This is a genomic window from Undibacterium paludis (genome assembly GCF_022568815.1).
Lineage (GTDB): Bacteria > Pseudomonadota > Gammaproteobacteria > Burkholderiales > Burkholderiaceae_D > Undibacterium.
Map to the genome: position 1 here is coordinate 57,672 of NZ_JAKZHX010000019.1, position 57,453 is coordinate 115,124.

General features: G+C 51.2%; 60 protein-coding genes (2 of these 60 running past the window's edge). 38 read left to right on the top strand and 22 right to left on the bottom strand.

The window, feature by feature from the left end; genetic code table 11:
* The 9 genes from LZ463_RS25645 to LZ463_RS25685 form a co-directional block, all read right to left on the bottom strand.
* A protein-coding gene (locus LZ463_RS25645; protein WP_241459160.1) for a hypothetical protein crosses the window boundary here: on the bottom strand, positions 1-238 show its 5' portion. The gene continues 134 nt to the left of window position 1, outside the view; 238 of the gene's 372 nt are visible here — the first part of the coding sequence; the start codon lies at positions 236-238; its stop codon lies beyond the left edge, outside the window.
* 192 nt (positions 239-430) lie between these two features.
* On the bottom strand, positions 431-664 hold the full coding sequence (locus LZ463_RS25650; RefSeq protein WP_241459161.1) for a DUF2188 domain-containing protein: 234 nt from the start codon (positions 662-664) through the stop codon (positions 431-433).
* A 107-nt stretch (positions 665-771) separates the two neighbouring features.
* Positions 772-1,257 carry a hypothetical protein gene (locus LZ463_RS25655; RefSeq protein ID WP_241459162.1) on the bottom strand — a complete coding sequence of 162 codons (486 nt, stop codon included), beginning with the start codon at positions 1,255-1,257 and terminating at the stop codon, positions 772-774.
* 11 nt (positions 1,258-1,268) lie between these two features.
* The gene (locus LZ463_RS25660; protein WP_241459163.1) at positions 1,269-2,387 is read right to left on the bottom strand and encodes a HigA family addiction module antitoxin; all 1,119 of its coding nucleotides are present in this window, start codon (positions 2,385-2,387) and stop codon (positions 1,269-1,271) included.
* An 18-nt stretch (positions 2,388-2,405) separates the two neighbouring features.
* The gene (locus LZ463_RS25665) at positions 2,406-2,702 is read right to left on the bottom strand and encodes a type II toxin-antitoxin system RelE/ParE family toxin (protein WP_241459164.1); all 297 of its coding nucleotides are present in this window, start codon (positions 2,700-2,702) and stop codon (positions 2,406-2,408) included.
* A gap of 286 nt (positions 2,703-2,988) precedes the next feature.
* Positions 2,989-3,414, bottom strand: coding sequence for a hypothetical protein (locus LZ463_RS25670; RefSeq protein WP_241459165.1), 426 nt, complete (start codon positions 3,412-3,414; stop codon positions 2,989-2,991).
* 126 nt (positions 3,415-3,540) lie between these two features.
* A complete protein-coding gene (locus LZ463_RS25675; protein WP_241459166.1) occupies positions 3,541-4,347 on the bottom strand; it encodes an ATP-binding protein in 807 nt (268 codons plus the stop codon).
* Positions 4,334-5,209, bottom strand: a complete 876-nt coding sequence (locus tag LZ463_RS25680) for a hypothetical protein (protein ID WP_241459167.1) — start codon at positions 5,207-5,209, stop codon at positions 4,334-4,336. Before LZ463_RS25680 ends, LZ463_RS25675 begins: the two co-directional genes overlap by 14 nt.
* 26 nt (positions 5,210-5,235) lie before the next feature.
* Positions 5,236-5,493, bottom strand: a complete 258-nt coding sequence (locus LZ463_RS25685; RefSeq protein WP_241459168.1) for a hypothetical protein — start codon at positions 5,491-5,493, stop codon at positions 5,236-5,238.
* Between the two features lie 623 nt (positions 5,494-6,116).
* Here LZ463_RS25685 and LZ463_RS25690 point away from each other — a divergent pair.
* The 12 genes from LZ463_RS25690 to LZ463_RS25745 all read left to right on the top strand — a co-directional run bounded on the left by LZ463_RS25690 (position 6,117) and on the right by LZ463_RS25745 (position 14,906).
* Positions 6,117-6,812: a LexA family transcriptional regulator gene (locus LZ463_RS25690; RefSeq protein WP_241459169.1), complete on the top strand. Its 696-nt coding sequence runs from the start codon at positions 6,117-6,119 to the stop codon at positions 6,810-6,812.
* A gap of 59 nt (positions 6,813-6,871) precedes the next feature.
* Positions 6,872-7,513: a GNAT family N-acetyltransferase gene (locus LZ463_RS25695; RefSeq protein ID WP_241459170.1), complete on the top strand. Its 642-nt coding sequence runs from the start codon at positions 6,872-6,874 to the stop codon at positions 7,511-7,513.
* A 298-nt stretch (positions 7,514-7,811) separates the two neighbouring features.
* Complete coding sequence (locus LZ463_RS25700) at positions 7,812-9,047, top strand: hypothetical protein (RefSeq protein WP_241459171.1); 1,236 nt, start codon at positions 7,812-7,814, stop codon at positions 9,045-9,047.
* 286 nt (positions 9,048-9,333) lie between these two features.
* On the top strand, positions 9,334-9,549 hold the full coding sequence (locus LZ463_RS25705; RefSeq protein ID WP_241459172.1) for a hypothetical protein: 216 nt from the start codon (positions 9,334-9,336) through the stop codon (positions 9,547-9,549).
* Between the two features lie 48 nt (positions 9,550-9,597).
* On the top strand, positions 9,598-9,795 hold the full coding sequence (locus LZ463_RS25710) for a hypothetical protein (RefSeq protein WP_241459173.1): 198 nt from the start codon (positions 9,598-9,600) through the stop codon (positions 9,793-9,795).
* Between the two features lie 136 nt (positions 9,796-9,931).
* Complete coding sequence (locus LZ463_RS25715) at positions 9,932-10,279, top strand: hypothetical protein (protein WP_241459174.1); 348 nt, start codon at positions 9,932-9,934, stop codon at positions 10,277-10,279.
* Positions 10,276-10,593 (top strand): hypothetical protein, encoded by a 318-nt coding sequence (locus tag LZ463_RS25720; protein ID WP_241459175.1) that lies wholly within the window; start codon positions 10,276-10,278, stop codon positions 10,591-10,593. Before LZ463_RS25715 ends, LZ463_RS25720 begins: the two co-directional genes overlap by 4 nt.
* Positions 10,594-10,813: 220 nt before the next feature.
* Complete coding sequence (gene ssb, locus LZ463_RS25725) at positions 10,814-11,383, top strand: single-stranded DNA-binding protein (RefSeq protein ID WP_241459176.1); 570 nt, start codon at positions 10,814-10,816, stop codon at positions 11,381-11,383.
* A 199-nt stretch (positions 11,384-11,582) separates the two neighbouring features.
* A complete protein-coding gene (locus LZ463_RS25730) occupies positions 11,583-11,897 on the top strand; it encodes a hypothetical protein (RefSeq protein ID WP_241459177.1) in 315 nt (104 codons plus the stop codon).
* A gap of 299 nt (positions 11,898-12,196) precedes the next feature.
* Complete coding sequence (locus LZ463_RS25735; protein WP_241459178.1) at positions 12,197-12,640, top strand: hypothetical protein; 444 nt, start codon at positions 12,197-12,199, stop codon at positions 12,638-12,640.
* 29 nt (positions 12,641-12,669) lie between these two features.
* Positions 12,670-14,499 (top strand): polymorphic toxin type 30 domain-containing protein, encoded by a 1,830-nt coding sequence (locus tag LZ463_RS25740; protein ID WP_241459179.1) that lies wholly within the window; start codon positions 12,670-12,672, stop codon positions 14,497-14,499.
* On the top strand, positions 14,457-14,906 hold the full coding sequence (locus LZ463_RS25745; RefSeq protein ID WP_241459180.1) for a hypothetical protein: 450 nt from the start codon (positions 14,457-14,459) through the stop codon (positions 14,904-14,906). Before LZ463_RS25740 ends, LZ463_RS25745 begins: the two co-directional genes overlap by 43 nt.
* 66 nt (positions 14,907-14,972) lie before the next feature.
* Here the strand turns inward: LZ463_RS25745 and LZ463_RS25750 are convergent, their stop codons facing one another.
* A complete protein-coding gene (locus LZ463_RS25750) occupies positions 14,973-15,320 on the bottom strand; it encodes a hypothetical protein (RefSeq protein WP_241459181.1) in 348 nt (115 codons plus the stop codon).
* A gap of 23 nt (positions 15,321-15,343) precedes the next feature.
* Here LZ463_RS25750 and LZ463_RS25755 point away from each other — a divergent pair, with 23 nt between their 5' ends.
* The 3 genes from LZ463_RS25755 to LZ463_RS25765 all read left to right on the top strand — a co-directional run bounded on the left by LZ463_RS25755 (position 15,344) and on the right by LZ463_RS25765 (position 18,262).
* Positions 15,344-17,062 carry a hypothetical protein gene (locus LZ463_RS25755; protein ID WP_241459182.1) on the top strand — a complete coding sequence of 573 codons (1,719 nt, stop codon included), beginning with the start codon at positions 15,344-15,346 and terminating at the stop codon, positions 17,060-17,062.
* 192 nt (positions 17,063-17,254) lie between these two features.
* Positions 17,255-17,686, top strand: a complete 432-nt coding sequence (locus LZ463_RS25760; protein ID WP_241459183.1) for a hypothetical protein — start codon at positions 17,255-17,257, stop codon at positions 17,684-17,686.
* Between the two features lie 408 nt (positions 17,687-18,094).
* Entirely contained in the window at positions 18,095-18,262 is a 168-nt protein-coding gene (locus tag LZ463_RS25765; protein ID WP_241459184.1) for a hypothetical protein, read from the top strand.
* A gap of 190 nt (positions 18,263-18,452) precedes the next feature.
* Here LZ463_RS25765 and LZ463_RS25770 read toward each other — a convergent pair whose 3' ends face one another.
* Together LZ463_RS25770 and LZ463_RS25775 are read right to left on the bottom strand one after the other, a co-directional pair.
* Positions 18,453-18,830, bottom strand: coding sequence for a hypothetical protein (locus LZ463_RS25770; RefSeq protein ID WP_241459185.1), 378 nt, complete (start codon positions 18,828-18,830; stop codon positions 18,453-18,455).
* Between the two features lie 40 nt (positions 18,831-18,870).
* The gene (locus tag LZ463_RS25775; protein WP_241459186.1) at positions 18,871-19,326 is read right to left on the bottom strand and encodes an ExbD/TolR family protein; all 456 of its coding nucleotides are present in this window, start codon (positions 19,324-19,326) and stop codon (positions 18,871-18,873) included.
* A gap of 165 nt (positions 19,327-19,491) precedes the next feature.
* Here LZ463_RS25775 and LZ463_RS25780 point away from each other — a divergent pair, with 165 nt between their 5' ends.
* Positions 19,492-20,262: a hypothetical protein gene (locus LZ463_RS25780; protein ID WP_241459187.1), complete on the top strand. Its 771-nt coding sequence runs from the start codon at positions 19,492-19,494 to the stop codon at positions 20,260-20,262.
* Between the two features lie 197 nt (positions 20,263-20,459).
* Here the strand turns inward: LZ463_RS25780 and LZ463_RS25785 are convergent, their stop codons facing one another.
* Positions 20,460-21,458, bottom strand: a complete 999-nt coding sequence (locus LZ463_RS25785; protein ID WP_241459188.1) for a LysR family transcriptional regulator — start codon at positions 21,456-21,458, stop codon at positions 20,460-20,462.
* Positions 21,459-21,711: 253 nt separating this feature from the next.
* Here LZ463_RS25785 and LZ463_RS25790 point away from each other — a divergent pair, with 253 nt between their 5' ends.
* From LZ463_RS25790 to LZ463_RS25840, 11 genes are all read left to right on the top strand, one after another.
* A complete protein-coding gene (locus LZ463_RS25790; RefSeq protein ID WP_241459189.1) occupies positions 21,712-21,993 on the top strand; it encodes a DUF4148 domain-containing protein in 282 nt (93 codons plus the stop codon).
* A gap of 714 nt (positions 21,994-22,707) precedes the next feature.
* The gene (locus LZ463_RS25795; RefSeq protein ID WP_241459190.1) at positions 22,708-24,153 is read left to right on the top strand and encodes a hypothetical protein; all 1,446 of its coding nucleotides are present in this window, start codon (positions 22,708-22,710) and stop codon (positions 24,151-24,153) included.
* 182 nt (positions 24,154-24,335) lie between these two features.
* Entirely contained in the window at positions 24,336-25,616 is a 1,281-nt protein-coding gene (gene ribA, locus LZ463_RS25800; RefSeq protein WP_241459191.1) for a GTP cyclohydrolase II RibA, read from the top strand.
* Positions 25,613-27,076 carry a hypothetical protein gene (locus tag LZ463_RS25805; protein ID WP_241459192.1) on the top strand — a complete coding sequence of 488 codons (1,464 nt, stop codon included), beginning with the start codon at positions 25,613-25,615 and terminating at the stop codon, positions 27,074-27,076. Before ribA ends, LZ463_RS25805 begins: the two co-directional genes overlap by 4 nt.
* 11 nt (positions 27,077-27,087) lie before the next feature.
* Positions 27,088-28,917: a WD40 repeat domain-containing protein gene (locus LZ463_RS25810; protein ID WP_241459193.1), complete on the top strand. Its 1,830-nt coding sequence runs from the start codon at positions 27,088-27,090 to the stop codon at positions 28,915-28,917.
* Positions 28,918-28,937: 20 nt separating this feature from the next.
* Positions 28,938-29,666 carry a sulfotransferase gene (locus LZ463_RS25815; protein ID WP_241459194.1) on the top strand — a complete coding sequence of 243 codons (729 nt, stop codon included), beginning with the start codon at positions 28,938-28,940 and terminating at the stop codon, positions 29,664-29,666.
* A 23-nt stretch (positions 29,667-29,689) separates the two neighbouring features.
* Entirely contained in the window at positions 29,690-30,127 is a 438-nt protein-coding gene (locus tag LZ463_RS25820; protein ID WP_241459195.1) for a VOC family protein, read from the top strand.
* Positions 30,108-31,397, top strand: a complete 1,290-nt coding sequence (locus LZ463_RS25825) for a type III PLP-dependent enzyme domain-containing protein (protein WP_241459196.1) — start codon at positions 30,108-30,110, stop codon at positions 31,395-31,397. The genes LZ463_RS25820 and LZ463_RS25825 overlap by 20 nt, the downstream gene beginning before the upstream one ends.
* A 229-nt stretch (positions 31,398-31,626) precedes the next feature.
* A complete protein-coding gene (locus LZ463_RS25830) occupies positions 31,627-32,616 on the top strand; it encodes a glycosyltransferase family 8 protein (protein ID WP_241459197.1) in 990 nt (329 codons plus the stop codon).
* A 20-nt stretch (positions 32,617-32,636) separates the two neighbouring features.
* The gene (locus tag LZ463_RS25835) at positions 32,637-33,440 is read left to right on the top strand and encodes a hypothetical protein (protein ID WP_241459198.1); all 804 of its coding nucleotides are present in this window, start codon (positions 32,637-32,639) and stop codon (positions 33,438-33,440) included.
* Positions 33,437-34,606 carry a 3-deoxy-D-manno-octulosonic acid transferase gene (locus tag LZ463_RS25840; protein ID WP_241459199.1) on the top strand — a complete coding sequence of 390 codons (1,170 nt, stop codon included), beginning with the start codon at positions 33,437-33,439 and terminating at the stop codon, positions 34,604-34,606. The genes LZ463_RS25835 and LZ463_RS25840 overlap by 4 nt, the downstream gene beginning before the upstream one ends.
* A 388-nt stretch (positions 34,607-34,994) precedes the next feature.
* On the opposite strand, the gene LZ463_RS25845 is transcribed toward LZ463_RS25840, so the two are convergent.
* Positions 34,995-38,642 (bottom strand): SIR2 family protein, encoded by a 3,648-nt coding sequence (locus LZ463_RS25845; protein WP_241459200.1) that lies wholly within the window; start codon positions 38,640-38,642, stop codon positions 34,995-34,997.
* A gap of 390 nt (positions 38,643-39,032) precedes the next feature.
* Here LZ463_RS25845 and LZ463_RS25850 point away from each other — a divergent pair, with 390 nt between their 5' ends.
* The 8 genes from LZ463_RS25850 (at position 39,033) to LZ463_RS25885 (ending at position 48,364) form a co-directional block, all read left to right on the top strand.
* Positions 39,033-39,680: a cysteine hydrolase family protein gene (locus tag LZ463_RS25850; protein WP_241459201.1), complete on the top strand. Its 648-nt coding sequence runs from the start codon at positions 39,033-39,035 to the stop codon at positions 39,678-39,680.
* 2 nt (positions 39,681-39,682) lie between these two features.
* A complete protein-coding gene (locus tag LZ463_RS25855; RefSeq protein ID WP_241459202.1) occupies positions 39,683-40,132 on the top strand; it encodes a MarR family winged helix-turn-helix transcriptional regulator in 450 nt (149 codons plus the stop codon).
* Positions 40,133-40,217: 85 nt separating this feature from the next.
* Positions 40,218-41,069, top strand: a complete 852-nt coding sequence (locus LZ463_RS25860; protein WP_241459203.1) for a hypothetical protein — start codon at positions 40,218-40,220, stop codon at positions 41,067-41,069.
* 141 nt (positions 41,070-41,210) lie between these two features.
* On the top strand, positions 41,211-42,209 hold the full coding sequence (locus LZ463_RS25865; protein ID WP_241459204.1) for a hypothetical protein: 999 nt from the start codon (positions 41,211-41,213) through the stop codon (positions 42,207-42,209).
* Between the two features lie 18 nt (positions 42,210-42,227).
* Complete coding sequence (locus tag LZ463_RS25870; protein WP_241459205.1) at positions 42,228-43,475, top strand: serine hydrolase domain-containing protein; 1,248 nt, start codon at positions 42,228-42,230, stop codon at positions 43,473-43,475.
* Positions 43,476-43,723: 248 nt separating this feature from the next.
* On the top strand, positions 43,724-46,225 hold the full coding sequence (locus LZ463_RS25875) for a TPR end-of-group domain-containing protein (protein WP_241459206.1): 2,502 nt from the start codon (positions 43,724-43,726) through the stop codon (positions 46,223-46,225).
* 642 nt (positions 46,226-46,867) lie between these two features.
* Complete coding sequence (locus tag LZ463_RS25880; protein ID WP_241459207.1) at positions 46,868-47,251, top strand: hypothetical protein; 384 nt, start codon at positions 46,868-46,870, stop codon at positions 47,249-47,251.
* Between the two features lie 228 nt (positions 47,252-47,479).
* The gene (locus tag LZ463_RS25885) at positions 47,480-48,364 is read left to right on the top strand and encodes a hypothetical protein (RefSeq protein ID WP_241459208.1); all 885 of its coding nucleotides are present in this window, start codon (positions 47,480-47,482) and stop codon (positions 48,362-48,364) included.
* Between the two features lie 34 nt (positions 48,365-48,398).
* Here the strand turns inward: LZ463_RS25885 and LZ463_RS25890 are convergent, their stop codons facing one another.
* The gene (locus tag LZ463_RS25890; protein ID WP_241459209.1) at positions 48,399-48,905 is read right to left on the bottom strand and encodes a hypothetical protein; all 507 of its coding nucleotides are present in this window, start codon (positions 48,903-48,905) and stop codon (positions 48,399-48,401) included.
* An 886-nt stretch (positions 48,906-49,791) separates the two neighbouring features.
* On the opposite strand from LZ463_RS25890, the gene LZ463_RS25895 reads away from it, so the two are divergent.
* The 3 genes from LZ463_RS25895 to LZ463_RS25905 all read left to right on the top strand — a co-directional run bounded on the left by LZ463_RS25895 (position 49,792) and on the right by LZ463_RS25905 (position 54,132).
* The gene (locus LZ463_RS25895; RefSeq protein WP_241459210.1) at positions 49,792-51,336 is read left to right on the top strand and encodes a hypothetical protein; all 1,545 of its coding nucleotides are present in this window, start codon (positions 49,792-49,794) and stop codon (positions 51,334-51,336) included.
* A gap of 114 nt (positions 51,337-51,450) precedes the next feature.
* The gene (locus tag LZ463_RS25900; RefSeq protein ID WP_241459211.1) at positions 51,451-52,902 is read left to right on the top strand and encodes a DUF1254 domain-containing protein; all 1,452 of its coding nucleotides are present in this window, start codon (positions 51,451-51,453) and stop codon (positions 52,900-52,902) included.
* A gap of 150 nt (positions 52,903-53,052) precedes the next feature.
* Positions 53,053-54,132 (top strand): serine hydrolase domain-containing protein, encoded by a 1,080-nt coding sequence (locus LZ463_RS25905; protein ID WP_241459212.1) that lies wholly within the window; start codon positions 53,053-53,055, stop codon positions 54,130-54,132.
* Between the two features lie 243 nt (positions 54,133-54,375).
* On the opposite strand, the gene LZ463_RS25910 is transcribed toward LZ463_RS25905, so the two are convergent.
* From LZ463_RS25910 to LZ463_RS25940, 7 genes are all read right to left on the bottom strand, one after another.
* A complete protein-coding gene (locus tag LZ463_RS25910) occupies positions 54,376-54,795 on the bottom strand; it encodes a hypothetical protein (RefSeq protein WP_241459213.1) in 420 nt (139 codons plus the stop codon).
* A gap of 53 nt (positions 54,796-54,848) precedes the next feature.
* Positions 54,849-55,271, bottom strand: a complete 423-nt coding sequence (locus tag LZ463_RS25915) for a hypothetical protein (RefSeq protein WP_241459214.1) — start codon at positions 55,269-55,271, stop codon at positions 54,849-54,851.
* A 350-nt stretch (positions 55,272-55,621) separates the two neighbouring features.
* The gene (locus tag LZ463_RS25920; RefSeq protein WP_241459215.1) at positions 55,622-55,936 is read right to left on the bottom strand and encodes a hypothetical protein; all 315 of its coding nucleotides are present in this window, start codon (positions 55,934-55,936) and stop codon (positions 55,622-55,624) included.
* 58 nt (positions 55,937-55,994) lie between these two features.
* Positions 55,995-56,453 (bottom strand): STY0301 family protein, encoded by a 459-nt coding sequence (locus tag LZ463_RS25925; RefSeq protein ID WP_241459216.1) that lies wholly within the window; start codon positions 56,451-56,453, stop codon positions 55,995-55,997.
* A 90-nt stretch (positions 56,454-56,543) separates the two neighbouring features.
* Positions 56,544-56,912, bottom strand: coding sequence for a hypothetical protein (locus LZ463_RS25930; RefSeq protein ID WP_241459217.1), 369 nt, complete (start codon positions 56,910-56,912; stop codon positions 56,544-56,546).
* Between the two features lie 54 nt (positions 56,913-56,966).
* Positions 56,967-57,278 carry a hypothetical protein gene (locus tag LZ463_RS25935; protein ID WP_241459218.1) on the bottom strand — a complete coding sequence of 104 codons (312 nt, stop codon included), beginning with the start codon at positions 57,276-57,278 and terminating at the stop codon, positions 56,967-56,969.
* Between the two features lie 57 nt (positions 57,279-57,335).
* Positions 57,336-57,453, bottom strand: the 3' end of a protein-coding gene (locus LZ463_RS25940; protein ID WP_241459219.1) for a hypothetical protein. It continues 425 nt past the right edge of the window; only the last 118 of its 543 coding nucleotides appear in the window; its start codon lies beyond the right edge, outside the window — the gene reads right to left on this strand; it ends in the stop codon at positions 57,336-57,338.

A 57,453-nucleotide genomic window follows, 5' to 3' on the forward strand; every position in this document is an offset into this window, starting at 1 on the left:
GCATAAAAATACCTGTGCCGCAAACGAATCCACCATTCTTGCTTTGTTCATTCGCCCATACTGAAAATTGCCAGTATTGGTAAGCCCCAAAGACGATGGGCAGCAAGGACATCATGCCAAATATCCTGGACCAGCCGCGCCATGTTTTAAAAAGTGTCGCCATTTTCACCAGAAATTTTGTTCGTTTTGACTGACTGGGATACTCTAACATATGGCGTAGCGACAGGTGCCGCTGCATTACTTTACAAGGCGACGAGCCTCTATATCCTTCTTTCAGCACTTTTATCGGCCTGCGAAAAGGCAAGCTTTTGCAGCAAACAAGACCAGGCCAAGAATACGCAGGACGGAGCTCCCCATAGGGGATGGCACTGAGCAGGGAGCCAACAGAGACACTTATGACACCTTAAATCTCCACCTCAGTTATTATCGATTAGTGCTTTTTATCTTTACTACTTTTGGGATCGTTGCCATAGCTGTCACTATCCCGAATCTTACCATTCCTGCCGTGAATCACCACCTCAACATGGTCCCGTTTTGCTTTGACTACGGCGCGGTCAATTGCTTCTTTCTGTGTATTAGTCTTGACACCAACTCGTGATGCGCCCTCCGTTTTTGTTGCCCAGCCATCACCGTGTGGAACAACGTGCACGTCTTTCTTTGTCATGATTACCTCTCCGTTAAATACTGCAGGAAGTTTGAGCATTTATTAACAGCAAATTCATCATCTATACAATCGTTATACACTTTTTGTCAGGAATCTTGCTGAGTCAACTAGGCTGCCTTTTTCCCTTTAAATGGAAGCTGAAGCTCTTCTATGTCATATGTGAAATCCAAAGGGATCTGGATAGTTGGCTGCGAGGGATCTTTAGCATTGTAAACATCCACATCTGTTTTCAATTGAAAACAGTCGCCAACGATTTGTTGCCTGCGTTGAGAAAATGAGCGCACAAAGTGCTCCCGAGGTGCACGCACGTCATCAATGTCAGCCCATAGTGACTTGGTTTTGTTCCCCTGTTTAGTCCGTGCGGCATGTTTTGCCCGATAGCGTTGACCGTCTTCACCAGTACGGTATTCCTCTCGACAAACTTGTGAAATATCAGTCGCGATCGCATCAATGACAGTCTTGAGGTTTGGTTTATGCAAACCGTTCCGATATGCCCACTCTGCTACAGCGTGGGGATCAAACAGGCCATTATCACCAACTTCATTTTGATAGCGTTCCAGATAAGCTTTTACTTGGTTTGCATAAGCTGACATTAGACCTCCTATTATTCAGAGAACGTCCCCCATCCGTCTGCATCACCGGACAGGAGAACATGTGTACGAACTTTGACTTGATGTTTGCGAAGAAAATCATGTCGGTTTAACCTACGTTGCAACTGCCCTACTACCAGTCCTGGATGAAGATTGAGCCGTTGTGCAAAAGCAAGTACCTTTTGTTCAGAAAAGTATGGCTGAACACGCGCAACAAAATTTTCCAATTGACCTGATGGCACACAAAAATCTGCGCCGGCTGCATTAGCACGCTTCTCGCATTCTGATAGTGCTTCAGTTTCTGCACCTACATCACTATCGATTATATGTTCTCCATTAATTCGACCATCCTCTTGGAGGACATGCTCAATCTCGTGGCGAAGTACAAACCAGAAATTATCGATCCGATCATATCGCAGGGTCATTCCGATAACTGGTTTGTCCTCATTTAACCAAAAACATGCACCGTCAATTCTTGATCCAGATATCGACTCGACAAAAACTAAGCGCACACCCGCCTCCGCCAGAATTCTTGGAACATGTCGAGCTTCCTCTGGTGCAAGAAGAAGTGTCCTGAGTTTTTCAACTGCGTTTACTAGTTTCGGACGTGAATAAGCTGGAATTACTTGTTGAGTTGCCATACTTCGAACTCGGTAAAGCCATGCCAGCTGCAATGGATTGACATCCATAGTTACGTCAGTTTTCTTCGCATAATGGGTAAGAACTGGCTGATCATCCATTCCATTTATGTCGAAGAACTCACAGAAGCGTTGCTCAAGTACCTCTATGCTTTCACTTGCCTGAATCCATCCGCGACGGAACATTTCTCGTACAGGAAATTTTCCATACAACCGAGCTTTCCTTGCTACTTGATTATCGGTAGATTTCACTTTGGACAATTGATACTGACTTTCCAAACTCATCCAATATTCAGCAGAAGTACCGAAAGCATCGGCTAAGCCCCGCGCAGTTTCAGGGGTAACTGCACGCTTTCCGGATATAAGTTCGCTGACGAGTCTTGGTGGCCGCCCCAAGATGTCGGCGAGTTCCTGCTGGCTCCATTCTCGTGCTTCCAACTCTTCACGCAGGAACTCGCCTGGGGGGAATACTTCTGCAGGCACACGTGCATTCATGATTTCTCCAAATCTTTTTTAGTGGTAATCGACTATCTCAATTATTCCAATGAGCTTACATGGGTGACTGCCACGAATCTCAAGGATCAGACGCCACTTTGAATTCAGTCGGATTGACGACTGCCCATCCCGGTCACCTTTTAGTTTTTCAAAATGTAGTGATTTCAAAACGTAAAAGTCGCGCTCATCCCGAAAACCGGCTATCTGTTGCATACGCTTTCGGAAGGCACTGACGACTTCTTGAGAGTGCCCTGCCGTGAACTGGGCGTCAGTGTAGAGCCGCTCCAGATTCTTGTCATCGAATTCAAATTCCATGCCCCACAACTCCATAGTCTATAGCAATTACCAAATAATTGCAAATCCATCTTTACACGTGGTGTAAAGATGGAACAATTATATTATAATTTCATATAAACGTGACAGTCGTAGGTCAAAATGTATGCTTTCGATCAAGAAAGGCTGGAATTAGTGGGCGCCAAGTCTAATTTCCCTGAATAAATCCATGGGTTGCGTCGCAAATTTGGTCAAGCCTCTAGCATTGTCATGACAACAATTATTTGCTCATTAACGCAAATAATTGTACTAAGTGAGTCAGATCCCATCACAAATTCACACCCCGCAATTCAATCAGGTATTGCAATTCTTCCTGCGCATTCTGGAATGCCTCTTGCGGGTCAAGTTTGGGGTATTTCCAGAAATTCATCAGACCCAGGTGTTTGCAGATGGCCCAGTAGGTCCAAGGTTGTTCCAGCCGCAGGTCGTTGATGAGGGCGTCGACTTCCTTGATTTTCTTTTCACGCTCCATGTCCCAGACGGCCTGGCAATCATCGGAAGCAACGCAGAAATTGCTGAGGGCGTTCTTGCCGATGATGCCACCGCCTATGCCGGTGTCGCGGGCGATTTCTGCGTGGTTGTTGTTCATCCAGAGTGCCCATTGATCGAGCCAGTAACTCAGTAGTTCGCGCTTTTGCTGTTCTGGTGTCAGTGCTTTTTTGCTGGTGGTGAAATAGCTTGGACGTGCGTTCATGCTTGCTCCTTGTTGTGTTTTGTCGATTGCTGCCTGTTGATACGTAATGCTGCGAATGCAGTATTGCGTGGCGTCATGCGCCTGATGTTTTTTAAAGACTTCTGCGTCAAGAGGTCTTTACGGAATTCAAATCATTTTTCGGTACGATCCCCAGTCAAAGACGATGGCTTTGCCGCCGCCTTCGCGCAGCCTGTCCATGACACGGCTGCCGAGGTAATCGTCGAGGTCCTGCAAACCCAGGTTGCTGATGAGGATGCTGGGTTTGATCAATTCATAGCGGCTGTTGATGATGTCCGAGAGCAGCATTTTTTCTGTGTCGCTGCCGAACTGCACGCCGATTTCGTCGAGTATCAATAAATCAGGTTCGGTCAATTCCTGTATGACCTGATCTTCAGTTTTTTTGCTGTCGCGATGATAGGTGTCCTTGACCATGCGCACTGCCCGCAGCACTGAACTGAACACGGCCTGCCTGCCCTGCGCCATGACCTGCCGGGCGATACCGCAAGCCAGGTGGGTCTTGCCGGTGCCGACGTTGCCGCAAAATACCAGGCTGCGGCCGGTCTGGCAGGCAGCATCAAAATTGTCGGCAAAGTCGATGCAGATGCGCAGCGCCTTCTCGGCAGCCGGGCTGGGCGGTACATAATTTTGCAGGCTGCGGTCGGCAAAGCGTTGCGGTATGGCGGCGCGGCCCAGGCGTTTTTTCCAGATCGACTCTTGCTGTTCCCTCCGCTGGGCGATGATGGCCTCGCGCAGGTTTTTCTGGTCAGCCAGGGCCAGGCATTGCACGCAGCCTGACCAGTAATCAGGCTTGCCAGACTTGTGCGACTGCAGCGAATAAGCCGTGTATGCGCCATGTTGCGGGCAGTGGCGCTGCTCGCGACTGAGTTGCACACCGCCGACACGCATGAAACCGTCCTGCTCAGAATGAACCATCTTCTGCTATCCCCTGGTGGTAGTCGATCTTGTCAAAATTCTGGTACTTGCCGGCCTTGCCGCCATGGGCTTTTTTGCCGGCAGGCGCCTCCCTTGCTGCTGCGCTCCAGTCTTCCTTGTAGTGCTCATCCGGCCCCAGGAAATTGACCGCGTTCTTGATGAAGCGCTGCTCGGTCTTCATGGTTTCGACATAGGCGACATAGCTGCGTACACCGGCCAGCATGGTCTTGCTGTCCACCCCGTCCTTGATCCTGGCCTGCCAGGCCTTGAGGGCGGCTTTTCTCCCGCCGCCCAGGCGTGAGGGATAGATTTTCCAGGCGGCGTCAAAGTCAGAAATATCGGTATTGACGACGGTGGCAGATTTTTTTGGAGATGCTGATGCGGGTGTCTGTCCATCGATCGCGGCCGGGGTCGGGGCTGGCCCCGGCTCCGGTGGTAGAGGGTTAAGGGAATCAGGAATCAGGTTAAGGGAATCAGCAGGGCTCGTTCCGGAATTTCCGGGGCTTGTACCGGAAAAGCCGGGGCTTTCTCCGCCTTTGTCCGGTGCAGGTATTTTGCTTGCGGTTTCTTTGTGATGCGGGTTCTGGTGCACATGCCATTTGCAGATCTGGATATAGTGCTTGCCATCGACGACATAACGGTCGATAAAGCCGTGTTCAGCCAGAACGTCCAGCAAGACATCGATATCGCAATCGTCATACGGCAAGACCTGGGTCTTGATTTTTTTGATGCGGTCTTCCAGACGGCCATCCCTGTCGGCAAGCGTCCACAGACCGGCAAACAATAACCGCCCGAGCGGCGGTACGTCGGCCAGATCTTCATTGTAAAAAAATCCGGGCTTGATATTTCTTGAACGTGCCACGACTGATTCCTTATTGATTTGAATGATTAAATACTTTTTGTTGCAGAGACCGGCTTGGTGAGCTTGTGCTTTGCAGCCTTCATCGCACCTCGGCAAAGTTCACAGTAGCGATACACAGGTTCATTCTTCGCATTACAGAACTGGCGTATCGAGCGCAGCTGGCCACGTCCGTGGCGGCAGCGCGGGCCTGTGCATAATCTGCGGGCGGTGACGGTGTGGACGGGCGACAGTTTCTGGTTGGCCAGGTGTTGCCAGGCTGTGGTGGCGGGTGACTGGCTCAGCATGCGCACCCCGCTGCGATGGACTGTTTGCCACCGATGTGTTTGCAACAGGCGTACAAAGGCAACAGGCGTGCGCAGGGCGACACCTGACGGGTAATGTCATGGTTCATTGTTGGTTCTCGAATTGTGTTGGTTTAACTGGCTGGCAGAACGTGCTGCATGCGTGTCAATGCGTGTAAAGCGAAGGTGCAGGATGGCAAAGGCATCAGCTGCTTCACCGTATGCGTTGTTGATATGCGCAAAAAAAGGTCTTGCGCCCGATCACTACATGTTTTGTCTGCACGGACACCGCCATGCAAACAGCTTGAGGTTGATCACAATGCGCGGGCTTTACCGGCCCGGCGGTTTCATATAGAACGATGCGCAGTGGAAGACGGGCGGCACCGTGTGTTGTTTACTATGTTCATCCTTGTGCGGGATGCTGTTTTTATAGGTGGCCAGGTTTATTCATCCGCAGCCGGGTCGCAGATTGGGCTGTAACTTGCCCCGACCCGCTCTGCGCCATGCTCGGACAAGACCCTTTAAGCCTTATTCATGTTGCATCAATTGTATACGGATTCGTATTGTTTGCAAAGTTTTTTGTATTGCCCTTGGCAATTTCTATTCAATAACGCATAATGCTTCGTATGGACGCGAAAACTAATATCAAATACCTCATGGACAAGTCGGGCTTGAACCCGACTTCTTTGGCAACGGCGCTGGAAAAGATGTTCCCTGACGAGGTCAGGGTGCCGCAGGCCACCATCTTCAGGATCGTGGAGGGCATCACCAGGGACCCGCGCACGTCTTCACTGGCGCCGATCGCCAAGTTCTTCCAGGTCAGCCTGTCAGACTTGCGCAGCAAAGACCTGCGCACACAGGATAGTGGCATCGTCACGCCTGTACCAGATGAAGGCAAGGGCAGCATGGCCGCCATCAATTACTATGCGGCCAAGGGCTCATGCGGCGGCGGTGCGCACAATGAAGAAGCCGAACCCAAGGGCCAGTTGATCAAGGAATCGGGCTTTTTCAAGAAATACGGCGTCAAGCCAGAGAACCTGGCCGCCATCTACGCCGACGGCAGCTCCATGGCCGACTTTATCGTTGATGGCGACATGGTCATCATCGACAAGACCAAAACCGAACCGCAAAGCGGCAAGATTTTTGCCATCCAGCACCCGGACGGCCTGCGCATCAAGCAACTGCGCCGCGAAATCGACGGCACCTGGGTACTGGAAAGCCGCAACCCCGACAAACGCGCCTATCCAGACGAACGCATCACCCCAGAAAACGTCGGCCTGCTGAAGATCATCGGGCGCTTTGTTTACCGGCAAGGGGGTTAGTCACGTCTGTTGCTTTTGGCCTGTTATTTTTGCTGATGCATGCTGGCAGGCTGGAATGAGTGCAAATTTGCTATCACCCTGACCTCTTTCACGGCATCGGTGGCATACTATGGCGCAATTTCACTGCCATGTTGCTGCCCATGCTGACGACACTCGACACCACCCTCACCACCGCCCGCCTGCGCCTGCGCACCATCACCGAGCATGACCTGGTTGACCTCTACCAGGTGTTTTCTGACGATGAGGTCACCTACTTCCTGCCCTATATCACCTGGACCGACATGCTGGCCGCCAAAAGCTGGTATGCCCGCGTGCTCGACGACGCCGCCGCCCGCAGCGCCCTGCAACTGGTGCTGGAAGAGCAAGCCAGCGGCAAGGTGATCGGCACCATCATCCTGTTCCGCTTTGACGCAGAATGCGCGCGCGCCGAACTCGGTTATGCACTCAACCGCGAATACTGGCACGGCGGCTACATGCGCGAAGCCCTGCAAGCCCTGCTGCCCCACGCCTTCAATGAACTGGGCCTGCACCGCATCGAAGCCGAAGTCGACACCCGCAACGCCCCCTCCGCCAAACTGCTGCGCAGCCTGGGCTTTAATGAAGAAGGCCTGATGCGGCAGCGCTGGAAGATGAAGGGGGAGTATAAGGATACGTGGTTTTTTGGGATGCTGGCGGGTGGTGGTGAGCAGGCCAAGTCTTGAAATGGCTTGCGACAGGTATGTTTATGCTACCGCCGCCGCACGAGATGACAAGTTGCGGTAGAGAATGTTCGCGGCCAAGGCCGTTCCTGCGGGGAGATACAAGGGAATAACCTTATTCGTTATCGCACCTGCTGATCACCAGCACTTCTCAACAAACTTATGCCTTGCCGCAATGAATGCGCTGGCATCAGACTAAAAAACCGCCATACTGAACGCATACGGCAAAAAACAAACGAGAGAATTAAGCTTGAGATCAAACACCATGCGGTCTACAGCAGCAAGCGACAGGGCTACACAGATGACAGGCTTCGCCCTGCTTCTTGCATGCATCACAATGCCAGCTTTCGCACAAGGTGGCATGGGCGGAGCTGTGGGGGGAATTTTATTGCTCGTCCTTGGCGTGATTGGCATTATTGCTTTTTTGATGCTCCTAATCATTTGGAAGATGTTCGGCCCAATAGTTACTTCTATTATTGTGCTCGCCATTGTTATCAAATTCGTCATGTGGACTAATGAAAATGCAAATAGGGACGCTGCGCAACATGCCGAAAATGTCGCTCGTGAGCAAAGCGTTGCACAACGCTGTCTGTCCCAAGGCGAAGAAAAGTTCAATATTGATCTCAAGGGCACAGAAAAAATCAGATTCTCGATATCGGACAAAAACCACGAACAGGGCTCAGCATGGCTGGACCCAAAGTGGCTGCCGACAGATTTTGTTCTCAGTACAAAAGAAGAAGATGAAAAGCGGGATACGGACATTGATGTTATGTTAACCTACGAAGCAGGTACTATCGATATCGAAGTCAAGCACAGCCGTGACGGTAGCACTGTCGCCCACAGGAGAGATGTGCGTGTGGATCGCGACTTCTGTCTTGGCCCCAAGCCAACTGAAGGTATCGTTCACTTCCTTCGCAAAGCGTTGAACAGGCCTGACTTTTATCGTCAGCCTCAGCAAAACTCCATCAGAACCGAAAACCCGTTTCACTACATACCAGTGGTCGCAACGTCAGCCCCGCCAGCTACCGGGCAATTTGAAAAAAAAGCCCTGCCTGAAGGGCATCGCCCCAATAATATTGACTACTCGAAGTTGCTCGCGCAGCTTGCCCAGTTTCCTACGTGCCCGACCAAGGACATTGAAAGCTATAGAACCGTAGCCACCTGCCTTGGCGAGACTGCAGATGAAAACAAAATTACATTAAGTAGCCTGAGTGCTGTGATTACATTGGACAATTCCTGGCTCACCTTATCCCGAGTTATAAAGAAAAATGCCGCGCTTGCCTCTTTATTGGTCGAGCAACGGAACCAACAGGGAAAACCACTTTCAGCCTGGGTAATCAACTTCCCGCTCCAATCAGACTCCCTTGACGGAAATACGGATTTCACGGTCAGCGACATCAGCTTCGAGAAGAAAAAAATGACATTGCATATCAACTGGAAGCGTAACGTCAGTTGGTCAGAAAATTACGACAGACAATTATTTGAATGGCTTGAGCGGCGATCCACCATCAGCGCCGAGTTGCCGGGGGTTCAGTAAAACCGCCGGTCAGTCATAAACTTGTATCAAGCTTGACCATTTTACCTGTCCCTGCTTCGAAAAAACGCTCTTCACAAAGCAAGATTGACGGGAAGACTGCGTTCACTCCATCAATCACAAACAATACGATACCTAATTGTATATTCCCCTTTCCGTCTTATTTAACTTTCCATATAACCAATAATTCCATACGAAACCATACCTTTTAATGCATTTTCGTATTGACATGCATTATACAGAAGCGTATAGTTACACACATGGTCAGACAAACAAAGGAAAGCGACAAATGAGCACGCAAACTTATTTTGGATTACCCAAGAGCTACTACGCCCAACCTGCTGCTGCCTCGGCTGCGGTACTCATCAACGGGCAAAACCTGATTGACGCGTTTTCTGAATGCAGCATGGAACAATGCGACAAACTGGCCAGCCTGCTTGACCAGGGCAGATATGAAAACTTTGGCCGCATGATGGCCAAGGTGCTGCAAGACTGGCAGCAATAAACCCGACAAACTCCTGCGCCGCGTGCGCCATCCACACTTGATACGCTGGTGAACCCGGTCGCGAACGGGGGCACACGAGCCGGGGTCAGCGCCCGGCACATCGACGCGCTGGCCTTGCCCTGCAAATCTGTTGCAGATGCCCGCCGCCTGCCTTACCTGTGCCGCAAGCGTTTGCTCACCAGCAAACCAGGGGGCAAGGCGGCCGGACAGCAAGGCCAGCGCCGGCGCTGTGACAGTAATTGGTAGCAAGGCTTCATCTATGCTGCATCACCCTGCGGGCATGGCCCCACTAATAACAACGAGTACAGACACCATTGCCCGGTCCCGCCAGGCAAGGGCTGCGCTCGGCCCTTATTGATAGACATCATTATTGAGGAGCATCATGAAAGCAACGTTCAAAGACTGGATCATCACCGCCCTGGCCTATGTCGCCATCTGCGCCCTCTTTTATGCATTCAAGCAGGAAGAGGTTAACGACCCGGCCAGACTGGCAAGACATGCCCATGCCAGCAAGGGACACGACAAAAGCACGCACGCCAGCGGCGCAGCCCCGGCAGCATCCGTGGCTGTGGTGATGAACACGGCAACGAGTACGACCGCAAGCACGGCAGCAACCACAACGTCGACTGCCAGCATCAGCCCTTTTGGCGGCGACGTAGAACGCGCTCATCTGCGTCAACTGACGCAGGAAGCAACACAGATGACAGGCATGACAGCGAGCCTGCCATGAAGCACAGCCGCCAACTACGCGCCGTCGGCAATGCCTTGTTTGATGCAGCCAGCAACCAGTGCAAGGCCATCGCCTATGGCTGGCAGGCCGAGCCGCGGTATGACGCCGATGGCCGTGTCATCAATGAAGAAGCCTTGCAGGCATCGGCAGAAGCCATCGCCAATGCCCGCCTGTGGGCCATGGCGCCGGATTTGCTGGACAAGGCCGTCAGTCTGGCCGCCAGGCTGCCGCAAGACCCGGACTGGTTTGCCGCCAGCGAAGCAATGGCCCTGCGCCAGATCATCGAGAAAGTGAGCAACACATGTCATGCATGAACACCAGCCTGCGCACCCGCATCAGCATTTTCTTTGCCGTGTACCGCATGGCCAGACGACTGGGGCTGCCGCGCCTGGCCGCCGTCAAAAGAGCCATGCAGTATTGAGTCGAAGCAGTACAAAACAAGCATAAAGCAGGCACAACAACCGTAAAACCGCCGCAAGTTTGCGCCCGCGCGCAATTGCCCCTACTATTAGTGCATATCAGCAAGGTGACACCATGGCATCAGTGAACAAAGTTATCCTCATCGGCAACCTCGGGCGTGACCCGGAGATACGCTACACCCCCAGGGGTGAGGCCGTCAGCAACATCGCCATCGCCACCACCGAAAACTGGAAAGACCGTACCAGTGGCGAGCGCAAGGAACGGACAGAATGGCATCGCGTCAGCTTCTTTGGCAAACTGGCTGAAGTCGTCGCCATGCACCTGAAAAAAGGCGCCTCCATCTATGTCGAAGGCAGCCTGCGCTCACGCATCTATAAAGATCGCGATGGCACAGAAAAAACCGTGGTCGAAGTACGTGCCGACAGCATGCAAATGCTGAGCTGCCGCCCTGCCCAGCCAGGTCATACAGCGCAAGCTGCACCAGCCACACAAGCCAGCCACCAGCAAACCCAAGATGCAGTCAAGATCGACGCCAGCCTGGGGCCAGCCCATGCCGCCTACGCCCTGGCGCAGAGCCTGTCGCACAAGGCAGCAGAAGACCGGGCCGAAGACAAACCGGCAGCAGATGACAACAGTCATCACTTGTACAGCGGTATCGACATGCCCGACGACATTCCCTTCTAAAGCCTTTTAAAGCCTGACAGCGCAGCCCCAAGCCCCCATGCGCTGACACCCTCCCCTGACAACAACATCACAGCCTGGCGCCGCCAGGCAGGGGCTGTTTTTGCCTGCTTTTTACAGGCTGGCAAGCGCGGCCCGCATCCGCATCAAGTACCAATGCACAGACAAGCCAACTGACAGATAAACAAACACAGGAGCACAGATGAAAATCGATATCGCCCAGCGTTATGCCCAGGTTGCCCAACTACTCAGTGACAAATTTCTCTTCACCGAAGAGATACAGCACGCACTGCATACCTCCAACAACTACACACGCAAACTGCTGACCGACCTCTGCTATTCCGGCCACCTGGTGCAGGAGCGCGTGCGCGTAGCGCAAGGCCGCTTCCGCTCGCGCTTTCGCTGGCAGGCAGGCAAAGCCATCCCGACCAGCTTCACCCGCCAGAACATGGTCCCCAAAAAACAGACCATACGCCGTACCGACCCGCTGATGATCGCCCTGTATGGCGAAGCGTGAGTAGCCATCAGCGACCCAGGATAACAAACCAGGACTTGCGCAAAACCACTCCAAAGTTTGCGCTTGCCGTACTTTCCAATTCGTCCTACCCGCGCAGGCGGGTATCCATGCCTGATCAGCCGCGTCCGTCTTACTGTCTGGCCGGTTGTTCAACGATGGATTCCCGCTCAAAGCACGCGGGAATGACGGTTTTGCGTGCATCGCGCTCATCAAGATGCATGCATGGCCGACGCAAAAGCCATCTAGGGCAATTTCACGTAAGTCCAACAACTAACAAACAAACTCAATAGGAAAACATCATGCACAACCACACCGCCCCCAACAGCAACATCGACCAGGACAGCAACCACAACCCCGACCAGCAAACCTATGCCAGCGCCGCCCTGGAGACTGGCATCAGCCCCCTACGCGCATCCTGCCAGCTGCAACCCTGGAGCCGCACCATCCACCTGCGTCTGGCACGCCGTCACAAGGGCAAACTGCACACCGCCAACCGTGTCACCTTCAGCGAAACACCCGAAGGCCAGGCCGGCAACCCCGCGCTGGCAATGCAATACGAAGACGCCCAGCAACTACTCGACGAACTCTGGGCCTGCGGCCTGCGCCCCAGCGAAATCCTGGCCCAGCAAGTCACCAGCAGCACCAACCACACCGCCGTACTCGCCGCCACCGAGCGCCATTTAAAAGACATGCGCGACATGGCCTTCTGCCTGCTCGGCGGCAGCAATTGCAACAGGCTTTAGCCTGAATCAAAAACCAACAAGGAACAACCATGGAAAGAAGTAAAAGCATCCTCGGCCGCGATGGCTTGTATTGTCGCATCCCTTATTTTGATGAATTCGATGACAGCGGCAATCAGCCCTATGGCGACAGCATGGCTGACGAGCTGAAACTGTCAGCGCAGCTCGGTCCGAACATTCCCGTCTTGCAAGAAAACAGCAACATAAGCAGGAGTGGTAATAATGAGGACTACTACAGACAACCACCTTTCGCCGATATAAGTAACTGGCTCTACCCGATAGACGCCGATGTCAGATTGTCGGTGAGGAATGGCAACTTCTCTGCACCAATGGCAAATGCAGGCAGCTTTACTCTTGAAAACCTGCAAGCCAGTGCACCGTTAAGGGATGTGCTATCGCGTTCAGTGCCGGGCAGTACTGAAACAAACAATGAATTTTCTGTGGCACAAGATTTAAAAAAACGAAATACCGGACTACTCAACAGATTTGATTTTACGACACCACAGGAAAATCGTCCCGACAGCATTAACCCAGATGAGCATCAAGATCGTAATTCAGCATATACCTCAGACATCGCGAATAAAGGGCCAAGTTATTATGAAGAAGATTTAGCACGTGCGATACGTTTAGCGAACACAGAACGATATACTGACGGACCGTTTCCCCCCGTCCTTAGTCGTGCTGCCTATCCAACAAGCATTCCGACACTTAATGACCAGAACAAAGATTCGAATAGAGACGTGACCACGATCAGAAGTAAACCGATACGCTTTCCATCTGATAGTGCGTACAAAACCCCTGTTTCGTTCAGTGACGCACTTTTTGATTGGAAACGTAAGAATTCTCTGACAACAGATGCCATACCAGCATTAAATTCTGAAGAACGACCAACTGCAAATCAGACTCACAGTAAAACTCAAATCCCCCCTGATTTGGCAACATCTCTGCCATCTGGACGTAGTCGGACGCAGGGAATTCTTATGCAGAAATTTCCAAAGTCCTGGGAGTGGGCGATGAGCCAGATAGGACCGGATTTATCGCGTGGCGAGGTCGTTGATGCAATGGCGAAACTGTACGGCATCAGAGGTGCACGAGGTGTATCCTATACAAATGAAGAAGCAAAAATTGCCCGACAAAGAGGTGAAGTGGTCATTGCTGGTGGAAACGGCGGGTTTTATTACCAGTCAAACCCTAGGCCCGAAATTTACGATAAAGTAGTACAACGCTGGAATGCGGGCAGACTGGATAATCAAGCACTTATCTCTGAATACACTGGCTTAAATCGCATCACAAACGAAGATATACAAAGCAACGTGATGATCGGCATGCCGGGTGGTTGGGGGATGGGTAATAACGTGCCTGTTTTCAGACCTACTACTGTACCAGCTCGGAAAGACTTCTCATTCAATGGGCTTAATAAACTTGATGAAATGAACACGACGAAAAGTACAGGAACAAGCGTCGGGGATCTGAGCGGAATGACAGGAGATACTATCGAGAACCTAATCAAAAACATCCCTCGAAATGCAAATATGAGAAAATTAATACCTGCTCCAGGAGGGAGTCAGGTCGGCCTTGAATACAAGTGGATTGATGAGAACGGAAAAGTCAACAGATTTCGAGTGCATGACCCAGACCCCAATGCCGGAGCAGGCACAAATGCATCAGAAGGATGGACCGGGCGCTGGCAATCACAAGGCAAGTATTATGATCCTATTACGAATGACTTCAGGCATTCAAATGTTCACAAAGAAGCTAGTCCCTTTTATGATCCGACAGCGGCAAATAACACTCACGTCCCTATTCAGGCCCCTTCTGAATGGCTGATAAACTTAATGAAACCAAAACAGGGCGGACAATGAACGACTTGATGAACAGAATCAGTAACCCTGCCTGCAAAGAGCGCGATTTACTCATCGATGAGTTAAACGACCTTATTGTCTACGGGCAGGTGAATCCGACAGATCTGGAATCTATCGTGAAGCAATTAATGAATCAACTCAGACATGAAGCTGATCCAGCTGTCAATGAGAGTATATTTCATCTGCTTGCGACAGTATTCGACAATGGGGATTTTCAACACCTGATTGCTGATGAAACTGCTAAACTTTTAAACCAGCTTCCTGCCGCATGTCTGGTATATGCAATACCAATCATTGCATACTCACATCGATCAGACAAACCAGACTTATTGCAGCCGTTCATCCATGACAAAGATGACGATGTGAGGATGATGATAGCAGAGATATTGAAACACTCGAACAAGTAAACAAACACCTTGAACATCGTCTTGCCAATGCCAATGTCAATGTCAAAAGCGATAGAAGTGACGCATTTATCCAGAAGGTATATGCAAACACTTCTTTAACGGCATATCCTTTTTATCCCTGACGATTCCCTCGGCGCCTGACACACCGCCAACCGCATCACTTTCAGCGAAACACCCGAAGGCCAGGCCGGCAACCCCGCCCTGGCAATGCAATACGAAGACGCTCAGCAACTGCTCGACGAACTCTGGGCCTGCGGCCTGCGCCCCAGCGAAATCCTGACCCAGCAAGTCACCAGCAGCACCAACCACACCGCCGTACTCGCCGCCACCGAGCGCCATCTCAAAGACATGCGCGACATGGCCTTCTGCCTGCTCGGCGGCAGCAATTGCAACAGGCTTTAGTTTTAGCCTCATTCAACATCAACGAAAGAACAAACATGGAAAGAAGTAAAAGCATCCTCGGCCGCGATGGCTTGTATTATCGCATCCCTTATTTTGATGATTTCGATGACAGCGGCAATCAGCCCTACGGTAGCAGCATGGCTGACGAGCTGAAACTGTCAGCGCAGCTCGGTCCGAACATCCCTCTCTTGCAGGCAGATACTGCCATGAGCAGAGGTGGCAGTGATGAGAGCCGTTACAGGCAGTCGCCTTTCGCCGACATCGATAATCGTTTTTCTCCGGCAGATAGGGACATCAGGCTGCTAGTCAGAGATGGCAGCTCCGCCCCTGAAAATCTGCAAGCCAGTGCATCAATGCTGGGTTTGCGGTCACCTACCATGCCTGACAGCGATGAAGGTAGAGATGAAAGACCAATCAGGCCATTGGGCAATCATTTTGAAAACGATCCTTACTACACGTCTGCGTCAGATGCCTATGGGAATGCCATATCTGCGATAGAAAAAACAAAGCCGGTTACTCGCACTTTTCCGGCAAAGTCATCCAGATATGGTTCAATTCCCTTGCAAGACAGTAGTACCAGGCTGGCTGATTACGCCACACAATCATATCAGCGTGCCGCGGGCTGCCCGACCATAGACGAATGCAAACGTCTCAACGACCAGTTTCGCACACATGCGGACACATTCAATAGTGGATATGCCGCGCTCAAGGACAGCGATCAAAAAGAAGCTGCTAACGAGTATTTGCGTATGGCAACGATTGCCACGCGCGCAGCAGATTTGGCAGGATCGAGGGCGAAGTTTTTAGCACGCCCGCCAAAAAGTGTCGTACCTGGCACACTTGATCCCGATGTCTATCAAGGATCCAGCTATGTTGGTCCAAACAACTACCCTGTTCTGGACGGGTATGAACAATACAGGGATGGTGTTAGCGGCGCAGGGGTTGCTTACATTTCACCCGCTGCAATCAGCCCATGGAGCAGCCCCTTGATACGGGATGATCCGGGAACGAAAGATTATCTTGCAGATGTAGACTACCGCACTTTGCGTTTTCTCTTTACCGGCGGCGCCCAGCTTGCAACTGATGGCATATTAGGTGCTGCATTCAGTTCACTGCCTAAAACCGGATCTTATACAATCAGAGGTCCAAGGACAGCAGGTGAAAAATATTTCTCTACGGCTGAAAAATTGCCGCATGACTGGGTGACCAGGTTAGATGAAATTCGCGTATTGCCAAATCAAGAGAATGCGGAAAGCATGGCGGATAGCGCAGCGCGATATGCAGCAAAAGAACCTAAATATAAAGCCAAAGAAGGAATGGCAGGAGTCCACATCGATAAAGAAGGCAAAGTAACCATAAATTATAGCGACAAGCCACATGGAACATTAAATTTACCGCCTGAAGAACATCCATTCGTGCGTTATCTCGTCGAGCAAAACAATGCAAATCCTGAGACCAGGGGATTTGGTGGGAGGTGTGCAGAACCAAAGATTTATTCAAATCTCTTGAATAATGGTGTACAGCCTGGAGGCTACATGGGGGCAGCACAAATCCACCGGCCATTAGGTCGCATCAGAGCCGCTTGCCCAAATTGTGGCTCACTCAACAGATATTTCGGAGTAGGTTACAGGGATGGGGAATTGGGAGTAGTCCCTCCAAGAAAATCTCAGGATCCATTGAGGCTGATCAGAAGCATTTGTCCCAATTGTGGATCGTCTGATGGGAACTCCGGTATAACTGACAGAGACCAGTAACTGTAGAAATTTCAGTCAAGAGAAATAAAAATTTTCTTTTCGCCATGATTGCTTTTGGTGCTCATCTATTTCGGATGTCGATATGCAAGCATTCCGACGTCCGGAAAAACTTATACAATATAGACAGCCAATTCAAAAATCTGAGCAATAGCAGTGCAGGAAGCCCCACATTTCACTGACAAGGAAAAATAAATGAACGAAGATAATTCAGAATCACAAGACACTAGAGCAGACTTGATAGATCACCCGCTTGTTGGTCAATACGTGCGCAATATCAAATTCAATAGTTGGTATGCCGAGACGCCTGTTGGCAATCACAACTATCCGATTGACATAAGCGCCCCTGGTACAGCGCCGGCAGCTGCGCAAATCGACAGCATGGTCAAATTGCTTGAACACCTTCCTGACATCATTGTTTCTTCCAATTTGCCTGATGCCCCCACCGATGAATGGAGGAACAAGCACCCCGACTACCGGTTCGCCAGCGCACGAATTTCGCTTTTGTATTTGTACGAAGATGGCAGCTTTTATGTCTGTCTCGCTGCCTATCCTGAAGATGACTGGTCCCCTATATTTAAAATCTCTCCCGATTTCAAAGTTATCAAAGCTGATTGGTCTGTCTGAGGCACTCACTAAGGCGAATAATGTTTCAAGACTGGCTAACTATCTATAAGAAAACACGGGACTCTACCATCCTGAAATCCGACTGTATTTGCCCTGAATGTGGAGCCAATTCCATTGATCTTCAGTTTGTCGGGGATATCAGGGAAAGAATTGGATATCTTGATATGTGGTGCACAACTTGCCTGCGTGGCGTCCATATTTCCCGTGTTTTGATTCCAGAAGGGGAACCGATGATTTCATTTGACGACCCCATTTCAACAATGACAGATCGCATTCCAGATTTCAAGCAAATTACGCCATAGTCTGAGCCAGTAACCCACATTCAAACTCAAACCCGACAACCTGGTTTTACATCCCGGCAGTTCATCTCACCTGTATTAATCGACGACAGTGTTTGATTTATCGACGATGAAAGAATCGTCAGACAAGTGTATTCCCGGCTTCATGCCGGGTGCTGGTCAGGCGATCGTCTACGATGATGCCGCCAACGGCAAACCCGTAGCGGGTATCGCAGGGCAGTCCTGTTACGATAACTTGTGCCTCAATGGCGATTGCAAGAATTCAGGGATAAAGTAAACGATGCCACCATTCAAGGCCGCACCCTCATGGAACTTGCTGATGACATTTTGCGCGCAGAAGCAATAAACACCATACTGGAAGCAGCGTGCGCATTTCGAGCGCCTGGTACGGTGCTGAGACTCAAAAAGAAAGGGATATAATTGGCGCTCGCCAGGGCGACCTGGCGCCGGGTCCAGACGTGATCATGCTACATTACCGCAATCAACCGCACCCGCACTGCCGCCTGCTCTGCTTCTGCGCAGCGGTTGATCAGGTAGCGTACTTCGTCGATGAGGTCTTCGTCATCGTCTTCATCGACCATGGCCTGTTCCAGTGATTGCAGGGTGATCAGCAGGTCGGCGGGGTTGACCCATTTGGCATTTTCTTCCAGCCAGCTTTCGTCAAGCTCTTCTTCGCTCATGTTGAATTCGACGTCGGAATAATCGACGAATTCACTCAGGGGCTGGACTTGCAGTTCTGTGCATTGTTCGTCGATGTCGTCGAGCTCTTCAAGCAAAAAACCGAGGTCATCGGGGGCGTAGTCTTCGGGGTCGTTGTCGAGTTTGATCCATAACACCATGCTCATGATGGAGACTCCTTTGATGATTCATTGCTGGATGAAGTTTTTAATGCTGATTGAGAAAATGGTCTGTGTTATTCATGCCGACGACGCTGACGTCATGGCGCTGCGCGCTCGCCAGCACGGCGATGACTTGCTGGTAGGTGGTGAAAGGGCTGACATTGAGGTGCAGGTCCGGTTTGGGTTTACCTTGCCGAACCATCGCGCTGAAATAGCTGTCCAGCTCACTGTACGTGATGGCATGGCCATTCCAATGCAGCCGCCCGTCGAAGTCCATCTTCAGGTTGACGACATCCGGTATCTGCCCGATACCAAAACCGCCGCAAATTGGCATGCCGTATTCAATGATGTCATGCCTGGGTGGCAGGCAGATGACGAATAACATGATCAGGGCCAACAGCACGCCTATCATGGCGGTGTTGTCGAGGTTCAGCACGAGGGCGGGTTCATCATCGGCCCGGCTGGTGAATGTCGTTGAAGGATGGTGCGGGCAGGTTGTCATAAAGCAGGCATTCAGGCAGATGTAGGTGTATTGCAGGCCGTATTCGTGTTATGAGCAGACTAGTGCAAGGGCGGGGTTTGCGCAAGCTGCCGTCGATACTTTTGCGTATGCTTTCCTGGGCAACATATAATTGGATTTTGCCACTCGCTGACAAGATTTAAGTCTATGAATGTCGACTACCAACAGCAATTTGCAGAGCATCTTCGTGACCTGAAAGATGGCATGGCACACGCTGGTGATGTCGCTCACCGCATTGCTCACATCATTGCTGAGAGTGGCGACCCGCGCTTTTATCATGCGGCACCTGTTGAAGTACAGCAATTCATACAAGACGAGATCACCCGCTTCCAGAAAACGGCTTATGCAGAACAGGCGATTGCGCATACGGCGGACTACGTTGACAATACTGTCAGCATGCAAAAGTTGCTGGCCTGCATGGACGCGTCCGGCTTGATCCACAATCATGTCAGCCTGATCAGCAAACCCGCCATCGCAGGGCTGGAACATGTTGCCGACAGCGACGAATTGGCCCGCTTGCTGGACCATGACAAGCGCCTGCTTGACTGTACCGTCGTGTCATTCGCCATGCAATGTACAGATCAAACCATGCCGTATACCGGGCAGGAGCTGACATTCACCGTACTGATACAGCATCTGGAAAGGCGCTGGAGGGGCGATAGATTATTCCGTAAAGTCGTACGTCGGCAGTGGCTGGCGCATTTCAAACTGGATGGCGTTGTACTGAGTAACGCCAGCTATGCGTTTGATTCCAGCGAACCGCTGGTAAGCATGCTTGCCCTGCCGGGCAGACACCGCCTGCGCTATGCGCTGGAATTTCGTTCGGTACTTGGCGGCCAGATGGGGTTTGCCGGTAGTTGCACGGGAATAAGATTATGCAGCCTCGCTGAAATGCCCCTGCATGATGAGGCAGCATAGAGTCCAACAATCAGCAGGCAAAAAAATACCGCGGAGGGGGATAACCGCGGTAGAAAACACCTTAGGAGACATATGTCCAAGATAGGATAATCGGCAAATGTTACAAGGTAGTGACCCTCACATTTTACAATCCGTCACAAGTCGTCTCTTTTTGATACCTCAATGCGTCAATTTAGCAATGATCCAGCCCCTGACGTTCAGGCCGCGCGGGGATGGCCCGGGTGGGGGATGCCGAGTTCCTTCAGTTTTTCTGTGCGGATGTGGTAAGGGCAGCCGCCCAGCCAGGTGTCTTCTTCGGGATGGGGGAACTTGCCGGCAACAAAGTCGACAAAGCGCCTGACCTTGGCCGACAGCTGGCGGCGGCTGGGGTAGACCATGGAGATCGATACCGCGCCAAAGCAGTGCTCGGGGAAGAGCCTGACCAGCCGGCCTTCTTTGAGGTCATCGCCAAGCTGGAAGGAGGTGCGCAGCACCAGGCCCATGCCGGCCAGCGCGCATTCACGCAGGACGTCGGCATTATTGCTGAAAATCTGGCTCTGGATGGGGATGTGACGGTAAGAATCGCGCCCTACGCGTTTGTCAAACACCATCCAGTGATCGCGCAGGAATTCATAGCTGAAATTGAGGCAGCGGTGGTTGGACACATCATCAGGCGACTTGGGCGCACCATGCTGACGCAGGTAGTCGGGCGAGGCGCACAGCAGCACTTCGGACGTGGCCAGCTTGCGCGAGATCATGCTGGCGTCGACCTTTTGCAGGTCGAGGTAAAAGCCGACGTCGATGCCCTCTTCCACCAGGTCCACGTGGTGGTCGGTGATTTTGATGTCAAGCACGACATCGGGGTATTCTTTGACAAATTCGGGCAGTAAGGGTGCCAGTTGCGCTTTTCCGAAATGTGGAACAGAATAAATACGCAAGGTGCCGCTGGGCTTTTTGGCTGCATAAGAGGCAATGGCATCGGCGTCATCGATGTCCGCCAGAATATTGCGCACCCGCTCCAGGTAGACCTGGCCCGTGTCCGTCAGTGACAATTTACGGGTAGAACGGTTCAAAAGGCGCGTCCCCAGATGGCTCTCAAGATCAGCCATATAGCGGGTGACAACGGCATTCGACATGTCCAGCGCCATGGCGGCCCGGGCAAAGTTGCCCAGCTCGACGACCTTGGAAAATATCCGCATTGATTGCAATCTGTCCATTTTCAAGCCCCCTATTGTTCCTGATTCAGCAATGGTGTATTCCCAATTCTATACTTTTTTGTTGAAACGGGAACGACTACACTTGCTTCATCGGTGCAGTGCAACAAAAAAACACCCGCACCGAGCCGCTGACGACGGATTGTTTCAGTTGTTATCGGAAGTGAATTTTCACTTCTCATGACAATTGAACAAGACCAGTCGAGACGGCTTAAGCTGAAATCAAACCGAAACTTTATTATTGATTGGAATCATCATGAATGCGAAACAACTCTTTTTGGCTACTTCCCTGATCGCTTTGACAAGCACAGCCGCTTTTGCAGCCGACACCACCCCAGCCCCAAAAACCCGTGCCGAAGTATTGGCAGAATTGCAAGAAGCCCGCGCCAATGGCGAAGAAATCGGCATGGAAGGCTATTCCTGGTACCCAGCCCAGAAAGCTGCCCTGGTGAAAGCCAATGCAGAAACACGTCTGGCAGCAGAAAAAGCCAACGCTGAAAAAGTCGCCGCCAAAGCACAAAAAACCCAGCAAAACTAAGCTGTCACAGTGTTGCCAGGTCAAGATGCGTTGACCAGGCTTGACAGCAAGCAATACAGATAGCAGGACCCCAGGATCTGATCAGGATCATTGATGCACCTTGATGCATCCCGCGCAAGACGCGACAACACCCCGCACGGCAACACTGTGCGGGGTGTTTTGTTTTATTCGTCTGACACTCCCACCTGCTGCCAACCCACCGCCAACTTGCTGCCAAGCAGCCCCCCTATTGCCAGGTCATGACATCGTCTCTCACAGCAGCTTGCTGCGCAGCATCGGCCACAGCATGGCAAAGAGGCGAAAACGCACACGTAATATTAAAACATTGTTAAATTTGAATAACTAATTTACAAGCAAAATTTGCAATGCTATTATTTCCATAACATTCATCGCCAGGAACGAAGTCATACCCAGCCTTGCTTATCGCGTTTAGCCGGCCCCGTGTATTGCTCTCTTTTCCTCAAACATGAATGGTCAGAAGTTGTACAGAGTTACCCCTGCTTTCAATTCAATAAACACGCTGCAAAAACCTGTGCATGTGCCGGTCACAAAAAAGACCGGCACACGCGCATAAGAAGACTGGTTTTATGTTGTAAGAACCTCGTCTGCACTTCGACATCCACATCGGGGGCAGATAAAGAAGTCAGATCCGGGAACAAATCGATGACCAACTCCCCGATGCGCAAACATCGGGACATTACTGATGAGGAAATAATGAAAAATTCTGCCCGCTCCACTCAACTCGGTTTCAGCACCATGATAGGCTTGTCATTGGCGCTGGCGGCTCCGGCCATCTATGCGCAATCAGCGTCGGCATCTGCGTCGGCTTCCGCCGCCGCGAGCTGTCCGACAAAAGACTGGGCGAGCAAAGTCTTGCCTACATTCAGCCAGCCCAAGGCCCTGGTACCGGTCAAGGCACCACAGTCGTTCTGTGAGTTTCACCAGACCACCTATGAAAGCTTTGTGTGGGCCACAACGATGATCAACGGCGTGCCGCGCTTTTTGACCCTGAAAACCTCGGATGAATTGCTCACTCCTCTCCCCAAAGCCAAAAAAGCGAATGGAATAACGCTGAACCTGGCCAGCCGCAATCACAAGCCATCGGCAGGACAAAGCGAGGGCGCCGGTGCGATCGTGGAAGCAGATGGCAATATGCTGGTCGGTCCTAACGGTTATCCGATTTATGCCTCGGTGCATATGAATGACTCGTATTTCAAGACGGCGCAAAATAATCTGATCGCCAATGGCGGCTATCAAAAGAACACCGATAACTTCAAGGTCGGTGCAGCGGTCTTTAAAGCCACCTGGTTACGTCTGGGCAATGGCGTGAGCGCGCCTGCGGGCAGTTTCGTTACAACGGCCAATGTGCCTGTGCTGGTTAATAACAATGGCGTAGTGCAGCCGAACGGTGAGCAGACGACACAGGTGCAAGTGGCCTTGCTGGGTCTGCATGTGGTTGAATTGACGAAGGAACATCCAGAGTTCTTGTGGGGCACTTTTGAGCAGAAGTTGAATGCCCCCATGCTGCCTGATGGTACATTCAACCCCGCCAACAGCAACCCGAATAATTTTACCTTGTACACCGCCAATACCTTGTACGGGCAATCCAACATTCCAAGCCTGTCCAATTCATCGGCGCCACAAAATAGCGGTACTTTCAATGCGACCACACAGACTTTCTCCCCTATAGTGAATGTCGTGCAGAACAATGCCACAGGCGGTGACACGTCAGGTACTGTCCCTATCGTCAACAGTGCAGGCCAGCAATACCTGACTTCGCAAAAATCTGTCTTTGCCAACTATGTGATGATAGGCACGGTCTGGTTCGCACCTAACGCCTTTGTCATGCCGGCAGCCACCAGCATGGGTGCAGCACAGGGGGTAGGCTCGGTCAATCTGGCCAACAGTACGGCAGAAACATTTGCCCAGGCGCCGCAAAACATGTTCGGGCAACCTGTCAACAACTGCTTCTCCTGCCACAATACGAATTCTTATACTTTCAATAAACCTGCCCTGTCCGCGCGCCTGGTCGCCACCAGCCACACCCTGGCGCAAGGTGCTCCGACCTATGCCGTACCGAACCAGGTGCTGGTGCCATTGCCATCTCCTTCGTCAGCGTCAGCATCAGCGTCAGCATCAACGCCAGCGCCGAAGAAATAGATAGCCTGCGACAACCCGCATCTTCGTCCCGTGTCATGGCGGAGGTGCGGACGCACTTGCCTTCATACAGGCGAGGGTAGCTCACTTGCCATGACCTGCATAGATTTCACCCAGCATGTCGGCAAATGGAGCAAAACCTTGCCTGCAATTTGTGTCCAACTTCTGTTTCAAAAGAGCATGCCATGAATCTTGAAGCCAGCACTCAATTGCCTACTGACTTTGGCCAGTTCCTGGTCAGGGTCTATCGCAACAAGCAGGGCCAGGAAGTCACGGCCATCTGTTCTGGCGCGCTTGCCGGTTGCAGCAATGTGCCGGTCAGGGTGCATTCCGCCTGTTTCACTGCCGAAGCACTGGGTTCCCTGAAGTGCGACTGCAAGCAGCAACTCGATTTTGCACTCTCATATATAGGCAAGCACCACGGCGTGGTGCTCTACCTGCCGCAAGAAGGACGTGGCATAGGCTTGAGCAATAAAATCCGCGCCTATGCCCTGCAGGAAAAAGGCTATGACACCATCGAGGCCAACCGCATGCTCAATCTGCCGGTGGACTCTCGCACCTATGAAGACGCCCGTGATATTTTGTCCGATCTTCAGGTCAACTCCATCTGCCTGCTCACCAACAACCCCGCCAAACTGCAAAACCTGGAAGACCTCGGCGTGCAGGTCGCCGGGAGAATACCCGTACCCAGCGCACCCAATGGATTTTCGGCTGCCTATCTCGATACCAAGCAACAGCAGATGGGGCATTTGATCAAGGTCAACAACGTGCACAACGTCAAGCCGGAGCAAAGCACAGCCAGGCAGAAAACCGTCCAGACCCCGCGCCCCTTCATTCACGTCAATTTTGCCATCGACAGCGAGGCAAGCACCGTCAACACCACAGGGGCAGGCGCCAGCCTGTCGTGTGAAGCAGACTGGCGACGGGTCCATGAGCTGCGCGAAAAATATACCGCTATTGCAGTTGGTGCCAATACCTGGCGACTCGATACGCCACGCCTGACGGTAAGAGCGGACGTATTGGGACGAAAACCGCTGCGCCAGCCGGCCAGGGTTATTTTCTCCGGCCATCAGGAATGCCAGTTCAAGCTGGACCTGAGCGAGCGCCAGAGTATCCTGATCGGTCAGTGTGAGCATACGCCGGCCACAACACAGACCTTCATCTATTGCCCGGACCATGAGCTGGCCTCACCTTTGTCTGAGCTCAAAGAACTCCGGATAGATTCCATGCTGGTTGAGGGCGGCCTCACCTTGATTGACTCTTTTATCCGCCAGCAAATGGTCGACCTGCTGACCATTTATGTACGCACACCCTGCATTGCCACGGCCACCAACGCGGCGATCAAGGCTATTCCGGAACTGGACGCCGACCTGATCGAAGCACGCAAGTACGGTCAGGGAACCCTGTTGTCGGTTGCCTTTACCGAATCTGTTCACCACGAATTGCACTATGGGATGGTCTCATGAAGAATGTCGTCTTTGCTGTCATCAACCCTGCCGCCGGGCAGGAAGAACTGAATAAATTACGCGAGTTCACCATCAGCTGGTCGCGTTATGGTTACCATGGCGACCTGATAGAAGCAGCGACCATTGACCATGCACTCGTACGGGCAGCGCAAACACCGGCCGCCTATTGCCTGCTGCAAGGCATAGGCCATGTGATCGATGAGCAATGGTATCTGTCGCACTGGCAAAAAGAAGGTTTTTATCGCGGCATGCGCCGCCTGATGGACAAGGGGGATTTTCTGGTGGCCGGTGAATGGTTCGGCAGTGAATCGGCCTGCCTGGGTTTGCAGACTGACTGCCTGCTGGTGAACCTGGACCAATACCGCAAGCTGGGCCTGCCCCGTTTTGGTGAAGCGGATTTCCAGGTCCGGCAATTGCCGACAACGACATTGCCGCCAGAAGAAGACTTGACGTCTTCCCATACCGGGCTGCATGACGTCATGACGAATGTCGCTGGCTGGCATTTCATTGCGACAAGCCTGCAACATCACTTGCCTGTTCGCCGCTTCGGTAACGCCATCAACAATTGCCGCTTCAATCTGGCGGGTGACGTGCAGACAAGTGAATTCCACAAGCTTGTCGGCCAGCCCATCAACAAACTGGAACAACTGGATCGATTGCTACCGGCCCAGCGCACTTTCATCAGCCGCATACAAAAACAGCTGGCCGACGCCAAGCGCGGTGTTTTTCTCTTCAACATCGAGTCTTATGATGATCTGCAAAACGGGGCTGTAAACCGGCCGCCTCTGGATGCCGTCTTCAGTGTCGCCGCCGGCTTCAAGCCTTATAAAATTTTGCAGACCCAGGGCTTTCATGCCGACACCAAGGTCATCCTGTTTGACTACAGCCTCAAGGCGCTGGAAGTCAGGCGCTATATTGTTGAACATTGGGATGGTGTTGACTTCCCCCGCTTCATCCGCCGGATATTCACGGAATTCCCGCACCCCGAAGCTTTCTATCAGCTATGGCATGACACAACGCCAGACAATATCGACTGGCATGACGTCGACATGCTATGGCAGCAGGAGCTGGACAAATGGGGCGGCGCGCAGAACTTTCAGCAGCACTGGCAAGCCTGCCGCAAGCTGCCGCACCAATATCTGCATTGTGACCTGCTACAGGGACGGCAAGAGTTGCTTGATGCACTGTCCCTGTACCAGAACGCTTATATCTGGTGGAGCAATGCGTTCTTTACCATCTACAGCCACTGGCACTACAGCGCAGACGAGCGCAAGCAGCAGTACCTGGCCTGGGTGGAAGAGCTGGCAAAAGCCGCGCCTGACTGCCAGGTCAACGGGGCGGACCATCACAATGTCGCCGTCAACGGCCTGACAGCTGCCGCCTATGAAAAACAGTTTGTCCGCCATCCGGAGGATGAGCTTGCGCCGCAACGTCTGCACACCGTTGATATTCGTTTCTGAAAGGGAAAATCATGTCAGACCACACTTTTCAACGCCACAGGGGGCCAGTCACCTGTGCGGCTCAAATACCAAACAGCGACACCATCATCACCTCGGGTTACGACAGCGCCGTTGCCCTGTTTGACAAGCACAGCGGTGCAGTCAGGCTGCTCGGCTATCACCAGCATCTGGTCAATCGCGTCAGCGTTAATCAATCCGGCACACTGGCGGCGTCCTCTTCATCTGATTACAACATCTACATCTGGAACCTGAAATCAGGCCAGCTGGCCACGGTGCTCAAGGGGCATGATGACGATGTGGAAGATTTTGTCTTCATCAATGATGAACTGGGTGCTTCGGTGTCGCGCGACTGGCGCATCATCCTCTGGGACCTGAACTACGGCACAATCAGGCGCATCCTGCTCGGGCATCAAAAGGATGTGCTCTCCATCAGTTATTTTGACGGCCAGTTGTACACGACCGGTGACGACATGACGCTGCGCATCTGGGATATCCGCAGCGGTGCCGAGACGGCAAAAATCGGCCCCTTTGAAAACGAGACGGATACCTGCGCCATTGACGCCGTGAACAAACGCCTGGTGCTTGGCTGCGACGATGGCGTCGTCCGCGTCTATGACATCCACAGCAAGCAGATGCTGGCTGAAATCCCCGGCCACCAGTCAGCCATCAAGAAAGTGGCCGTCTCGCCGCTGACCGGCGACATTTTATCGGCCGCCTACGATCAGAACATCTTCATCTGGGATGCGCACAGTTTTGCCAAAAAACAAAAGCTGTCCAGCCATGCGGCCTTGTGGGAACGTTCGTTCAACTGGACTGTCGATGGCGAGCAGATCGTCGCCGGCACCTTCGACGGCACCGTCTTGCTGTGGGACGCACACAGCGGCGCATGCCTGACTGAGCTGGGGGTCGACAGCAAGGGTAACGCCTGCTTCAACGACATTGCCTCTCAGGGTGATGCGCAGCTGGTGCTGGTCAGTGACGATGGCTATGTCAGGGTCGGGGAACTCAGCGAAACGGCGGCCCGCTGGCAAACCCAGCAGGCGCCGCAACAGGGGCGGGTGCTGATGAATGCAGCGACATTCTGCTCCCTGACCAAACAGGTCATCACTGGCGCGCATAACCAGCACCTGCATATCTTCTCCAGTCAGTCGCAAGAACTGGCACAGAAGCTGGAAATTGCTCTGCATGAAGGGCCGATCAACTCCATCCGTACCTCCAGCCTGCCGGGGCACGAAGGCGAGATGTTTGTCGCCTGCTACAGCGGCAGCCTCGTGCACCTCGACGCCAGCGGCCAGGTGCTGAATAAAACTGCCCTGCATGACAATGCCATCAAGGCGCTGGCCCTGCACCCCAGCCTGCCCATCGGTGTCAGTTGCTGCGCAGGCGGGGGTTTGCGCAGCTGGGACTACACAGGCAAGGTATTGAAGCATTTTGCCGGGCATACCGCCATTGTCGACGGCGTGGACATCGACCCGAGCGGGCGCTTCATCGCCAGCGCCGGCCGCGACTTCACCCTGAAAATACATGGGCTTGATGATGGTGTGCTGTATCACTGCATACATCTGGGGCGGCGCTCACCCAAGTCGCTGTGCTTTGCCTCACCGGATGTTGTCATCGTCACCAACTACTGGGGGGAACTGCTGCGTGTGTCCCTGGCTGACGGCTCTGTCATTCGCCAGACCATCGCCAAAAACGGCATCAGCTCGATTACACGGCATGGCGAGCATTTCGCGGCGGCTTCGTATGATGGCGCGGTTTATCTGGTGGAAGAACAGGAGCTGCGCGTCCTCAACGTATTGCGCTCGATGACGCAACAGGTTGCCGCGCCTGCTTTTGTATGACTGCAATGAGCCGGGTTTCCATGAACCGCTTTGTCATCCTGGCCGCCCCCAGGAGCGGCAGCAACATGCTGTGCAGCATGCTGGACTCGCACCCGGACATCCTGTGCCACCATGAACTGTTCAACCCTGGCGGTATTTTTTATGCATTGCCGCTGCGTGACAGCCCTTTCCAGCTGGCGCGCAACATGCAGGAAAGGGATCAGCAACCCTTGCAGTTCCTGAGCAAAGCCTGGCAGCAGCATGCCGGCAAATCCTGCATCGGTTTCAAAATGACGTATCAGCAGAACCTGACTGTCTTCAATTCGGTGCTCGCTAACCCTGAGATCAAAAAAATCATCCTGCGGCGCAAGAACACGGTGAAAAGCTATGTCTCCAAGCTGATCGCTGAAAAAAGCGGAATATGGGAAGACTACGGCGAAGCCAGCCATGACAAGAGCCTGCAGGTAGAAGTTGATCTGCAACTCCTGCGGCAAGACATCGCCGCCAACCAGGACTATTACGCCCACATAGACCAGCGACTGGAACAGACACAGCAGCAGTGCCTGCACCTTGAATATGAACAGCTGGCAGACGATGCCTGCCAGCGCGAGATTCTCGCTTACCTGAACTGTGAAGACCTGCCCTTGCATGCACGCAGTCGCAAACAGAATCCAAACAACCTGGAGCAGCGAGTAAAAAACTACCGGCAGATTCTGGAGCAATGCGAGGATGAGGAAATTCTTGCCCAACTGACTGATCAGCAGGTCTGAGGTCAACATAAAAGGACAAGCTTGTGAGTATCTACCTGGAGCATGCCAACCTGACTGTCCCCGATATTGATCAGGCCATCGACTTTTTACAGGCGCTCGAACCTGGCTTCAGGGTCCGCCACGACCAGACCGAACAGCTGGCAAACGGCCAGCGGCGCTGGGTGCACGTCGGTAATGAAAACGTGTACATCGCCCTGCAACAGGCAGAGCCCGGCAGTCAGCCGCAGATGCCCAGGCGCACTTATGAAAATTACGGCATCAACCACCTGGGATGGGTGGTTGATGATCTTGATGCAGTCATGTCCCGTCTGAATCAGCGTGGCTACAAATTAAGCCTGCTGATCAGCAATGAGCCATTCCGCAGGCGTGCCTATTACCACGATGCCGCCGGATTTGAGTGGGAAATGATTCAATACCTCAGCGACAACAATGAAGAAAGAAATGCCTATGAATCTGCATGAATTATTCGATACCGGGATAGACCGGCCATTAAACAATGTCGATCATGTCGCGCTCAGCCATACCCAGTTGCGCATCCTGGGCGAACAGGGTACGGGTTCCTTTTACTTCCTCGACCTGGAAAAACTGCGTGACAACTACCACAGGCTGCGCCGCGCCTTCGTCAGTGTCTATGAAAACAGCCAGATCGCCTATTCCTTCAAAACCAATTACGCCCCCGTCATTGGTTCCAGATTGAAAGAACTGGGTTGCATGGCAGAAGTCGTGTCCGCCATGGAATACCACATTGCCACTGAAGTGCTTGGCTACGCGCCGGATAAGGTGGTCGTCAATGGTCCTGTCCATGAAGCGGATTTTGTAGAAAAAATATTGCTGGATGGCGCGCAATTCAATGCGGACGCCTGGTATCTGCTGGACATGACAGGCGAAATCTGCCGGCGCTATCCAGAGCGCCAGTTCCACATTGGCATACGTCTGACCTACCCTATCGCAGAAGGCGGGTTCTCGCGCTTTGGCATCCCCAGCGATGCCACGAACCTGCAACGCCTCAGGGAATGGCAGGCAGCACACCGCAATTGCCGCATTCGCGGCCTGCACAGTCACTTCTCCAATTCATCACGCAGCCTGGTTTCTTTTGCGGACAGGATAGCCGGGCTGCTGAAGGCAAGCGACATGCTGTTTCCAGAAGCACCGCCAGACTTTATCAATATCGGCGGCGGCTTCTTTGGTGAAATGCCGCAAAGCCTGGCCAGGCAATATGTCGAAACACCCGGCTTTGCTGCCTACGCGCAGCAGATCGGCCAGGCCATGCGCCAGCGGTTTGGTGCACGCAGCGACGTCACCCTGCTGCTGGAGCCTGGTACGGCGCTGATTGCCAATGCCATGGTTTTTGCCTGCAAGGTCCTTGAAGTAAAATATGCCGAAGGCAAGATCCTGGCGCTGGTCAACGGCAGTAACCACAACATCAATCATAAATGGGCAGGCGAAGCGCTGCCGGTACAACTGGTCAGCCAGCGCCCGCAGGCAGGCGGCGCAGAATTTGATGTCGTCGGCAATACCTGCATAGAAAAAGACATCATGCGCACCGGCGTACGCGGCCATGTCGCTGCCGGGGATTACCTGGTCTTTCAATACATGGGCGGTTATACCAATGTATTGAAGCAGCCTTTCATCCATCCCTGCCAGCCGATTTACTGCTGGGAGGACGGGCGCGTATTTGTCGGCAAACGGCAGGAGAATGTTAACGACATCCTGGCGACCTATGTCCTTTGAGGAGCTGGTTAAAACAGGACTTACGAAAAACCACATCACAGCCTGCAACTGACCGCACTGTCCAATTCGTCATACCCGCGCAGGCGGGTATCCATGCCTGATCGGCCGCGTACGCCTTACTGTCTGGATGGTTGATCAACGATGGATTCCCGCTAAAAGCACGCAAGAATGACAGGTGCATTGTGCTCATTGCGATGCAGGCACAGCCTATAACAGGATAGCAGGACACATGACAATGAAGCTTGATACGAACACAGACCTGCCGCAGAAATACTGCATTTCAACCATCACCTGTGACAGCTTTGCCATCGGCACCGAGGTATTGCTCTATAGCGTGTTGAAGCACAACCCCTGGTTTCGCGGTGACATCAATATCGTCATCGATGCATTGTCAGCGCAGAACAGAGAGCGCCTGCAAGCGATTTACCCTGTCCGTTTCATTCAGGCCAGCGCAGAGCTGATCAAAAAAGTGGACATATTGCGCCAGCATTTTGATTACCTGAAAGATATTCACTTACGCTTTTATTCGCTGGAATCCTTCAACCTGCCGCACTATGACAAGGTGGTTTATCTGGACAGCGACATGTATTGCGCCGGTGATATCAAGGACCTGTTTCTTTCTACCGCCCCGCTCCAGGCCTGCCTTGATGGATTTTCTTACGAAGAGCGCATCGCCCCTGTTGTCGCCAAAGCCGGCCTGAGCCTGCCCACCTCGCAAGAGCGTTATGGGAAAAATTTCGAGAATTCCTACAATGCAGGCGTCATCGCCATCACACCGGCAAAGCTCGTCAATTTTGATTTTCAGGCACTGTTAAGCATGCTCGACCATGATGCCTGGCGCAGTTATGGAGACTCAATTTTCACCGACCAGATGGTCATCAACCGGTATTTTGAAGGTACATTTGCAGCGCTGTCGAGTGAATATAACTACATGATCTTTCTCGGTGATTACCTGCATTTTGTGGATGGCATCAGCTGGCAGCAGGCAAAAATCATCCATTTCGCCGGCAAGATCAAGCCGTGGAATGACTATGACCAGCAGGCTTTGCTGCAAAAAGCCCCGCATTATTTTCCCTTCATCCACCAGTGGCGCGAGCTTCTGCACGAAGCCCGCAGCACCGACCTGGCCCGTGAGCAGGCACAACGTGTACTCAGGCAATATGAATGGATATGCTCCGGCGCTGATCATCAATTGCAAACACTGAGCCGACTTTATTGAAACCCCTATAGCAAAAACTCATGAAGATTTATTTCAGCCCTGATTGCCCCAAGTTACAGGATTATTCCATCGTCGCCATGATCCATTACCTGGGCTATACCGTCGTCAAAAGCGCAGAAGAAGAATTCGATTTTGCCTTCATGTGGCAAGACGCAACCAGGATCAATCCAGGCCCAGAGTTATTGCGCATCGCCAGTCACAAGCCCGTGCTCAATATGCGTTGTACCGACATCAGCAAACGCAAGGTAGACCAGATATGGAAAGAAGTCTGCGGCTATGGCAGTTTGATAGACCCCACCCAATATCACGGCAAGGCCTTGAAAAAGACGGATGAGAATGGCATGGGCCGCGGAGAAGTCATGGACTGCCCCATCCCTGTCGATGACCTTGAGGCAGACTGTGTCTATCAATCCTATATCGAGACCAGCGCCGTCGGCGCGCAACTGGAATATCGCCTCCCCTACATCCTGGGCAGCATGCCCTTGGTGTTCGAAGTCTTGAAAGATGACCCGGAAAGCGTGCCAGGGCGGCGCATCCGGTCGCAATACAAACGCTCCATCACCCCCAGGCCAAGCAGCGATATTTTTACTGCCAGCGAGCATGAACAGATCACTTTCTTTTGCCAGGACCTGGGCCTGGACATGGGTGAACTTGATATTCTGCGCTGCCGTCACAGCAAGCGCCTCTATATCATCGACGCCAATACGACGCCGACCTATTTCAACATGTTCAACCGTTACTGGAAAACAGAAGACAAGCGCATGGCCATCCACATGCTTGCACTATGCTGGGAGCAGCAACTATTGAAGATACTGGCGACATGACGGCAACTCAAAAGACACAGAAGATACTGCTGATCGCCCACAACATACCCCAGGTGTATGTCGCCCTGGCTGTGCTGCCTATACTTGCCAGGCAGTTTGCCGGTGCAGCAATAACCGTGCTGACACGGGCAAAGCATTTTCAGCAATTTCAACATGATGCCAGTGACGAGAACAGCAAACCACGTCTGATCAGCGTATGGCCTGCGCCCGGCGAAGTGGCAGGCTGCACCCTGCTGCTGGCCATCGGGCACAGTTATTTTTTCAGCGAAGAACTGCTGCACCAGTTCAAACAGGTGAGTTGCCCTGTTTATTGGATCAACGCGCATTTTGAACAAGCTGACCTGCTACGCTGGCGCCAGCACGGACTACCGGTCGCCGCCATGTTTGCCGGTATTTTTTATGACCACCAAGAAGACAAACCTGCCCTGCTGGAACTGGGCGTACCTGCTCAACACCTGCATTTTTCCGGCAACGCCAAATACGACTGTGCCGCCGCCAGCCCCTGGCAAATAGCGCAAGCAAAAAAAATACTGGATTCCATGCGTGCGGACGGGCATACCGCAAACCCTGTCACCCTGGTTGCCGCATCGCTTGCAGACATCAGCGAAATGGCGCTCATCGTTGGTGCTTACCAGACCTTGATACCCCACTACCCTGCCCTGCGCCTGGTGCTTGCGCCGAGGAGCCTGGATCACATCGGAGAATTTACCTCCTGGCTGAAACAGCATGATCTACCCTGCCGCCGCAGTTCTGCGCCACCCGGTTCCCCATGCGCCATCCTGCTGGTGGATGAAGTAGGCACACTCAAGGGCTATTACCATAGCGCCGCCATCGCCATCATGGGCCGCAGTTTTTTTTCGTCATCGCGCGGCGGATCAAACCTGCTGGAACCGGCTGAAGCTGGAATACCCATCATCTGCGGCCCATTCATGGACGGCTTCACATCCATCATGTCCTTTTTTTTGCAGCATGATGCGGTGCTTCAACTCCCTGCCCCGGAGCAATTGCCACACTGCCTGAATCAGCTGCTTGAAAATCCATTATTGTCAGCCGCCTACGGAGCCAGGGCAAAATCCTTGCTGCACACCCAAACCGGCGCACTGGCACTGACTGCCCGCAAACTGGCAGAGATGTGCGACCCGTCGCGTTTTCTTGCATTACCTTAAAGACTGTTGCAATATCGGGATCGCCCGACGTGCCCTGCCCTGGCTAACGCCATAAAAGCCCCCAGGAAAAGCTTGCCTGCTGAATTGGCAGACAATACGTTGGTATCGGGCTTTACATCAGGATGGTGCAGCAACACCAGACCGATTTAGCAACAGCGCCTATTGTAGAATTTCCTGAATTCAGTTTTCCCGCAACTTCTTAGAAGCGTATGCGACAGCGGCAGTTGCGGGACAACCTCAGCATCACACTCATGACGAAGGAACTCGAAAGATGACCTATCAGGTGCGCGCCGATCAGCTGGGTGGTGCGCACCGCCTCGTATTCAGAATTTGTTGAGTGTAGTCTCAATTCTGAATAGAGACCATTTGTAGTTGAAAAGACCGCTGTTTATTTTTGTTCCAAAACACGCTTAGTCAACATTTGAAGATGCCCCTTCAGGTCCCCAACCTCCGGTAAAGGATAGGTATCAGGGCTATATGGCACCGTCTTTTTCTCTTCCAAGTCCTCAAATTGATAACGCAAAAAGCGGTAATGATGATGACAAGCTAATTGTAGACCCTGCTTATAGATTTCCTGATAACGTGTCACTTGCTCCGATTTCTGCAAGTGACGTGCATAATATAAAAGCGCTTCAACATAATAATATTTAATATGCTGCAAATTACTCAATGCAGCTTCAAACAGTGCGATTTTCTTCTCCAGGTTAGTCTCAATTATTGCAAACATAATCTGCTGCAAACCTGCCGTGTACGGATTGACCACAACAAGTTTTTTTATATGATGTCTATCTATTTCACCAAGCTTCGCTTTCAAGTAATAAGTCTGCATTTTTTCTAGATGATTTTTATCATATATGCCAGCAAGATAATCTGTCACCATCCCGATAGTCAGCTGCCCACTTACAAACTTAGCCTCCAGCGTATGAAAACTCACTCTGCTAGCAGCTATCAGCGACGAATCTATCACACCAAGCTGTAATAGATCGGCTGGGTATGAAGTATTTCTAAACCAATTCCTTTTTATTGCTTGCACCAATAGAGATAATTGTCCTCCTTCCATACCATAAATATCCATCGCATCCGTTACGATTAGCTCTCTGACTCCTTTCCCAAAATCCGATTCCTCCGCTGTCTCCAAGGGGATCTGTTGCTGGAGCTCAGCAAATGCACTTTTAAAATTACCAGCAAAATAGCTTGCTGATATTTTTATCACATTAAAACAAAGCTTTGCAGTTGCGTCGCCCTCAAAGACATCTGATTTTTTTTCCATGGCATGGAATAATGGACCAGACAAACTAGTGTGACAAGTTAAGATATTTAAAACATCGAGGTAATCGAGTATCAAATCTTTCTCAATATTGGCAACATCAATATATTGAATACTCTTCATGAAGTTTTCTTGGTATTCATTAAATATCGTAAATGCCAAATTCATTTCCTTAAGCTGCATTTTGTACAGAAATTGTGCAAAGACGATCAAATAATTTGCTGCATTTTGATAGTATTGCGTCCGCTCTTTTTCGCTTCTCTCTTTCAGTTGAAATTCAGCAAACTTTCCTACAATAGATTGCAACTTGATATTGTTGTTATCCACTTGCGTCATGGATTTCTTTTCCAAAGACTTGATCAACGCATCGGTAATGATGGATGTTGAATTCAGTGAACTCAATTTCTTGCTTCCGCGTCGCTGTTCGTCGCTACGATTTTCTGCCATCCGCCTCAAGTTAACCAGGTTGATACCATCCGGGAATAAGGACAATATCTCAAATACTTTTTTCTCGTTTTCATTCAAATTCCTATATGAGAAATGTATGGAGGCATATAAGGAATTCTTGCGCTGGATATTGCCATCCGATACACGATCAAAATCAGCTAATTCTGACTCACTGGCTTTACGAAAAATATCGTTCTCAAGCTCATCCTTTAAATCAGTAAATTTTTTCCCTTTTGGTATATTTTTGGCTACCAGTTTTATCGCCAGAGGGTTATTGCCGAGCAGCGTCTCGACAATCTCTGTCCGTATAAATTTTTGCTCATCAGCGTGTGGAGTAATGCCCGTCAACTCTTGCATGAACAAATCAAATGCTTCATCCGTCGTAAAATCCCTTAGTTCATAGACGTCCTCGCAATCCATATCGAGCACTTCGCGTGAGGTAATAACGATGGTGGCATAGTCGCAAATGAAGTTGATGAAATCCTTGATGGTTTCCTTCTCGCCTAAATACAATAGCGTTTCTACGTTATCAAGAATAATCAGCTTTTCTTGCTTGGAAAAATTTTCCTTGATCTGTTGCCGGATATGCAGTGCGTTCTCAAGATTAAAATTACTTGCCACCTTCTTTTCAAAGGTAGCGTAATCAGAGATAAATTCACAATCAATAAAATCGATGCCTTCTGGGAAAAAACCACGGCAAGCCAGTTCAACCGCAATTTTTTTTATGGTCATGGTTTTCCCTATGCCACCCGACCCTTTTATGGTCAGCACTTGTTCTTTGGCTTGTAACTCAATGATTTTTCGACAGAGACTTTCCAGGTCTGTTCCTCTACCAACAAAATCGATGGTGCTTTTCGGATCGATACTGTCAGGCAATTTACTTCTGCTGCGTACTTCTACACATTTACCTTTTAGTTCTTGCAGCGTAAATGTGGAAGCGTTGGCCAGACAGTACACATTGCCGTCACTGAATGCATCCAGCTTTGCTTTTTTAAACAATTTGAAATTTAACGAATTCAGCGCCCCATTTTCCCCATGCGGAAAGATCAGGGTCGGTAAATTCAAGGCTGCTATATCATCTGCATCCAAAGCAGTCGTATCAGCATGATCAAGAAAAATCATGACACCGTTTGTACTGCTATTGGCGATATTGTCTTCCAGTTCTTTGAAGCTGATAGACTGGTTTTGAAGCATCTCGTCTTCAATCACAATGCGTTTTTTAACCAGCTTGGACAAAATGACTATGTAATCAAATCCATCCAGGGCGTTCAAGGATTTGATATTCAAAGGGAAGTAGCTAACTTCACACTTGAATGATTTAATTTCCTTAAGTAGCAAAGGATCATATTGATAATTTTTTGCAATAGGGTTAGCGCTTAGCACAGCAATGCGTGGCTGCTCAGCATATACAGGGCTTGTCAGTTTTTGATGCGCGACCGGCTTCATTTCCGGGATAGCTGCGCTACCCTTTGTGATGGACGCTATCTTGTCAAGCAAAGGCTGGCCAAAATCAGCAAAGCTAATTAAATGGATTTTCAAACCATCTAGCTTTCTCTGAATTTCACCATAATACTTTTCATGCACCAGGGCATAGTGCGGACCAGTATTTCCAGCGAATAGCGCGTGTTGCCTGGCAATTTGTTCGAGTAATTCAGCATCATCCAAACTACAACCGACAAACAATAAATGGCTATCGCGACATATGGAACGGAAAATTTCCAACGCGGCTTTGTAGCTGCTTTCTTTCTCAAGATATAGTTTGCTATAGCTTTCGCTGGTGAATATGATCTCTTTTTTATTTTCCAACCTGCCGTGCAAATGCCAGATCGTCGGGCTATCGATGGCATTGCGGTTAAAGTCAGGCAATTCAACGATGGATGTATTGTCCAGTTCAACCACATCATCTGAGCACGGGTTCGCAAAGCGCATGACTTTGTCGTAGTTGAGTGTGATCACTCTATCGCTAAGCGTCCATATCGCGCGCGGTAGTTCCAGGCTGGCGTCATTAATTTCTGCTCTTTTGATACCAAAGACGTCTTGAAAAAAAAGGTTCCATAAAGTGCCCTCCAAACCTTGACGAGCATAATCCGCTGCTTTTTGATAATCGCCGTCGTCCAAATGTGCTTTGATCAGGTTTGCCTTGGTATAGCTACCCTCACACCTCACCCGTTCGTCAGCCTTTTCCAGCAGCCCCTTCCAGCTTGGAAAAAGTCTTTCTCCATCGGTTCTCCGAAGTGACATGGATACTCCAGCACCAACAATCGGTATTAATTTCTTGTCTGTGTAGGCTTTGCGTAGGTTCTCAGGGATGATGTTTGACATGGTTTTCTAAAGGGATACTTTTACCTGGATTTCGAAATTAGATGCGGTTTTTCAGTTACAAACAGATACATCTAACATTCACACATTTGAATTGAAATTGAAAGCAAAAAGAATCCATATAATATTTATCTGTATTGCCACAACAACAACCGAAGTTAAGTCCCGTGCCCAAACAAACTCAGTGGTGTAGTGATATTTCACTTATTCATATCAGTAAGGATCATTTTTTCCATAGGATAGGCGAGTCAGCATGCTCGCGTGTTGAGCCTGATCATTTCTACATGATGTAAAAGTGATGCACTACGGGGTGGTGCCAATCATTACCAGGCAGCTTGTTTTATTTTAGAATATTGATTACCATGGTAACTAATATCCCATCAAGGAACCTCCATGCACGCACAATCACCAGCCGCCCCCATCATCACCAAAGCCCACACAGCCCTGGTCTTCATCGAATTCCAGCAAGAATGGCTGGCGTCTGATGGTTTGCTGTACCAGAAACTGATCGCAGACAAACCTGCCTTCCAGGCGGCGGTGGCGAATGCGGCCAGTGTCTTGCAGGCGGCGCGGGCGCAGGGTTGGGCTGTCGTGCATGCGGGGCTGGACATGCGCAGCGACCCGCATTACCGCCTGTTTGCCGGTGGCGAGGGTGTGCTGGGTTTGCGGGCGGCCATCCCCAGGGTCCATACCTGGACTGGCGACGGCGCAGAATTTGTTGCGCCCTTCATACCGCAGGGCGATGAATACATCGTGCGCGGCCGCAGTGGTGCGAGCGTGTTGAAGAATTCCACGCTGGACGCCTACCTGCGCAATAACCGGCTTGATACTGTCGTCTTCATGGGGTTTGCTACCCATGTCTGTGTAGAATCTAGCCTGCGTGAGGCGCATGACATGGGCCTCAATGCCTGGGTGGTCAGCGATGGCTGTGCGGCTTTTACGGTTGAACAGCATGCGCATTTCATGCAGCACATACTGCATCATTTTGGCGAAGGCATCAGCAGCAACGATCTGGTCAGACGCATCCAACTGGAAAACTGAACATGTTCTTTCTCAAAGACCTGCCCAGCCGGCAAACCCTGCAAGCCTATCAGGCCGACTACCCCGCCATGAACATTGACAGGGTCGATACTGCCCTGCACATGCTGAGAACCGCCAGCCTGCTCATGCGGGAGCTGGACAACTACTTTGCCAGCCACGACCTGTCGCAACTGCGCTACCTGATCCTGGTCGTACTTGACCGCGAAAAAACCATGAACAAAAAGAGCGAGGGCCTGATGGCCAGCGAGATTGCCGGCAGGCTTGATGTGTCCCGCCCGGTCATGACGCGCACCCTGCAAAGCCTGATGCAGGACGGCCTGCTGGAAGCTGGCGGCGACAGCAGTGACGGCCGCGCCAGGCTGATCAGGCTGAGCAGGGCGGGCCGCGCCAGACTGCATGCGGTATTGCCCGGCTATTACCAGTTGATTGACAGCTTCATGCAGAATCAATAAACAGGCATGACAAGCCGGGATGAAACTTTTTATGGATAAGTGCGTCTTATCCTGTCAGTATCGTTACCACCATCGTCAAAAAAATATGATGCAATCCACCTTGTCCATGATCCGGCTATTAGCACTGTCCCTGTGCATTTGCCTGTTACCAGGCTGCACACTGCTCAAGACCGGCGTGGCGCTGATGCAGTCGCGCGATGCATTTGCAATCAGCAAAACCGATACCAATGTGCACTACCTGGCCGGGGCATCACCAGAGATTGCAGAGCAGGTCGCCAACCGGGTTGCCGCCGTCATCCGGCAAAAGCGTGAAGTGGTTGAAAAAGCGCACGGTGCAACATTCACCCACGCACCGCAAATCTATATCTGCCATGCTGACTGCTTTGTCCGCTTTGTACCCGTTACCGTCAACGAGCCGGCGGCGCAGTTCGGCGACAGCATTTTCATGAATATCGATGCGCTGCTGAAAAGAGAGGCACGCGGTGTGCTGCCGCTGGAAGACATACTCACGCATGAACTGGCCCACCTTTTGCTGTATCAGACGGCCGGGGCCATGGGTTATGGCCGGGTGCCCGCCTGGTTCCGTGAAGGGGTGGCCCAGCAGGTAGCGCGCGGTGCAGGCGGCTCGGAATTTGTCACCCTGCCGGAAGCCGCCCGCATGCTGCACAACGGTAAGCATTTTGACCCGGCAGAAACCGGCAGCATCTTTGTCAACCGCACCGCCCCCAGCTATCACCTGACAACACCGATGTTCTACCGCCAGGCCCTGATGTATGTGGACTACCTCAAGGCCAGCAACCCGGCCGCCTATGACCAGGCCCTGCATGATATTGTCACCGGCAAGGACTTTCATGAGAGCTTCAGGTCTGCCTATGGTGCGTCGATTGCGTCTTACTGGCCGGGGTTTATGGCATCAATCAGGCCATTGGTTCAATGATGCAACAGGCGATCTGCAGAAGCGGCCAAAGCCGCTTCTGCAAAAAACACCGCCAGTTTGAGGAGGCAGGTGTAAAACCGCAGCCCGAGGCCAACAAGCTCAGGTAAAATCTGCCTGACCTGCTACGACCCTGACAAGCTCATGATGAACGCCAACCGCATCAATCACATCAACACGGCCCTGATCATTGCCTCTTGCGTCATTGCGTTTATCATTCCGTTTGAACTGTTCCTGTTCTCTTACGCCGTGCTGGGGCCATTACACTACCTGACAGAGATAGGCTGGCTGCATCAGAAAAACTATTTTACCAAAGGCAAATACGATTTCATCTACCTGATCGGCCTGTGCTTTGCCTCGCTGTTCTTGCCTGCCTTTGTGCATTTTTCCAAAGACAGCTCTTTTTTTGCCAACATCGTTGCACTGGCGGCTTTTTTCTCGATTATTTTTGCGCTGGTGGAAGAAAGGCTTTATCGCATTGCACTGGCCGTACTGGCTGTGCTGCTGGTCGGTGTACTCCATCAATCCCCGGCTTATCTGACCTGGGTGGGCGTGTTCCTACCCACTATCATTCACGTTTTTGTCTTCACCCTGGCCTTCATGCTGTTTGGCGTCTTGAAAAACAAATCGTTCTCAGGATTTTTGTCCATCGCTGTACTCGTGATTTGTGCAGCAAGCTTCTTCCTGATCCAGCCCCAGGGTTTGCAGTACAAGGTCAGCAACTATGCGCAACAGTCCTACTTCTCGTTTGAATTATTGAACGTTCAACTGATCAACACCTTCCACCTTGACACCCTGACAAAAACCAGCGACATGTTCAACAGCAATGCGGGCTTCGTCATCATGCGTTTTGTTGCCTTTGCCTACACCTATCACTACCTGAACTGGTTCTCAAAGACATCGGTCATCCAATGGCACAAGGTGCCCAGAAAGACCCTGCTGCTGACCATCGCCATCTGGCTGTCATCGATAGCACTGTACGCCTATGACTACAACATCGGCCTGCAAGCCCTGTTCATCCTCAGTTTTTTGCATGTGCTGCTGGAATTACCGCTCAATGTCGTCTCGTTTGCCGGCATAGGCAAAGCCTTGATGCGCAGTACAGGCAAGCAAGCCGGATCAATACAAAATCAAACCCATTGATGGAATAAAACATCGACCATGCCAACACCAAAAACAAAGACAACAGCGCAGACAACAACAAAGACAGCATCACCTGCACCGGCGAAGATCGCCCGCCCACTGCGCGCCTGCTCCACCCTCTTCACCCTGTTTGCCCTCAGTACCTTACCTGCTGCCGCCAGCGCGGGCAACCAGGGCGATGCAGACAAGGCAAACAGTGCGCAAGCCGCAGCATCCCAGACAGGCAATGAGGCCGCCAGCACCTGCGCCAAGAACATCGACAGCTACCTCGCACGCTATTTAAAACCAGCCAACGCCGGTGCAGCCGTCATCGTCACCCGCAAGGGCGACATACTGCTGCGTAAAGCCTATGGCATGGCCGACACCAGCCAGCACCTGGCCCTGCAGGCCGACATGCCCCTGCGCGTTGGCTCCGTCACCAAGCAGTTCACCGCTGCCGCCATCATGCTGCTGGCAGAAGAAGGCAAGCTGGCCGTCACCGACGACATCCACAAATACCTGCCAGACTACCCCACCCAGGGCAAACTGATCACCATAGAAAACCTGCTCACCCATACCAGCGGCATACGCAACTACACAGCATTGCCAGGCTTCTATGGCAAGGCCGTCAGCCAGGTCAGCACTACGGAAGCCATCGACTACTTCAAGAACGCCACACCAGAATTTGCGCCGGGCGAGAGATTCTCTTACAGCAATTCCAACTATTTTTTGCTGGGCGTCATCATCGAAAAAATCTCCGGCCTGTCCTATGCAGACTTCATGCAGCAACGCATCTTCAACCCGCTGGGTTTGCAGCACAGCTTCATCGAAACCGACAACGGCAAACACAACCTGATTGTCCATGGTTACGGCCGCCGCCAGAATGAAGAAATCAGCGCCCCGCAATACAGCATGAGCTGGCCCTACGCCGCCGGCGCCCTGCGCAGCAGCGCCGACGACCTGGCCGCGTGGAACCGGGCCATCGTCACAGGCCGCCTGCTCAGCGCCGAGTCATGGAAAAAAATGCGCACGCCCTATGTCTTTAAAACCGAGGGTAAAGACAATGGTAAAACCGGCCCCTACGGCTACGGCTTTTTCTTCCGCAAGATACACGGACAGGACGTCATCGAACACGGCGGCGACATCCCCGGCTTCAGCGCCGGCTCCCTCTACCTGCCAGCCGACGACCTCTACGTCGCCGTCCTGGCCAACAGCGACGCCCTGACCATCGCCCCCGACATACTCGCAGAAACGATTGCGGACAAGGTGGGGCAGTGTGGTTTATGAGGCCAAACTGGCAGACGACTATTCTGCTTCTGCCATGATAGGCTTCATCAAGCCATAGTCAGGATCAATGCCAAAGCTTGCCGCACATCAAAAGATTCTCACCCCGCCTTTAATTCCATTCTGGTAAATTTGATAAATATTGCTACATCTGCAATTTTCATCAAAATCAACAGTAATCTTGTGTTAGCGTTAAAGCAAGCGCATCAACACGAATAAATAGCCTGTTGCAAGAATTGGAGAGAACAATCATGGGGAAAAACTGGACGAGGATCATTGACGATGTGGCTGACGCCATTCGTAACGCCGACGGTGAATGTGTTTTTTTAATCGGTGCAGGTTGTTCTTTCAGTGGAGGCATCCCATTGGCGGGCAGGCTTATTGACGAAATTAAGACCAGCTACCCAACCGCCTACAACCGTGCTCAAAAAAAGGAAAACTACAACAGCGTCATGTCCCAGCTGACACCTCAACAAAGACGCACACTTTTAAACAGGCATATAGAAAAGGCGAAAATCAACTGGGCTCACCTGGCATTGGCACAGCTATTCCGTGAGGAAAAAATCAACCGGATACTCACCGTCAATTTTGACCCGCTCATCGTCCGGGCCTGCGCAATGGTCGGAAAATATCCTGCGATTTATGACCTTGCCACCTCTTCTGTATTCAAAGCCAATCGAGTCGCCCCCAACTCCATCTTTTACCTGAATGGGCAGCACACCGGCTTCATCACGCTCAATACCGAAGATGAATTGAAAGAGCATCGATCAAGGCTGGAAGAGATCGTTATCGACACCGGCACCAGAAGGACCTGGGTAGTCATCGGCTACAGTGGCGAAGCAGACCCTCTCTTGGAAATTCTGGCAAAAGACAGAGTTTTTGATGGAGGCCTTTACTGGATAGGTTTTGACAAAGCACCATCTGATCATCTGGTAAAGCAGTTGCTTGCGCTTGAATCAAATGAAGCCTACTACATAGGCGGGCAAGATGCAGATACCTTCTTGACAACATTGGCCCAAAAACTGGAGTGCTTCCCACCACCTTTATTGACCAAGCCATTTGACCATATTGAAAGCATCGTCGCTGATCTTGACTTCAGTACTGGCAAGGATGTTGGTCTCGCGCTTAAATCAACACTGGATGAGCAATTGAACAATGCGAAACTTCAAAACGCACAGAACCAGAACGATCTTGACCTGTTTGAACTTTTGCTGGCAGGTAAACGCGAAGAAGTGCTTCAACTATACCAGGCCATTGCCGAACCTGATTCTAAACAAAAAGAAGCCGCTGCCTGGGCGTTGGTAGAGATCGGGGATACGTTACTGGAAAGCCTGAAAGATGAAACTGGTACGTCTACTGGCGAGATAGCCAAACTATTTCTGTCAATCTCAGAAAAATATAGCCAGGCGCTTGCCATCAAACCAGACATGCATGAAGCATTAAATAATTGGGGAACCGCCTTACACAAGGAAGCGACTATGTTGTCCAGCACGGACCGTGCCCAGGCCAGCAGCAAATGGCAACTGGCTGCTGAAAAGTATAGCCAAGTGCTTGTCATCAAACCGGATGAGCATGATGCATTATTTAATTGGGGACTTGCATTAAGCAAGGAAGGGATGATGCTGTCCAGCACAGACCCAGATCAGGCCAGCAGCAAATGGCAACTGGCTGCTGAAAAATATAGCCAGGCGCTTGCCATCAAGCCAGATAAGCATGAAGCATTGTTGAACTGGGGAGCGGCATTAAGCGATGAAGCAACTATGTTGTCCAGCACCGACCCCGCCCAGGCCAGCAGCAAATGGCAACTAGCTGGTGAAAAGTATAGCCAGGCGCTTGCCATCAAACCAGATAAGCATGAAGCATTGTTGAACTGGGGAGCGGCATTAAGTAATGAAGCAATGATGCTGTCCAGCACAGACCCAGATCAGGCCAGCAGCAAATGGCAACTGGCTGCTGAAAAATATAGCCAGGCGCTTGTCATCAAGCCAGATAAGCATGAAGCATTAAATAATTGGGGAAACGCATTACACAAGGAAGCGACTATGTTGTCCAGCACAGACCCAGCTCAGGCCAGCAGCAAATGGCAACTGGCTACTGAAAAATACAGCCAGGCGCTTGCCATCAAACCAGACAAGCATGATGCACTAAATAATTGGGGAAACGCATTAAGCAATGAAGCAATGATGTTGTCCAGCACAGACCCAGATCAGGCCAGCAGCAAATGGCAACTGGCTGCTGAAAAATATAGCCAGGCGCTTGCCATCAAACCAGACATGCATGATGCACTAAATAATTGGGGAAACGCATTAAGCAATGAAGCGACTATGTTGTCCAGCACAGACCCAGCTCAGGCCAGCAGCAAATGGCAACTGGCTGCTGAAAAATACAGAGAAGCACTTGGGATCTCCCCCAATCATTCTCAAGCCCATAGTAATCTGGCTATAGTCCTTGTGAAACAAAGCTTCAAAGAAGCTGACACTTACAGTCGCGCCGCTTTACTGGATGAAGCACAAGATTTATTGATGCGAGGAGAAGAATTGGACGAAGGAAGCTGCGCTTACAACCTGGCCTGCGTCTTTGCGCTAAAGCTTGATATCAATCAGACAGTGACATGGTTAGATAAATGCGCTGCTTTTGGTAGGTTAAATGATAAAGCATTTATTGACGGCGACCGAGATTTTGACCTGATCAGATCACATCCAGAATTCACCGCCTGGATGGAAAAAACTTTTGAAAAAACCGAACCTGCCTGATTAGGCCACGTGCGGCATGCCGGTCATACATAGCAGCATGACCGGCACCACTGTATGCTCATCACATGCTCAAGACACACGGTAAAATAGCCGCCAAACACAGTTAAAAAACCATCTCCGCATGCAAACCCACACCCTTCCCACCCCCGCCACCCCCAACAAAACCAACGAAGACCTGATCATCGCCCCCGACATACTGGCAGAAACGATTGCGGATAAGGTGGGGCAGTGCGGGTTGTGAGGCCAAACTGGCAGACGACGATTCTGCGTCTGCCATGATAGGCTTCATCAGGCCATAGTCAGGATCAATGCCAAAGCTTGCCGCACATCAAAAGGACTTCTAATTTTCCTGACATCAATTCTGGTGAATTTGATAAATATTGCTACATCTGCAATCCCCATCAAAAACAACAGCTATATTGTGTTAGCGTTAGAGTAAGCGTAACGACCTGTCATGCCCCCGAAAAAAATGTAGGCGTTTCCTGTGAATGTGTTCAAATGGATAAATGTGCTGAAAAAATGCGGGGGCGGAGAATAAAAATACTTGGCATCAATGCTGAAATAACATCCATTTGCAAATGGTGTTTAGATTAACAATCTACTCGCCATGAACAGAATAAATACAATCAATAGGGAAATACAATGAAATCAAAGTTTGTGCTGCTCGGCGGTGTGTTGATACTGGTGGCAGTAAGTACGACCGTGGGATATGTATGGTACCCGCGCCATCAGGGGGAGCAGCTGGTTCGAGAAGCGTTAAAAGACCCTGATTCGGCCGTGTTCCGTGACGTGAAGTATTTTCGTAAGACCAAAGGTGTGTGTGGTCTTGTGAATGCAAAAAATAGCTTGGGCGGATATGTCGGGTTTAACGACTTTATGCTGAATGCAGACGGTAAGGTAACTTTCGCGCCAACTGGTGATAGCTCCGTTGGGTCGGCGGACGAACGCCTGGACGTCCTGCAAAAGCGTATTGCTTATCTTGAGGAAAAAATAAAAACATGCCCTGATGAGACTGACAAAAAGTGATATCTGGTAGTGACCTGCTAAGGGCGTCTACCTTGGTTAATCCATGGCTACTTTTCAGAGAGTACGCATGGATAAAACCTTCGGCAAAAACTGGAAACGCATGGCTAAATTCTATGCTACTTGCTGATCATGCATAGCAAGATGATCAGCAACCACCGTGTGTTCATCGCATGCCCAGGATGCACGGTAAAATAGCAATCAAGTACATCCAATAAAACACTCAGCCGCATGCAAACCCACACCCTCTCCACCCCCGCCACCCCCAACAAAACCAACGAAGACCTGATACTCACGCTTGCCCACAATGAGCACCTGCTCGATGTGCTGATATTTGATGGCGCCAGCACTGTGTCTGAGCAGCATTATCTGGATGCGGTGCTGGGTGACCCGGCCTGGTTTGTGCAGCAGTTTGCGCTGGCCTTGCAGCAGGTGGTAGCGCCTGATGTAAGCCAGGCTGACAGCGTGGTGCGGGCGCTGGATGTCATGCGGGGGCAGCATGCTGCGTTGTTGACGGCAACAGTGCCGCCTTATGCATGGCCGATAGCCGCCCTGACCTGGGTGCGTCTGCGTGATGCAGATGATACGGGCCATGCTGACGGGGGTGTACAGGTGTCGGTCTATGCACTCGGTGACTGCAAGCTGTTTTTACTGGATGAGCACGGCGCCTCCAGCGACCTGGACCCTTACGTTAATCCGCAGGAGGGCATACTCAAGACGGCGATAGAGCAGATGAAGCGTGACGGCCTTGATGAGCAGGCGCGCTGGGCGAAGCTCTTGCCCATGCTGCGGGACAGGCGGGTGTCGCAAAACACCAGTGTGCAGCCATCGATACTGTGCCTGCATCCGCAAGGGCCTTTCGCGGCGCGCGAACACAGCTTAAGCATTAGCTTAAACACCAGCAAGTCAGCCCGCCTGGTGCTGATGACAGATGGCTTTTACCGCCTGGTCGACAGCTACCATCTGTATGACGACTCAGGTCTGTTGCAAGCCTGCGCCAGCCAGGGTTTGCCGGCGCTGATGCAAGAACTGCGAGCGCATGAGGCAGGCAAGTCTGGCGCTGGTGCGGTCGTTAAAAAGACCGACGATGCAACTGTCGCCATGATCAGTTTTTAAGCACCCTGTGATCAGGCGTCAGGCGTGATGCACCTCAAACGCAGGCAATCAGGTTCGTCTCATCAAGAAAATACAGGCCCAGCAGCGTACCCTTTTTAGGCATCAGCCCGAAGTGCATCTGGCTTTCAAAATGAATGGGTAACTTGCCCTGGAAGCCCGCAGCCGCACCGGCGACTTTCTTCCACGCAGGCCGTTTGACGCCATGCCAGAAGCTCAGTTTGGAACCGTCGCGGGCAAACAGCGTCGGTTGCAGGATGTCGACAGAGTTCTCGCCATTCCAGTACAGATACCCAGGGTAATGTGCACCGTCCTTGTCGACAAAGTCGGTAAACACAAGCACCTGGAATATGGAAAACATCGGGTCACCCTCGATATAAGGCGTGACCGACAGATCATCCCTGCCCCTGTCATTGAGCGGAAAATACCAGACCGGAAACTGCTGAAAATCCACCAGATCCAGTTCATAGACCTGCTTGTACACCGACCTGGCCATAGCCTGAGATGCCGACCTGCTTGCCGGCTTGGATACAGACACAGACATAACTACCCCCAAATGTAGAACATTTTTTGATCAGTATGCTGGCTGGCAAACTCTCTCATTCTCTCTAAGCGACAGATATCACAACAGACCCGCCATGCTTTGGCTTGCTTATCATCCTGGACAAAAAACCTGGCCGCGCAAACGACTACAGAGGGCACAGCCACCAGGGCCCGCCCTACATCTCCCACTGCATGAATTGATGCCCAAAAATGGTGCTCAACGATCAAATACCAGCATAGCACAATTTCCATGCGGAAACATCCTGCTCCGGTATTTGACTACCGCGACATGCGCCTTCATGGACGCCAACAGTGACAGGAAACGATCCCATCGTTGCACTTGATTATTAAATAGTCAATGGTTTAATTAAGATTTTTGTAACAATTATTCATATTTGATCAGCCTAGCTCGTCTTGTTGTCTGCGCGCTTGATCAACGATGGCTTCCCGCTAAAAGCAGGCGGGAATGTGGGTTTGGGGTGCATTGTGCTCGTTGCACTCAGTGTGATCCATGCGCGGCTGACGCAAAAGCCGTCTGCGACAATTTTGCCCAAATCATGGTGAGGGAAAACGCGTTGAACCTGTTGTATTTTAAGTAATTTAGTGGCATTTATGTCAATCATAGATGCTTTTATGATAATCTTGTTTTTGCCAGCAATGGCAGTCCTTGATTTCGCCAGTCCTTTACTTTATTTCACTGTTTTTATACCCCAGGCCTTCATCAACACCCGCTTGGGGGGCGTCGTTCTGCAAGTGTCTCTGCCGGCATTTATTAAACATCCTTGTCGCAATCGTCGTGTTTTTGATCAACACCCCTCATATCAACAATCTTCGTCAAGCTTGTGTTTGTACTGGTTTGCACGAAACCTATTTTGGGATTCCGTCACATGAAAATTCAACATCTGCTCAGTAAAGGGGCTCCCCTGTTGGCGATGTTTTCCTTTGCGCCACAAGCAGCACATGCCTATTTTGAGGATCTCTGTGCATCCCCGCAAGACCACAAGATCGTCGCCTGCGTGGAGCCGCGCGCGGCATGCGCCAAGACACCGTCTGAAGGAAAAGCCTGTCCGGCGCAGCTTGGCCAGGCGGTCAAGCAAATTGCTGCGCCCGTCCCCGCCAGAAGCATGATCCATGCAGATGCCACCTACTTTTTGGCGCAAGCACTGGGGTACAGGGCCGACGTGGCGTACTGGATCATTGCCTACAATGAAGTGGCAGATTACACGCAGTATGCCCCCATTGATCAGTGCGGCGTGCAAGCCTCTGCCAGCAACTCAGGGCAGTCGTATATCACAGCCCAATTTAATGGATTTCAGCGCATCAATAACACGACCGATGGCCCGCTGTATCACTACGTGCTGCCGTTTTCTCCAAACGGTGCAGGCACGGACGTACATGGCGCCAGTGGCATCCAGGCCGTCTACCCGTTTCATTTCCCTGTACCTGGCTATCCGGTCGTGATTGACGATATGTATGAGGGTTCCTTGTCCAATATGCGGCAATGGGCCATGCAGCCAGGTGATGAACCTGGATTGCTGTGCGCGGCAGGATTGACGGTGCCCAATGGCGCTTCGAATTTCAGTGGCCGTGCGTGCAGGACCGGGATCACGGTGCAGGGAAATGTGCCGGTGATTACACAGTCACAGAACGGTGTTCAGGTCAGCTTTAACTCAGGGCCCAAAATTCTCGACAACAGCAATGGCGATGTCAGTTACCGCGAGCTGGGCCACTGGCTGAAGGATAAATCCCGCACAACGGGTGTCTTGTGGAAAGACCCGGCCATGCCGCCGGTTCCTGTGCAGCTTGCCCGTATCGGGCTATATATCCATAGCATGCAGGATACGGCTTCGCATTCGACCTACTGTGGCGACGATGCCCCTTCCCCTCCTGGTGGCACCGATGTCGGTAGCTATATGAAACTCGACGGCACTAACCTGCAACTCATCTTTGGCTCGACCTGTGCCACGGCGCCGCACATCGCCGGGCATACAGAAGAAACGGCTACCGGTGATTCTGCCTTGCCCCTGCGTGATTACACATCACTCAACATGACATTGAACGAGCTGATTATTTTTGGGAATACGGTTGCCAAAGCCAGGGGCTGGATCGTCAACCCTGAGCTGCTGCCGCCAGATGTGGTTGGCGGCAAAAACGCACTGGGGCACAGTGCTGCCGATCTGCAAGCCAGGCTCGTCGGCACCATCACACAGGGCAAGCAGTGGACACGCGGCGAAGTCTACCAGTCTGCCCTGGTGACGTTGCCACTGCAACAGCTTTCCACATTGAACCGGCTGCACGCCATGAACGCCGCGCTGATGTCGTACTCCGACTATGTGCAAAAGCAATACACAGCCCCTGGCCGCTTCACGCCATTCGAGCTGATGCCTGGCAACGCGAAGAACCCGCAAGATACCAGCGCATGTTTCAAGTAGGGAAAGAGTCAGCTGTTTTCAGTCGCCTCAAGGCTTATCCTGCATCAACAGGACTTACGCAGTTGGGGCGGTTTTGCTTCAGCCCCCATCATTACAACCCTGACAGGAGTCATCATGAGCAACGTACCATCAACACCGGACGCAAGCCAGTTCAGCCTGCAGTTACCACAACTCAGCCTGCCTGGGCCAGACAATGCTGAAGAAGAGTATGCCTATTCACTGGGCATTCAAGCCTACGTCTTTGGCTTCCCCTGGATTTACAACACACAATTGCGCTGGCTGTGGGCCAGCGAAGCTGGTAAGCATTTTTCAGAAAAACACGGGCTGCCTGACCTGTATGCACCCATCAATACCTTTCATCACGCTGCCGAACTGGCTACCCCGGCCGCGCAAACGGGGGGTGCACCCAATACCGATACGCTGTATTCCACAGCCTGGCTCGACATAAGCGAAGGCCCCATCGTCATCTCCGTTCCGGCAGTCAGCGACCGGTATTTCGTGATCGAAATGGTGTGCATGGATGCCGACAACTTCGCCTATGTGGGCACGCATTCCACAGGCACAGAAGCAGGCAACTACCTGATTGCACCACACCACTGGAACGGCACCGTGCCAGATGGCGTGGCGGACATCTTGCCGCGTTCGCGCACCGATACCGTGTTCCTGCTGGGACGCACCGGCGTCAACAACAGCAGCTCGGCGGATCTTCAATTGGCCAATGCCACCCAGCAGCAGTATGTATTGACGCCGCTTGCAGACTGGCCCAATGCGCCCACGCCCTATAAAAAACCGGTGATGATACCCTGGGGTGTGGACTACAACCATACCGCAGGGGCATGGCATACCATGAACGAAGCCATGACACAAAACCCGCCAGGTTTGCCACCGGGGATCAACCAGCAGCAATTGCTGAGGCTCTTTGCCACAATCAACATCGGCCCGGGCCAGCATGTAGAAAAGCAATCAGAAGCCACCCGCATCGGCCTTCAAAGGGCGGCGAGAGACGGATTGGCCTTGCTCAAAAAATTCAGCAAGGCCCGCGGGAAATCGGTGAATAACTGGACGTATCCACCGCAAGACGTTGGCCGCGCCGGGCAAAACAGCGACTTTATTACCCGGGCAGCAGTGCAATCGCTATCAGGCATCTGCGCCAACGACCCGGACGAAGCCGTGTATATCAACACCAGCATCGACAGTAAGGGCAATGACTTGAATGGCTCCAATTGCTATAGCATGACTTTTGCGGCAGACAATTTCCCGCCATTCAATGCGGATATGCATGGCTTCTGGTCAGTGACCTTGTATAACTCGACTTACAACCTCTGCCCCGGCTCCACCAATTATTCCATCAATGGCTACTATCCAGAGTTTTCGGAAACCGATGCCAAGGGCGGCATGAACATCATCATCCAAAGCGAAAAGCCCGACACCTTACCTGCTGGAAGTTACTGGTTGCAGTCGCCCAGTGACGAAAGTTTCTTTTTGATTTTACGGGTCTACGTTCCCGGCCCCACAATCAGCTTCACGCAAACCTATAGCCCGCCAGCGATTATTCTTGCAAAATGACTGCAGTGATCGTAGAAAAGTACCGTTGACATGGGTGGCATGGATGGCCTGCATCGTCGTCCAGCAGGGCGAAACGCAGGCCGAGGTAACAGAAAAGCTTTACCATCCATGCACAAAAACTCAATCAACTATTTCTGATGTAGATGAACCATGTCTGAAGCCGCCCGCACTCATCTTGATTCCCTTGTCCAGGATTCGCAGGTCCCTGGTATCCAGTATGCCGTGGTGACTGTAGAAGGAGTAATATTTGAGTACCACGGTGGTTATGCGGACCTGGCGTCCCTCAGCCCCATGAAAGCAGGCACGACCATGATGGCTTACTCGATGAGCAAGACAATCACTGCAGCGGCCGTACTACATCTGGTTGAAACACACAATCTCGATCTGGATCAGCCGGTAAACCAGTTTCTCGATGTCTGCCCATATGGGCCGGGCGTCACTATTCGAAGATTGCTATCCCACACCGCAGGCGTACCCAATCCCATCCCTTTACGCTGGGTACATGCGCCAGCATCGCATCAACACTTCAACGAGCACATGGCCTTAACAACGGTGCTGCAAAAACATCAGCATCTGTCGTTCTCCCCAGGTTCAAAGTATGGCTACTCCAATATTGGCTACTGGCTGCTCGGGGAGTTTATCGAAAGTGTAAGCAAGGAACCGTTTACCTCGTATATCAGCAAACACCTGTTGCAGACACTGGGCATGACTGGGCAAGACCTTGGATATACCATCTGTACTGTCCCAGAACATGCACATGGCTACCTGGAAAAATATTCCTTGCTGAATGTCTTCAAGCATTTACTGATCGGCAAAGAATATATCGGCGCTTACCATGATCGCTGGCTGGAAATCCGCCCGCATTATGTCAACGGCGCAGCATTTGGCGGACTAGTCGGCACAGCGGCCGGGTTTGCCAGGTTCCTCCAGGATCAGTTGCAGCCGCATTCTGCCATTCTGAGCGATGCTTCCCGTAGCCAATTCTACACACCACAGAAAACCAACAGGGGATCACTGGCATCAACAAGCCCGGGCTGGCATATCAGCCCACAAAAAACCAATGCGCATTTTTACAAGGAAGGAGCTGGCGGTGGTTTTCACAGCATGATGCGACTGTATCCTGATCACGGCATCGCCAGCGTGGTGATGACCAATACAAGCGCCTTCAATGTTCGCCGCCTCATGGATAAATTGGACCCTTACTTTATAAACGTCGCTGACAAGCAGTAAATCACGCAGATTCCACCCATGATTGCCCTACAGGTCACATTACTGCTTTCTTACCCTCGCCGAAAAAACACCCGTTAAGCTTCGCTCAACAAAAGCCTTTTCTCCAATTCAGTTGCAAGAAACTGATGAAAAAAAGCAAGTGAACCGTTATCTGTTCGCCAGCGTAGAGCATCACACTCATGAAAACCGAAATAGCCCTCTGCCAAGGGGCTAAATCATGCCAGACCATCACAATTCCCGATACTATTGCAATAGCTCAAGCGGGTCTCTTGCGTAAGCATCAAAAAACTTCTCAAGTCCATCAAATAATTTCTTGGGCACATTGTGCGTATCGCCGTAATCGACGTAGACCGACGAGCGCTCATCTGTCTCATACTTCAAACGATAGCAAAAGCTATCGATCAAGTGGTCTGAGAACAATACCCCATAGGGTGACGACTCTGTATTTCGCTCAATAATCTCAGCCAGCGACCAAAGACGCCAAAAAACGCTGTCTTCCATGACACACATTCCGCCGACAGCAGAATAAAGCGCGATAACGTCAAGCGTGGGCTTGAGCGCCAAACTGACGAACACATTCGCAATCTCAGCTACTGAATGCCCAGGCAACAAGCCCAAGTGCTGAGCATGCCATTGAGGAATAAGCTTTTGTATTATCTGCATATCGCCATCACTATAATTTCCGGGGACAGGTCACAAGTTAATTTATAGCATCTTCAGACATGCTCATCCATACTGATTTCACGTTGGATGCAATCAGCAAATTCAAACCCGATGGTCCCCTCATCCAGTTCAACATGCAGACGGGCGCCCCCCGATGCAAGCTGAACACACCGCAACTCTGACAGAATCGGGGAGCCATGCACAAACAGAGCAGGTGAAACGGTCTTATGCACCGTATCTACATACGACCCGCCAAGCCCCGACACCGCCAGAAACCGCAACTCCACGGCATAAGCAAGAAATTCTGATTGCGGGAAAAAGACCGCCCGCAGCCCCTTGAAAACCCGGCGCTTCCAGCGCCAGCCACGCACCGGGCAAGTCCATTTCATGACGACATCCCTGCCCTCATTTTCAAGCCCCAAAGAAATTAATTCACAGTCTTCTATTTCAAAGCGATCGAAATCTGGCAATTCCATTTTTATTTATATGTACCTGATGGGCTGATCAATAGCATCATTGCGAACACGACACCAATGCACGTGTCAAAGAATTGGCAAAGCATAATTTCTCAGCGTGAATTATTTTAGCAAAAACCTGCTCTGCGCTTACGCAAGACAGCCTCAACATCAGCACGACTGGCATCTCGATCAAACTCTGTGAAAGTATGTTCACTTACTTGAAACCATCGCGTCATAAGGCAGCCTATGAGGTACTCGACATTTTATGAATGCAGCTTAGCATCATCCGAACTTGATCCTGCTCAGCATTTGGCAGGTACACTGCCGGAATCATGGGCAGTATCCGCTTTCAGATCACCCTCTGTTTTTCAAATCGACGAACTGTCCGCCCGTCTATCCTCAATCCATTTCAGGTATTGATGTCTTAATTCAACGAACCGTTCAAAATCCCAATTCTCTTCAACCGGGATTGCCCTCAAGTCGCGAAATAATTTCTTCTCGATCAAAAACGCATTCCAGGATAATTGCGGCGGCAATCTCTCGTCAAACAGCAATAGATTGTTTATGTTATCCACAACATAAAACATTGCCGAGATGTCCGCAACCGAGCCGAGAATTCCAGGGCGAGTATCTAGAACATCCTCAAACCACTTAACGAAGTCAAGACACTTTTGATTAGTCATGTTGTCCAATTCAATCGCGTGAAAGCTAAGGCAAGGAAAAAGTGCGAGCCTCACATGCTCACTCAAGTCTAAATAGCTTTACATTTTTATGTTCCGTGTTCGCGCACATTGCAGCAATTTTTTGCTTCCTGGGTGTTTTTTGATCTGGTTCATTTCTCCTGGTACACTCAACAACATCGGAATGTATTCGCGCACTCAATCTTAATGACGTACCAGAATACCAGCAGCGCATCCACAATTCATTACGCCCCACTGTTTTAGTGAATCGCCAAAACTGGATTCCGTCTTTTTCCAGAGGAACCAATTCCCTTTCGTAGCCTTCTGCAGATTGATTTATAGGTCCTTCAACAATCGACATCCCTCCCAGATTGAACGTATCATCAGAAGAATCAACTTTCCATCCTGGAATATCCTGTTTTAGCTGACTAAATCCTTTAATCGTTGCAGGGCAGATTTGAGCCATCACAATACCAGACTCGCCGAGAAAGAGTGTCACAAACAATAGAAGGATTTTCATTTCATTTGAGAACATGTGTCAGATTAAGGAAAACGTGTGTCAGGGGTAAGCTCACACTTACAACTGTTTTCAATACGACATATGTTCTTTCTATTTTTCATAATTTTCTGGCCAATCTTCCTCTAATCCTATTTGTTTCACATTGACTGGCTTAACCGGTTCAAATGTGACTACCGCAAATATGTCTGCGTGACATTTCTCACAGTTGGCATAGCAGCATTCGTTAATCGACCCGGACATCTCATTCACCAATTGCCCTCCTTCCTGCCATTGAGACCACCTGGGGTCGTCTTTTTTCCACCAGATCATATCTTCGTTTAAGTGATAGGTGTTATTACAAAACCTCCCGCGCGCGTCACCATCAAATGTCGATGCGACATGGCATTGCGCCTTGATCGAAGCAGTCTTGCCGCAGTGCGGGCATGTGTCTTCAAAAACAATCCAGTTAAAAGCGGCCATGTTTAACCTTCAATTCTAAACAGGCCAAGAGTGAATGAGAGTTTTTGAAAGGATTCAGGCGACATTAAACTCCTCCAAACCTTCTGGCCACAAAACTGTATATTCTGATTCTGACACCTCACGGTAAGCTGCCTTGATATCAATCCAATATGCACTACCACCAAGGATAGTTTTTACTTCCTCAAAAGCACCCTCGGGATTATCAGTATGAATAAAAATATTGACTTCATCAGCGCCTGCATCATGACCATCAACCTCATTAGCTTCTGTTAATTTCTCAATTAACATGTCCTCGGCTTCGATCATGAGATCGTAGGTATTGATCGAACAGGAGGACCACTGTATAACTAACTGGTATTTTTTCATTTAATAATCTTCGGCATTTTGGATAAATTTCACGCTTTCATTATGAATCATTGGAGATCATATTTTCATCAATAACGGCGGTGGATTGTAGTGATTTTCAAGACCAGTCTTTCGGTAAAATCGTTCTATCTCGTCGCTCGGATATTGTGAAAATCTCGCTGATTCAATTTTTTTG

Excerpts from the sequence above, each read along its gene's own strand:
- LZ463_RS25730 (WP_241459177.1), top strand. The coding sequence starts at position 11,583 with ATGAAAATCGATATCGCCCAGCGTTATGCCCAGGTTGCCCAACTACTC.
- LZ463_RS25810 (WP_241459193.1), top strand. The coding sequence starts at position 27,088 with ATGTCAGACCACACTTTTCAACGCCACAGGGGGCCAGTCACCTGTGCG.
- LZ463_RS25795 (WP_241459190.1), top strand. The coding sequence starts at position 22,708 with ATGAAAAATTCTGCCCGCTCCACTCAACTCGGTTTCAGCACCATGATA.
- LZ463_RS25930 (WP_241459217.1), bottom strand. The coding sequence starts at position 56,912 with ATGGCCGCTTTTAACTGGATTGTTTTTGAAGACACATGCCCGCACTGC.
- LZ463_RS25790 (WP_241459189.1), top strand. The coding sequence starts at position 21,712 with ATGAATGCGAAACAACTCTTTTTGGCTACTTCCCTGATCGCTTTGACA.
- LZ463_RS25755 (WP_241459182.1), top strand. The coding sequence starts at position 15,344 with ATGGAAAGAAGTAAAAGCATCCTCGGCCGCGATGGCTTGTATTATCGC.
- LZ463_RS25915 (WP_241459214.1), bottom strand. The coding sequence starts at position 55,271 with ATGGAATTGCCAGATTTCGATCGCTTTGAAATAGAAGACTGTGAATTA.
- LZ463_RS25665 (WP_241459164.1), bottom strand. The coding sequence starts at position 2,702 with ATGGAATTTGAATTCGATGACAAGAATCTGGAGCGGCTCTACACTGAC.
- LZ463_RS25715 (WP_241459174.1), top strand. The coding sequence starts at position 9,932 with ATGAAAGCAACGTTCAAAGACTGGATCATCACCGCCCTGGCCTATGTC.
- LZ463_RS25835 (WP_241459198.1), top strand. The coding sequence starts at position 32,637 with ATGAAGATTTATTTCAGCCCTGATTGCCCCAAGTTACAGGATTATTCC.
- LZ463_RS25880 (WP_241459207.1), top strand. The coding sequence starts at position 46,868 with ATGAAATCAAAGTTTGTGCTGCTCGGCGGTGTGTTGATACTGGTGGCA.
- ribA (WP_241459191.1), top strand. The coding sequence starts at position 24,336 with ATGAATCTTGAAGCCAGCACTCAATTGCCTACTGACTTTGGCCAGTTC.
- LZ463_RS25765 (WP_241459184.1), top strand. The coding sequence starts at position 18,095 with ATGAAAGAATCGTCAGACAAGTGTATTCCCGGCTTCATGCCGGGTGCT.
- LZ463_RS25845 (WP_241459200.1), bottom strand. The coding sequence starts at position 38,642 with ATGTCAAACATCATCCCTGAGAACCTACGCAAAGCCTACACAGACAAG.
- LZ463_RS25920 (WP_241459215.1), bottom strand. The coding sequence starts at position 55,936 with ATGACTAATCAAAAGTGTCTTGACTTCGTTAAGTGGTTTGAGGATGTT.
- LZ463_RS25850 (WP_241459201.1), top strand. The coding sequence starts at position 39,033 with ATGCACGCACAATCACCAGCCGCCCCCATCATCACCAAAGCCCACACA.
- LZ463_RS25905 (WP_241459212.1), top strand. The coding sequence starts at position 53,053 with ATGTCTGAAGCCGCCCGCACTCATCTTGATTCCCTTGTCCAGGATTCG.
- LZ463_RS25855 (WP_241459202.1), top strand. The coding sequence starts at position 39,683 with ATGTTCTTTCTCAAAGACCTGCCCAGCCGGCAAACCCTGCAAGCCTAT.
- LZ463_RS25780 (WP_241459187.1), top strand. The coding sequence starts at position 19,492 with ATGAATGTCGACTACCAACAGCAATTTGCAGAGCATCTTCGTGACCTG.
- LZ463_RS25895 (WP_241459210.1), top strand. The coding sequence starts at position 49,792 with ATGAAAATTCAACATCTGCTCAGTAAAGGGGCTCCCCTGTTGGCGATG.
- LZ463_RS25735 (WP_241459178.1), top strand. The coding sequence starts at position 12,197 with ATGCACAACCACACCGCCCCCAACAGCAACATCGACCAGGACAGCAAC.
- ssb (WP_241459176.1), top strand. The coding sequence starts at position 10,814 with ATGGCATCAGTGAACAAAGTTATCCTCATCGGCAACCTCGGGCGTGAC.
- LZ463_RS25860 (WP_241459203.1), top strand. The coding sequence starts at position 40,218 with ATGATGCAATCCACCTTGTCCATGATCCGGCTATTAGCACTGTCCCTG.
- LZ463_RS25925 (WP_241459216.1), bottom strand. The coding sequence starts at position 56,453 with ATGAAAATCCTTCTATTGTTTGTGACACTCTTTCTCGGCGAGTCTGGT.
- LZ463_RS25670 (WP_241459165.1), bottom strand. The coding sequence starts at position 3,414 with ATGAACGCACGTCCAAGCTATTTCACCACCAGCAAAAAAGCACTGACA.
- LZ463_RS25700 (WP_241459171.1), top strand. The coding sequence starts at position 7,812 with ATGACAGGCTTCGCCCTGCTTCTTGCATGCATCACAATGCCAGCTTTC.
- LZ463_RS25900 (WP_241459211.1), top strand. The coding sequence starts at position 51,451 with ATGAGCAACGTACCATCAACACCGGACGCAAGCCAGTTCAGCCTGCAG.
- LZ463_RS25685 (WP_241459168.1), bottom strand. The coding sequence starts at position 5,493 with ATGCTGAGCCAGTCACCCGCCACCACAGCCTGGCAACACCTGGCCAAC.
- LZ463_RS25655 (WP_241459162.1), bottom strand. The coding sequence starts at position 1,257 with ATGTCAGCTTATGCAAACCAAGTAAAAGCTTATCTGGAACGCTATCAA.
- LZ463_RS25910 (WP_241459213.1), bottom strand. The coding sequence starts at position 54,795 with ATGCAGATAATACAAAAGCTTATTCCTCAATGGCATGCTCAGCACTTG.
- LZ463_RS25740 (WP_241459179.1), top strand. The coding sequence starts at position 12,670 with ATGGAAAGAAGTAAAAGCATCCTCGGCCGCGATGGCTTGTATTGTCGC.
- LZ463_RS25865 (WP_241459204.1), top strand. The coding sequence starts at position 41,211 with ATGATGAACGCCAACCGCATCAATCACATCAACACGGCCCTGATCATT.
- LZ463_RS25720 (WP_241459175.1), top strand. The coding sequence starts at position 10,276 with ATGAAGCACAGCCGCCAACTACGCGCCGTCGGCAATGCCTTGTTTGAT.
- LZ463_RS25760 (WP_241459183.1), top strand. The coding sequence starts at position 17,255 with ATGAACGAAGATAATTCAGAATCACAAGACACTAGAGCAGACTTGATA.
- LZ463_RS25705 (WP_241459172.1), top strand. The coding sequence starts at position 9,334 with ATGAGCACGCAAACTTATTTTGGATTACCCAAGAGCTACTACGCCCAA.
- LZ463_RS25675 (WP_241459166.1), bottom strand. The coding sequence starts at position 4,347 with ATGGTTCATTCTGAGCAGGACGGTTTCATGCGTGTCGGCGGTGTGCAA.
- LZ463_RS25770 (WP_241459185.1), bottom strand. The coding sequence starts at position 18,830 with ATGAGCATGGTGTTATGGATCAAACTCGACAACGACCCCGAAGACTAC.
- LZ463_RS25890 (WP_241459209.1), bottom strand. The coding sequence starts at position 48,905 with ATGTCTGTGTCTGTATCCAAGCCGGCAAGCAGGTCGGCATCTCAGGCT.
- LZ463_RS25785 (WP_241459188.1), bottom strand. The coding sequence starts at position 21,458 with ATGGACAGATTGCAATCAATGCGGATATTTTCCAAGGTCGTCGAGCTG.
- LZ463_RS25775 (WP_241459186.1), bottom strand. The coding sequence starts at position 19,326 with ATGACAACCTGCCCGCACCATCCTTCAACGACATTCACCAGCCGGGCC.
- LZ463_RS25885 (WP_241459208.1), top strand. The coding sequence starts at position 47,480 with ATGCAAACCCACACCCTCTCCACCCCCGCCACCCCCAACAAAACCAAC.
- LZ463_RS25745 (WP_241459180.1), top strand. The coding sequence starts at position 14,457 with ATGGCTGATAAACTTAATGAAACCAAAACAGGGCGGACAATGAACGAC.
- LZ463_RS25690 (WP_241459169.1), top strand. The coding sequence starts at position 6,117 with ATGGACGCGAAAACTAATATCAAATACCTCATGGACAAGTCGGGCTTG.
- LZ463_RS25660 (WP_241459163.1), bottom strand. The coding sequence starts at position 2,387 with ATGAATGCACGTGTGCCTGCAGAAGTATTCCCCCCAGGCGAGTTCCTG.
- LZ463_RS25750 (WP_241459181.1), bottom strand. The coding sequence starts at position 15,320 with ATGAGGCTAAAACTAAAGCCTGTTGCAATTGCTGCCGCCGAGCAGGCA.
- LZ463_RS25935 (WP_241459218.1), bottom strand. The coding sequence starts at position 57,278 with ATGAAAAAATACCAGTTAGTTATACAGTGGTCCTCCTGTTCGATCAAT.
- LZ463_RS25825 (WP_241459196.1), top strand. The coding sequence starts at position 30,108 with ATGCCTATGAATCTGCATGAATTATTCGATACCGGGATAGACCGGCCA.
- LZ463_RS25870 (WP_241459205.1), top strand. The coding sequence starts at position 42,228 with ATGCCAACACCAAAAACAAAGACAACAGCGCAGACAACAACAAAGACA.
- LZ463_RS25650 (WP_241459161.1), bottom strand. The coding sequence starts at position 664 with ATGACAAAGAAAGACGTGCACGTTGTTCCACACGGTGATGGCTGGGCA.
- LZ463_RS25815 (WP_241459194.1), top strand. The coding sequence starts at position 28,938 with ATGAACCGCTTTGTCATCCTGGCCGCCCCCAGGAGCGGCAGCAACATG.
- LZ463_RS25840 (WP_241459199.1), top strand. The coding sequence starts at position 33,437 with ATGACGGCAACTCAAAAGACACAGAAGATACTGCTGATCGCCCACAAC.
- LZ463_RS25830 (WP_241459197.1), top strand. The coding sequence starts at position 31,627 with ATGACAATGAAGCTTGATACGAACACAGACCTGCCGCAGAAATACTGC.
- LZ463_RS25875 (WP_241459206.1), top strand. The coding sequence starts at position 43,724 with ATGGGGAAAAACTGGACGAGGATCATTGACGATGTGGCTGACGCCATT.
- LZ463_RS25805 (WP_241459192.1), top strand. The coding sequence starts at position 25,613 with ATGAAGAATGTCGTCTTTGCTGTCATCAACCCTGCCGCCGGGCAGGAA.